The sequence below is a fragment of the Pseudomonas glycinis genome, from assembly GCF_054871425.1.
In genome coordinates this window covers 279,336-331,136 of the sequence record NZ_JBTYHF010000008.1, presented here as the reverse complement: position 1 = coordinate 331,136, position 51,801 = coordinate 279,336, and the positions used below count along the sequence as shown (strand labels likewise).

General features: G+C 60.0%; 39 protein-coding genes (1 of these 39 cut by a window edge). 24 read left to right on the top strand and 15 right to left on the bottom strand.

The window, feature by feature from the left end; genetic code table 11:
* Positions 1–124: 124 nt before the first annotated feature.
* Complete coding sequence (gene mrdA / locus ACYSTU_RS20660) at positions 125–2,017, top strand: penicillin-binding protein 2 (protein WP_133340538.1); 1,893 nt, start codon at positions 125–127, stop codon at positions 2,015–2,017.
* A 45-nt stretch (positions 2,018–2,062) separates the two neighbouring features.
* On the opposite strand, the gene ACYSTU_RS20655 is transcribed toward mrdA, so the two are convergent.
* On the bottom strand, positions 2,063–2,467 hold the full coding sequence (locus tag ACYSTU_RS20655; protein WP_016775508.1) for a lysozyme inhibitor LprI family protein: 405 nt from the start codon (positions 2,465–2,467) through the stop codon (positions 2,063–2,065).
* Positions 2,468–2,507: 40 nt separating this feature from the next.
* Entirely contained in the window at positions 2,508–3,422 is a 915-nt protein-coding gene (locus ACYSTU_RS20650) for an ADP-ribosylglycohydrolase family protein (protein WP_136493891.1), read from the bottom strand.
* 176 nt (positions 3,423–3,598) lie between these two features.
* On the opposite strand from ACYSTU_RS20650, the gene ACYSTU_RS20645 reads away from it, so the two are divergent.
* The gene (locus ACYSTU_RS20645) at positions 3,599–4,087 is read left to right on the top strand and encodes an SRPBCC family protein (RefSeq protein ID WP_016775506.1); all 489 of its coding nucleotides are present in this window, start codon (positions 3,599–3,601) and stop codon (positions 4,085–4,087) included.
* Between the two features lie 314 nt (positions 4,088–4,401).
* Here the strand turns inward: ACYSTU_RS20645 and acnA are convergent, their stop codons facing one another.
* On the bottom strand, positions 4,402–7,143 hold the full coding sequence (gene acnA / locus ACYSTU_RS20640) for an aconitate hydratase AcnA (RefSeq protein WP_122612727.1): 2,742 nt from the start codon (positions 7,141–7,143) through the stop codon (positions 4,402–4,404).
* A gap of 222 nt (positions 7,144–7,365) precedes the next feature.
* Between acnA and rlmM the strand changes: the two genes are divergently transcribed.
* A complete protein-coding gene (gene rlmM / locus ACYSTU_RS20635; RefSeq protein WP_122752138.1) occupies positions 7,366–8,439 on the top strand; it encodes a 23S rRNA (cytidine(2498)-2'-O)-methyltransferase RlmM in 1,074 nt (357 codons plus the stop codon).
* A gap of 144 nt (positions 8,440–8,583) precedes the next feature.
* Entirely contained in the window at positions 8,584–8,832 is a 249-nt protein-coding gene (tusA, locus tag ACYSTU_RS20630; RefSeq protein ID WP_016775503.1) for a sulfurtransferase TusA, read from the top strand.
* Between the two features lie 47 nt (positions 8,833–8,879).
* On the opposite strand, the gene ACYSTU_RS20625 is transcribed toward tusA, so the two are convergent.
* A complete protein-coding gene (locus tag ACYSTU_RS20625; protein WP_499001308.1) occupies positions 8,880–10,289 on the bottom strand; it encodes an MATE family efflux transporter in 1,410 nt (469 codons plus the stop codon).
* A 160-nt stretch (positions 10,290–10,449) separates the two neighbouring features.
* Here ACYSTU_RS20625 and pdxB point away from each other — a divergent pair, with 160 nt between their 5' ends.
* Positions 10,450–11,592 (top strand): 4-phosphoerythronate dehydrogenase PdxB, encoded by a 1,143-nt coding sequence (gene pdxB / locus ACYSTU_RS20620; protein ID WP_476308564.1) that lies wholly within the window; start codon positions 10,450–10,452, stop codon positions 11,590–11,592.
* A gap of 167 nt (positions 11,593–11,759) precedes the next feature.
* Here pdxB and ACYSTU_RS20615 read toward each other — a convergent pair whose 3' ends face one another.
* The gene (locus ACYSTU_RS20615; protein WP_016775501.1) at positions 11,760–11,939 is read right to left on the bottom strand and encodes a PA1571 family protein; all 180 of its coding nucleotides are present in this window, start codon (positions 11,937–11,939) and stop codon (positions 11,760–11,762) included.
* A 258-nt stretch (positions 11,940–12,197) separates the two neighbouring features.
* On the opposite strand from ACYSTU_RS20615, the gene ACYSTU_RS20610 reads away from it, so the two are divergent.
* The gene (locus tag ACYSTU_RS20610) at positions 12,198–13,982 is read left to right on the top strand and encodes an ABC transporter transmembrane domain-containing protein (RefSeq protein WP_181424967.1); all 1,785 of its coding nucleotides are present in this window, start codon (positions 12,198–12,200) and stop codon (positions 13,980–13,982) included.
* A gap of 91 nt (positions 13,983–14,073) precedes the next feature.
* On the opposite strand, the gene ACYSTU_RS20605 is transcribed toward ACYSTU_RS20610, so the two are convergent.
* On the bottom strand, positions 14,074–16,002 hold the full coding sequence (locus ACYSTU_RS20605) for a transglycosylase SLT domain-containing protein (RefSeq protein WP_476308572.1): 1,929 nt from the start codon (positions 16,000–16,002) through the stop codon (positions 14,074–14,076).
* A gap of 214 nt (positions 16,003–16,216) precedes the next feature.
* On the opposite strand from ACYSTU_RS20605, the gene ACYSTU_RS20600 reads away from it, so the two are divergent.
* Entirely contained in the window at positions 16,217–18,139 is a 1,923-nt protein-coding gene (locus ACYSTU_RS20600) for an ATP-binding cassette domain-containing protein (RefSeq protein ID WP_039760799.1), read from the top strand.
* A gap of 192 nt (positions 18,140–18,331) precedes the next feature.
* Here ACYSTU_RS20600 and ACYSTU_RS20595 read toward each other — a convergent pair whose 3' ends face one another.
* Positions 18,332–18,769 carry a universal stress protein gene (locus ACYSTU_RS20595; RefSeq protein ID WP_016775498.1) on the bottom strand — a complete coding sequence of 146 codons (438 nt, stop codon included), beginning with the start codon at positions 18,767–18,769 and terminating at the stop codon, positions 18,332–18,334.
* A gap of 103 nt (positions 18,770–18,872) precedes the next feature.
* On the opposite strand from ACYSTU_RS20595, the gene ACYSTU_RS20590 reads away from it, so the two are divergent.
* The 7 genes from ACYSTU_RS20590 to ACYSTU_RS20560 all read left to right on the top strand — a co-directional run bounded on the left by ACYSTU_RS20590 (position 18,873) and on the right by ACYSTU_RS20560 (position 27,276).
* Entirely contained in the window at positions 18,873–19,310 is a 438-nt protein-coding gene (locus ACYSTU_RS20590) for a hypothetical protein (RefSeq protein WP_071173062.1), read from the top strand.
* A gap of 527 nt (positions 19,311–19,837) precedes the next feature.
* The gene (gene fadB / locus ACYSTU_RS20585; RefSeq protein WP_024013640.1) at positions 19,838–21,985 is read left to right on the top strand and encodes a fatty acid oxidation complex subunit alpha FadB; all 2,148 of its coding nucleotides are present in this window, start codon (positions 19,838–19,840) and stop codon (positions 21,983–21,985) included.
* A gap of 29 nt (positions 21,986–22,014) precedes the next feature.
* The gene (gene fadA / locus ACYSTU_RS20580) at positions 22,015–23,190 is read left to right on the top strand and encodes an acetyl-CoA C-acyltransferase FadA (protein ID WP_016775495.1); all 1,176 of its coding nucleotides are present in this window, start codon (positions 22,015–22,017) and stop codon (positions 23,188–23,190) included.
* Between the two features lie 92 nt (positions 23,191–23,282).
* Complete coding sequence (locus ACYSTU_RS20575; RefSeq protein ID WP_125918335.1) at positions 23,283–23,519, top strand: DUF1653 domain-containing protein; 237 nt, start codon at positions 23,283–23,285, stop codon at positions 23,517–23,519.
* 114 nt (positions 23,520–23,633) lie between these two features.
* Positions 23,634–26,267 (top strand): type I DNA topoisomerase, encoded by a 2,634-nt coding sequence (topA, locus tag ACYSTU_RS20570; RefSeq protein WP_041477349.1) that lies wholly within the window; start codon positions 23,634–23,636, stop codon positions 26,265–26,267.
* Between the two features lie 144 nt (positions 26,268–26,411).
* On the top strand, positions 26,412–26,936 hold the full coding sequence (locus ACYSTU_RS20565; protein WP_095182364.1) for a DUF6586 family protein: 525 nt from the start codon (positions 26,412–26,414) through the stop codon (positions 26,934–26,936).
* Between the two features lie 106 nt (positions 26,937–27,042).
* Positions 27,043–27,276 carry a hypothetical protein gene (locus ACYSTU_RS20560; protein ID WP_003226592.1) on the top strand — a complete coding sequence of 78 codons (234 nt, stop codon included), beginning with the start codon at positions 27,043–27,045 and terminating at the stop codon, positions 27,274–27,276.
* Between the two features lie 97 nt (positions 27,277–27,373).
* Here ACYSTU_RS20560 and sulA read toward each other — a convergent pair whose 3' ends face one another.
* Both sulA and lexA read right to left on the bottom strand, forming a co-directional pair.
* Entirely contained in the window at positions 27,374–27,847 is a 474-nt protein-coding gene (sulA, locus tag ACYSTU_RS20555; protein ID WP_041477346.1) for an SOS-induced cell division inhibitor SulA, read from the bottom strand.
* A 10-nt stretch (positions 27,848–27,857) separates the two neighbouring features.
* Positions 27,858–28,466, bottom strand: coding sequence for a transcriptional repressor LexA (lexA, locus tag ACYSTU_RS20550; protein WP_016775490.1), 609 nt, complete (start codon positions 28,464–28,466; stop codon positions 27,858–27,860).
* 229 nt (positions 28,467–28,695) lie between these two features.
* Here lexA and ACYSTU_RS20545 point away from each other — a divergent pair, with 229 nt between their 5' ends.
* The 4 genes from ACYSTU_RS20545 (at position 28,696) to ACYSTU_RS20530 (ending at position 34,625) form a co-directional block, all read left to right on the top strand.
* The gene (locus ACYSTU_RS20545) at positions 28,696–29,403 is read left to right on the top strand and encodes a TetR/AcrR family transcriptional regulator (protein WP_016775489.1); all 708 of its coding nucleotides are present in this window, start codon (positions 28,696–28,698) and stop codon (positions 29,401–29,403) included.
* Between the two features lie 158 nt (positions 29,404–29,561).
* On the top strand, positions 29,562–30,572 hold the full coding sequence (gene nagZ, locus ACYSTU_RS20540; RefSeq protein ID WP_499001293.1) for a beta-N-acetylhexosaminidase: 1,011 nt from the start codon (positions 29,562–29,564) through the stop codon (positions 30,570–30,572).
* Positions 30,573–30,584: 12 nt separating this feature from the next.
* Entirely contained in the window at positions 30,585–31,322 is a 738-nt protein-coding gene (locus ACYSTU_RS20535) for an S-methyl-5'-thioinosine phosphorylase (protein ID WP_499001290.1), read from the top strand.
* 9 nt (positions 31,323–31,331) lie between these two features.
* Positions 31,332–34,625, top strand: a complete 3,294-nt coding sequence (locus tag ACYSTU_RS20530) for a DEAD/DEAH box helicase (protein WP_499001288.1) — start codon at positions 31,332–31,334, stop codon at positions 34,623–34,625.
* 123 nt (positions 34,626–34,748) lie between these two features.
* Here ACYSTU_RS20530 and ACYSTU_RS20525 read toward each other — a convergent pair whose 3' ends face one another.
* From ACYSTU_RS20525 to mfd, 3 genes are read right to left on the bottom strand one after another with little or no spacing between them, the layout of a single operon-like run.
* Positions 34,749–37,439: an SNF2-related protein gene (locus tag ACYSTU_RS20525; RefSeq protein WP_499001285.1), complete on the bottom strand. Its 2,691-nt coding sequence runs from the start codon at positions 37,437–37,439 to the stop codon at positions 34,749–34,751.
* An 11-nt stretch (positions 37,440–37,450) separates the two neighbouring features.
* The gene (locus ACYSTU_RS20520) at positions 37,451–38,017 is read right to left on the bottom strand and encodes a CsiV family protein (protein WP_071173055.1); all 567 of its coding nucleotides are present in this window, start codon (positions 38,015–38,017) and stop codon (positions 37,451–37,453) included.
* A gap of 10 nt (positions 38,018–38,027) precedes the next feature.
* Positions 38,028–41,477, bottom strand: a complete 3,450-nt coding sequence (gene mfd / locus ACYSTU_RS20515) for a transcription-repair coupling factor (RefSeq protein WP_024013632.1) — start codon at positions 41,475–41,477, stop codon at positions 38,028–38,030.
* Positions 41,478–41,831: 354 nt separating this feature from the next.
* Here mfd and ACYSTU_RS20510 point away from each other — a divergent pair, with 354 nt between their 5' ends.
* Positions 41,832–43,295: a glyceraldehyde-3-phosphate dehydrogenase gene (locus tag ACYSTU_RS20510; protein WP_016775482.1), complete on the top strand. Its 1,464-nt coding sequence runs from the start codon at positions 41,832–41,834 to the stop codon at positions 43,293–43,295.
* A 105-nt stretch (positions 43,296–43,400) separates the two neighbouring features.
* Here the strand turns inward: ACYSTU_RS20510 and ACYSTU_RS20505 are convergent, their stop codons facing one another.
* On the bottom strand, positions 43,401–44,702 hold the full coding sequence (locus ACYSTU_RS20505; protein WP_136493877.1) for an MFS transporter: 1,302 nt from the start codon (positions 44,700–44,702) through the stop codon (positions 43,401–43,403).
* 75 nt (positions 44,703–44,777) lie between these two features.
* Between ACYSTU_RS20505 and ACYSTU_RS20500 the strand changes: the two genes are divergently transcribed.
* Positions 44,778–45,824 carry an FAD:protein FMN transferase gene (locus ACYSTU_RS20500; protein WP_499001281.1) on the top strand — a complete coding sequence of 349 codons (1,047 nt, stop codon included), beginning with the start codon at positions 44,778–44,780 and terminating at the stop codon, positions 45,822–45,824.
* Positions 45,825–46,025: 201 nt separating this feature from the next.
* Positions 46,026–47,420: a Si-specific NAD(P)(+) transhydrogenase gene (gene sthA, locus ACYSTU_RS20495; protein WP_016775479.1), complete on the top strand. Its 1,395-nt coding sequence runs from the start codon at positions 46,026–46,028 to the stop codon at positions 47,418–47,420.
* Between the two features lie 42 nt (positions 47,421–47,462).
* Here the strand turns inward: sthA and ACYSTU_RS20490 are convergent, their stop codons facing one another.
* Entirely contained in the window at positions 47,463–48,185 is a 723-nt protein-coding gene (locus ACYSTU_RS20490) for a glycerophosphodiester phosphodiesterase (protein WP_008087738.1), read from the bottom strand.
* Between the two features lie 14 nt (positions 48,186–48,199).
* On the bottom strand, positions 48,200–48,781 hold the full coding sequence (locus ACYSTU_RS20485; protein WP_016775478.1) for a PilZ domain-containing protein: 582 nt from the start codon (positions 48,779–48,781) through the stop codon (positions 48,200–48,202).
* Positions 48,782–48,875: 94 nt separating this feature from the next.
* Here ACYSTU_RS20485 and ACYSTU_RS20480 point away from each other — a divergent pair, with 94 nt between their 5' ends.
* The 3 genes from ACYSTU_RS20480 to ACYSTU_RS20470 all read left to right on the top strand — a co-directional run.
* Entirely contained in the window at positions 48,876–50,126 is a 1,251-nt protein-coding gene (locus ACYSTU_RS20480) for a lipoprotein-releasing ABC transporter permease subunit (protein ID WP_024013629.1), read from the top strand.
* Entirely contained in the window at positions 50,119–50,817 is a 699-nt protein-coding gene (lolD, locus tag ACYSTU_RS20475) for a lipoprotein-releasing ABC transporter ATP-binding protein LolD (protein ID WP_024013628.1), read from the top strand. Before ACYSTU_RS20480 ends, lolD begins: the two co-directional genes overlap by 8 nt.
* Positions 50,818–50,880: 63 nt before the next feature.
* Positions 50,881–51,801, top strand: partial view of a lipoprotein-releasing ABC transporter permease subunit gene (locus ACYSTU_RS20470; RefSeq protein WP_071173051.1) — the 5' portion only. 324 nt of this gene lie beyond the right edge of the window; the window shows 921 of its 1,245 coding nt (coding positions 1–921); it begins with the start codon at positions 50,881–50,883; its stop codon lies beyond the right edge, outside the window.

The following is a 51,801-nucleotide window of genomic DNA, read 5'->3' as shown; positions in this document are numbered from 1 at the left end:
CTGCCGCCGGGGAAATTCATCCTGAAGTGGATGGCGAGTTTTGGTATGGTGCAGCTCGTTTTTTAACGGACTGATGTCCTGCCCACGGATCGGCACTCATTTATGTCAAAGAGTTGCTGTAGAAATGCCTGAACCAATCCCGATCAAGGATCATGAAAAAGAGACGCGGCTGGTCAACAAACGATTGATCGCCTGCGCTCTGTTTGTCTTCGCCATCAGCTGCGCTCTGGTGGTGCGCCTGTACATCCTCCAGGTCGTGGAATTCGACTATCACTCGACCATCTCCGAAAACAATCGCGTCCATGTCCTCCCGATACCGCCAACGCGTGGATTGATCTACGACCGCAACGGTGTGTTGCTCGCCGACAATCGCCCCAGCTACAACCTGACCATCACCCGTGAGCGTGCCACCGACGTCAATCAAGAATTGGACGAAGTCATCAACTTGCTGCACTTGCCTGCTGAAGACCGCACGGTATTCGACAAGGCGATGAAGCAATCCCGGCATCCGTTCACACCGGTCACCCTGTTTTATGAGCTGACGGAAGAGCAGATTGCCGTCCTGGCGGTTAACGAGTTTCGCTTACCGGGACTTGATGTCGAACCGCAGTTTGTCCGGCACTATCCCCTCGGCGCACATTTCGCCCATTCGATCGGTTATGTCGGTCGGATCAATGAAAAAGAATCGAAAACCCTCGATTCCGTTGAATACCGAGGCACTCAATCCATTGGTAAAACCGGTATCGAGCGCTTCTATGAAGCGCAGTTGCATGGCCATGTCGGTTACGAAGAAGTCGAAACCAATGCTCAAGGCCGTGTGCTACGGGTACTCAAGCACACCGATCCGGTGCCAGGCAAAAACATCGTCCTGAGCCTCGATGTAAAGCTGCAGGAAGCAGCTGAAGCCGCTTTGGGCGACCGTCGTGGCTCGGTGGTAGCGCTCGATCCGTCCACTGGAGAAGTGCTGGCGATGGTCAGCAATCCGAGTTTCGATCCGAATCTGTTCGTCACCGGGATCAGTTCGAAGGAATATTCAGCGTTGCGCGATTCCATCGACCGTCCGCTGTTTAACCGCGTACTGCGCGGCCTGTACGCTCCAGGCTCGACGATCAAGCCGGAAGTCGCTATCGCTGGTCTGGACGCCGGCGTCGTGACCCCGCAGACCCGCGTATACGATCCCGGCTACTACCAATTACCGGACTTCGATCACAAGTATCGCAACTGGAACCACAGCGGTGATGGTTGGGTGGACATGGACGCGGCGATCATGCGCTCGAACGACACCTACTTCTATGATCTGGCGCACAAGCTTGGCATCGATCGTCTGCACGACTACATGGCGATGTTCGGCCTTGGTGAAAAAGTCTCGCTGGACATGTTTGAAGAGTCGCCCGGTCTGATGCCGTCGCAAGCGTGGAAACGCGCTACTCGGCGACAGGCCTGGTATCCCGGCGAGACGGTTATTCTGGGCATCGGCCAGGGCTACATGCAGGTCACACCACTGCAATTGGCCCAGGCCACTGCCCTGATCGCAAATAAGGGGATATGGAATCGGCCTCACTTGGCCAAGTCGGTCGATGGTGTAGCGCCGGTCGACGAGCATCCAATGCCCAATATCCTGCTCAAGGACCCGCGCGATTGGGAGCAGGTCAATCACGGTATGCAGATGGTCATGCACGATGCTCGAGGTATTGCCCGAGCGGCCGCTGCGGGCGCGCAATACCGCATCGCCGGCAAGAGTGGTACGGCGCAAGTGGTGGCGATCAAGCAGGGTGAGCGCTACAACCGCGAGAAAACTCTGGAACGCCACCGTGACAACGCCCTGTTTGTAGGATTCGCACCGGCCGAACATCCAAAGATCGCCATCTCGGTAATGATCGAAAACGGCGAGGCGGGTGGTCGTGTTGCCGGTCCAGTAGTGCGGCAGATCATGGACGCCTGGTTACTCGATCAGGATGGCCACCTCAAGCCGCAATACGCAGCGCCGAGCAAGGCGCCGGGCGATCCTCACGTCTGATGCGTAACGGTTTCACAGCACAGGCTCCGTAAGCGGAGCCTGTGATTACGCACCGGGTGCCGGGCAACTCATATCACCTTCCTCACATTTCAAATACTGCTTGAGGGTTTCTACTCTGGCCTTGGTTACGGCTGTGAGACAACTACTGTAAACCAATGGATAAACACTCCCGCCCGCCACCCCAGAAGCCGAAAACTTGCACTCGACATCCCGGAAGCTGACCCACGCCCGCTGCGCGTTGACCAACAGCTTCTTTCCGTCCGGGTTGTCCTTGAGACGCCCGGTGATCTGCTGATAGAGCGTATTCAATTCCTTGTCCGCCGCTTTGAAGGCTTGCCCCGCGCATTGATTCATCGTCGCCTGATCGCTGGCGTTGGCGCAATCAACGGCGGCATGGGCGAAAGGGGCAAACAAAAAAGGCACAGAGGCCAGAAGCAGACGCACTGACATAAGGTTCTCGCTATCTCGAGTGGAAAGGGTGTATCGATTGTTATGTACGTAGCCGGGACGCCTCAAGCAAGCGATCCGCAGTGGCGGTGATTTCCTCGCCTTCATGCAACTGCTCCAGCCAGTGTTCGGGGATCGCCCGAGCGCTGTAGTAAGCACCTGCCAACTGACCCACGATAGCAGCCGTTGTATCCGCATCATCACCGAGATTGGCTGCTTTCAACACCGCTTCGGCGAATGTCTGCGTATGGTGAAAGCACCACAAAGCGGCTTCCAGCGATTGGATGCTATAGCCACTGCCTTTTATTTCAGTTTCCGCTTTGTGAAGGTACTCACCCTGAGCAATCGCAACCACCTTGGGCTGGGAAAGCTTGAGCAGTGGCGCCCGGCGAAGCTGTGTTTTCTCCGCACCCTCAAGCGCTCGTGCAATCAGATCAGCCAGCAATTGGCAGCACTCGATTGCCTCCGGCGCCGCATGGGTTGTGCGCGAACTGTCGGCAGCGTGGATCTGGATCTGTCGAGCGTCCGGAAAATAAAACAGCACGACTGGTGCCAACCGCATCAGCGACCCGTTACCAGCTGTCAACGGATCAGTCGACCCTGCGAAAGGCTCCCCGGTTCGCTGATACTGTTCCAGCGCCTGGCTGACGGTCATGCCGATGTCGAAACATTCACCGGTGGAGCTCAGGTATCCCCATTTCCACCAATTGAGATAGCGGCCCATCTGATCAGCCGCGTCGAAGCCGTTTTTGCGCAGCAGGCTCTCGGCCAGGCACAGTGCCATTGAAGTGTCATCGGTCCATTGCCCTGGCTTAAGCTGGAACGGCCCGCCGCCAACCATATCGCTCAGCGGCTGGAATGATCCTCGCGGTTGGAACTCAACTGTTGTGCCGACCGCATCGCCGCAAGCCAGGCCGAGGAGGGCGCCGCGATACCGATCGGCAAGAGAGGGCTGCATGATTCGTCCTTGTTTCTGCGGATTCGCTGGAAAGATAACAGGTCATGCGGCGCCGATCACAGAGCGCAAACTACCGCAGAATGTGTCCGCTCGAATCGGTGTCTGCAGCGCTTCGATACAACTTCGCATTGGACATGTGGTCATACAAGCCTAGTGTTCAGAACAGGAGGTGACGTATGAAACCAGTACCTAACAGTTTCGAACGCAAGATCACGCTCAAGGCGTCGCGTTCCCATGTCTGGCGTGCATTGGTCGATGCAGAGGCGTTTGGCCAGTGGTTTGGCGTGGCGCTCGAGGGCCGGCGTTTCATTGCCGGCGAGTGGACGCAGGGTCAGGTCACTTACCCCGGTTATGAACACGTATTGTGGAATGTGCTGATCGAGCGGGTCGAGCCGCAGCAGCTGTTTTCTTTCCGCTGGCACCCGTATGCGGTCAACCCGAAGATCGACTACTCACAAGAGCCAACCACATTGGTCAAGTTCGAATTGCAGGACTTTGAAGACGGCACTCTACTCAAGGTCTCGGAATCCGGCTTCGCGCACATTCCTGATATCCGTCAGAAAGAGGCGTATTACATGGACAGTCGCGGCTGGGAGGAGCAGTTGAGCAGGCTTGAACAGTTTCTCGCCGAAAGCGCCAGGGCTCGTGAAAGCGGCGGTGCCTGACAGGTCTAAGGGTTTTCGGAAGTGTTTGTATGGCGAATGTCTTACACGCGTTGGTAGCTTTTACGACTATTGCTGATTGGATCCACTGGGTAATCTACACACATCAACTGAGACACAGGGAGTGTTTCAGGATCATGGACGATCGACCATCGCAAGGATCGCTGCCGACAGGGAGTCGATAATGGTCTTGGGAAAAACCCGCTTCGGCGGGTTTTTTTTCGCCTGAATGCAGGAGCCGCCGGAGGCTGCGATCTTTTGATCCTGCTTTTGAAAGCCAAGTCAAAAAGATCACAGCCTGGGCGAATGTCACCCCGTCACGAAGCAATCAACTGCCGCAACACATAATGCAGAATCCCGCCGGATTTGAAGTACTCGACCTCATTCAGCGTATCAATCCGGCACAAGACTTCGATTCTCTCCTGACGCCCATCCTCGCGAGTGATAACCAGCGGCAGGTTCATCCGCGGCCTCAGCTCGACGCCGGTCAATCCCAGAATCTCGAACGTCTCTTTGCCGGTCAGATTGAGGCTCTTGCGGTTCTGATCAAGCTTGAACTGCAACGGCAGCACACCCATGCCGACCAGATTTGAGCGGTGAATACGTTCGAAACTCTCCGCAATCACGGCTTTGACGCCCAGCAGATTGGTGCCTTTCGCCGCCCAGTCACGGCTCGACCCGGTGCCGTACTCCTGACCGGCAATCACCACCAGCGGCGTACCCGAAGCCTGATATTTCATCGCCGCGTCATAGATGGCCATTTTTTCCCCGGTGGGAATGTAAATGGTGTTCCCGCCTTCCTCGCCACCCAGCATCTCGTTGCGAATACGGATGTTGGCAAACGTGCCGCGCATCATCACTTCATGATTGCCGCGACGGGAACCGTAGGAGTTGAAGTCGCGCGGCTCGACGCCTTTTTCCTGCAGGTATCGCCCGGCCGGGCTGTCGATCTTGATGTTGCCGGCGGGGGAGATGTGGTCGGTGGTCACTGAATCGCCGAGCAAGGCCAAAACCCGCGCACCTTTGACGTCTTTGACTTCCGGCAGCGGGCCGGAAATGTCGTCGAAGAAAGGTGGATGCTGAATGTAGGTCGAATCGTCCTGCCAGACGTATGTGGCCGCTTGCGGCACCTCGATGGCCTGCCATTGTTCGTCGCCGGCAAACACTTCGGCGTATTCCTTGTGGAACATCGCCGTATTGACCTGATTCACCGCTTCGGCGATTTCCCGGCTGCTCGGCCAGATATCGCGCAGGTACACCGGATTGCCCTGCTGATCCTCACCCAGCGGTTCGCTGCTGATATCGGTGCGCACGCTGCCAGCCAGTGCGTAGGCGACGACCAGCGGAGGCGAGGCCAGCCAGTTGGTTTTCACCAGTGGATGCACGCGACCTTCGAAGTTGCGGTTGCCGGACAAGACCGACGCGACGGTCAGATCGGCTTTCTGAATGGCTTTCTCGATCGGCTCCGGCAGTGGCCCGGAGTTGCCGATGCAGGTGGTGCAACCGTAGCCGACCAACGAAAACCCGAGCTGATCAAGGTACTGAGTCAGCCCGGCAGCTTTGTAGTAGTCGGTGACCACTTTCGAGCCGGGGGCGAGAGAGCTTTTCACCCACGGCTTGCGTGTCAGACCTTTTTCGACGGCTTTTTTCGCCAGCAGTCCAGCAGCCATCATCACGCTCGGGTTGGAAGTGTTGGTGCAGGAAGTGATCGCGGCGATGACCACGGCACCGTTTTTCAGGCGATAGGTCTTGCCCTCGTATTCGTAGTCCGCTTCACCGACCAGATCGGCGTTGCCCACCGCCACGCCGCCACCGCCCTCGCTTTCCAGGCGTCCTTCTTCTTTGCTGGTGGGTTTGAATTGCAGGTCGATGAAATCACTGAAGGCCTGCGCGACGTTCGGCAGGGAGACGCGATCCTGCGGACGTTTCGGTCCGGCCAGGCTTGCCTCGACGCTGCCCATGTCCAGGGCCAGGCTGTCGGTGAACACCGGCTCCTGACCCGGTAGCCGCCACAGGCCTTGAGCCTTGGTGTAGGCCTCGACCAGCTTCACCACTTCCGGCGGCCGGCCGGACAAGCGCAGGTATTCCAGCGTGACATCGTCGACCGGGAAGAAGCCGCATGTCGCACCGTATTCCGGGGCCATGTTAGCGATGGTCGCGCGGTCGGCCAATGGCAGGTCGGCGAGACCGTCGCCATAGAATTCGACGAATTTGCCGACCACGCCTTTCTTGCGCAGCATCTGCGTCACGGTCAACACCAGGTCGGTCGCGGTGATACCTTCCTTGAGCTTGCCGGTGAGCTTGAAGCCGATCACTTCCGGAATCAGCATCGACACCGGTTGCCCAAGCATCGCCGCTTCCGCCTCGATCCCGCCCACGCCCCAGCCGAGCACGCCGAGACCGTTGATCATGGTGGTGTGGGAGTCGGTGCCTACCAGGGTGTCAGGGAACGCGTAGGTGCGGCCATCCTCGTCTTTGGTCCAGACGGTGCGGCCGAGGTACTCAAGGTTGACCTGGTGGCAGATGCCGGTACCCGGCGGGACCACGCTGAAGTTATCGAACGCACTCTGGCCCCAGCGCAGGAAGGCATAGCGCTCGCCGTTGCGTTGCATTTCGATGTCGACGTTCTGTTCGAACGCACTGGCGCTGGCAAACTTGTCGACCATCACCGAGTGGTCGATCACCAGATCCACCGGCGACAACGGATTGATCCGCTGCGGATCGCCGCCGGCCTTGGCCATTGCCGCACGCATGGCGGCGAGATCGACCACGGCGGGGACGCCGGTAAAATCCTGCATCAATACACGGGCAGGGCGGTACTGGATTTCGCGATCGGAGCGGCGCTCCTTGAGCCAGGCGGCGATGGCTTTGAGGTCAGCGCCGGTGACGGTTTTTTCGTCTTCCCAGCGCAGAAGATTTTCCAGCAGGACCTTCAATGACATCGGCAGCTTGTCGAGATCGCCCAAGCTTTTGGCGGCTTCCGGCAGGCTGAAATAGTGGTAGGTCGTGGCGTCGATTTGTAGGGTTTTCAGTGACTTCAGACTATCGAGGGACGGCATTACGATCACTCCTTTGAGTCCGCACGGCTACGGACTGAGGGGACGGGCAGAGCATTAAACCTAGCCCTGTTTTGAGTAGCTGGCTAATAACTGGACTCTATCGGCGCAACCATGGTTCCGACTTCAGCTATCATGCGCCGGTTTTCGTGACAGGCATTGCGGCAACGCAAGGCTTGAGCATCGCGCAGCGGCCGAATGATCGACCGCTGCCCAGGAGTAAGAATGAACACCCTATTCATGCATTGCCGGCCCGGCTTCGAAGGCGAAGTCTGTTCGGAGATTTCCGATCTCGCCGCCCGTCTCAATGTCGCCGGTTACGCCAAAGCCAAAACCGCCACGGCTTGCGCCGAGTTTGTCTGCACTGAAGCGGACGGCGCCGAGCGCCTGATGCGCGGTCAGCGTTTCGCCGAATTGATCTTCCCGCGGCAGTGGGCGCGCGGCTTTTTCATCGATCTGCCGGAAAACGATCGGATCAGCGTAATCCTCGCGCACATGGCCGATTTTCCGGTGTTTGGCAGTCTGTGGTTGGAAGTGGTCGATACCAATGACGGCAAGGAACTGTCGAATTTCTGCAAAAAGTTCGAAGGCCCGCTGCGCAAGGCGCTGACCGCCGCTGGCAAACTGGTGGACGACGCCAGCAAGCCGCGTTTGTTGCTGACCTTCAAAAGCGGACGCGAGGTGTTCCTCGGCATGGCCGATGCCGGCAATTCGGCGATGTGGCCGATGGGCATCCCGCGCCTGAAGTTTCCTCGCGAGGCACCCAGCCGTTCGACCTTGAAGCTGGAGGAGGCGTGGCACCACTTCATTCCACGTGATCAGTGGGAAGACCGCCTGCACAGCGACATGACCGGCGTTGACCTCGGCGCCGCGCCGGGCGGCTGGACCTGGCAACTGGTCAACCGTGGCATGCTGGTGACGGCTATCGACAACGGCCCGATGGCTGAAAGCCTGATGGAAACCGGGCTGGTCCAGCATCTGATGGCAGACGGTTTCACCTTCAAGCCCAAGCAGCCGGTGGACTGGATGGTTTGCGACATCGTCGAGAAACCTGCGCGCAACGCGGCGATGCTGGAAGAGTGGATCGGCGAAGGACATTGCCGCGAAGCAGTGGTCAACCTGAAGCTGCCGATGAAGCAGCGTTATGCCGAAGTGAAACGTCTGCTCGAGCGCATTGCCGATGGATTCAAGGCGCGTGGGATCAAGGTTGATATCGGCTGCAAGCAGCTGTATCACGACCGCGAGGAAGTGACTTGCCATTTGCGCCGGCACGACACCAGGAAAACCAAATCGCGCTGACACAACACTGAACCTGTGGGAGCGAGCCTGCTCGCGAAAGCGGTGGGGCTGACGGATTGCCTTCGCGAGCAGGCTCGCTCCCACATGGGTTGGACGATATCCCAAGCAATGCGCGACAATGCCGGCCAGTTTCTGGAGTGAACCATGAGTGAAATGATCGATACCCCGGTCGACGGCACCCTCGACGCCACCGGCCTCAATTGCCCGGAGCCGGTGATGATGTTGCACCAGCACATTCGCGATCTGGTGCCCGGCGGCTTGCTCAAGGTGATCGCCACCGATCCCTCGACCAAGCGCGATATCCCCAAGTTCTGCGTGTTTCTTGACCATGAGCTAGTCAGCCAGCACGAAGAGGCCGGCACCTATCTGTACTGGATTCGCAAGAAGTCCTGACTCAGGGCAAAAAAAGACCTGCAAATGCAGGTCTTTTTTTTGGGCGATCAACCCGCCGAACGACTGATTCGAATTCGCTTGCGCGCACTGCGTGTCAGACGAATCGACAGCATCAATGCTGCGCAGCTCAAACCGACGATCAAACCCTGCCACAAACCGCTCGGACCGCGTGGCTCGCCGAGCCAATCGGTCAGGCCCAGCGCATAACCGACCGGCAAACCAATCCCCCAGTAGGCGAACAGGGTCAGGATCATCGTCACCCGAGTATCCTGATAGCCACGCAGTGCGCCTGCTGCGGTCACTTGGATTGCATCGGAAAACTGGAATAGCGCTGAATAGACAATCAGCATCGCCGCAATGTGAATCACCGTTGGATCAGCGGTATAGATCGCCGCAATCGGCTCGCGCAGCGCCAGCATCAGACTCGCCGACAGGCAGGCGTAGGCCAGCGCCGTGCCCATGCCGACTCCAGCGGCAAAACGCGCCTCACGCGGTTCCTCGCGGCCCAGCGCCTGGCCGACACGCACGGTAACCGCCATGCCCAGCGAGTACGGGATCATGAACACCAGCGAGCTGACGTTCAGCGCGATCTGATGCCCGGCCACCACCGTAGCGCCGAGGCTGCCGATCAGCAGGGCGATCACAGCGAAGATGCTCGACTCGGCAAACACCGCGATGCCGATCGGCAAACCAATCGACAGCAGACGTTTGATCACCGCCCACTGCGGCCAGTCGAAGCGGCTGAACAGTTCGCTTGAGCGATAGACCGGTGCCCAGCGTTCATACCCGGCCAGGCCCAGCGCCATCACCCACATCACGATTGCCGTAGCCCAGCCGCAGCCGACGCCGCCCATGGCCGGCACGCCGAAGTGGCCATAAATGAAGATGTAGTTCAGCGGGATGTTCAATGCCAGACCGCACAGGCCCAGCACCATGGCCGGGCGGGTGCGGCCGATGCCGTCGCTGGTGCAGCGCAGCACGTGATAGAAGGCCACCGCCGGCAAGCCGCTGGCGATGCCGTGCAGATATTGCATGCACGGGCTGATCAGCTCCGGATCGACTTTCATCAGATGTAGCACCGGCTCGGCAGCGATCAGCATCGAGGTGGCGATCAATCCGACTACCAATGCCAGCCACAACGCCTGACGCACGATCGGGCCGATCTCGCTGTGCTTGCCGGCGCCGAAACGCTGGGCGACTTTTGGTGTGGTGGCCAGCAGGGTGCCGGTCATCAACAGAAACACCGGGACCCAGATCGAGTTGCCCAGTGCCACTGCCGCCAGGTCCTTGGGCCCGACGCGCCCGGCCATCACCGCATCGACGAAGCCCATGGCGGTGGTCGCCAGTTGCGCGATGATGATCGGCAGGGCGAGGGCGAGCAGGTTTTTCAACTCCAGGCGAATCCGCGCAGGGCGGGTCAGGGAGACGGCGACAGGTTGGTCAGTTACAGGGTTCACAGGCAAAGCGTCCAGAAAGTATTGATGCGCAGAGCGGCGCATTCTACGCCGCTGACACCTCGGTCAGGAAAAATCCTCTGTTGCGCATTTGTAAGCGTAAACCCTGCTGGCTGATAGACGCGTCAGCACCTAAACTGCCGATCCGCCCAAGGAGCCCGCCATGCTGATTGTTGCCGACGAAAATATTCCGCTGCTCGATGCTTTTTTTGCCGGTTTCGGCGACATCCGCCGAGTGCCGGGCCGCTCCATTGACCGCGCGACGGTCGAGCACGCCGATGTGTTGCTGGTGCGTTCGGTGACCAACGTCAATCGCGCGCTGCTTGAAGGCAGCAAGGTGCGCTTTGTCGGCACCTGCACCATCGGCACCGATCATCTGGATCTCGATTACTTCAACGAGGCCGGGATCTGCTGGTCGAGCGCGCCGGGGTGTAATGCCCGTGGGGTGGTCGATTACGTACTGGGCAGTCTGATGACGCTGGCCGAAATCGAAGGCGCGGATCTGACGCAGCGTACTTACGGCGTTGTCGGCGCCGGTGAAGTGGGGGGGCGCTTGATCAAGGTCCTGAAAGGCCTGGGCTGGAACGTCAAGGTTTGCGATCCGCCGCGTCAGGCTGCCGAGGGCGGCGATTATGTCAGCCTTGAGCAGATCATCGAGCAGTGCGACGTGATCAGTCTGCATACGCCATTGACCCGCAGCGGCGACTCTGCAACCTGGCACCTGTTCGATCAACAGCGCTTGCAGCAACTCAAGCAGGGTGCATGGTTGATCAACGCGGCGCGCGGCCCTGTGGTGGATAACGTTGCGCTGCGTGAGGTGCTGCTGGAGCGCGAGGACCTGCAAGCGGTGCTCGACGTCTGGGAGAAGGAGCCGGAAGTCGACCCTGCGCTGGCCGAGCTCTGCGTGTTGGCCACGCCCCATATTGCCGGTTACAGCCTCGACGGCAAGCAACGCGGGACCGCTCAGATCTATCAGGCCTACTGCGCTTTCATTGGCCAACCTGCGGCTATCGCGCTCAGTGATCTGCTGCCAGCAACCTGGTTGTCGGAAGTTTCCCTGCACGGTGACAGCGATCCGGCATGGGCGCTGGCGATGTTGTGCCGGGGCGTATATGACCCACGCCGCGATGATGCGGATTTCCGCCGCAGTCTGGTGGGGAATGTCGCCGAGCAGCGAGCGGCGTTTGACGTGTTGCGCAAGCAATATCCGGTGCGACGCGAGATCGAAGGGCTGAAGGTGCGAATCCAAGGTGATGCGCCGGGGTTGCGGCAGATTGTTGAGGCGCTGGGGGCGGTGGCTGTCTGAATCAGCGCTGGCCTTTTCGCGAGCAGGCTCGCTCCCACAGGGGATCTACAGTGCAGCAAAGTTAAAGGTGGGAGCGAGCCTGCTCGCGAAAGCCACACCACCAATCCCGAATTGCAGATATAAAAAACCCGGCCAATCAGGGCCGGGTCAGGAAGACGGTGGCTACATCACTCTTGTTCGGCAGGCTTGACCAATCGCTTCTCCAGTTCGCGGCAAGCGTCCTGGATCATGTCTTCAGTGATCGGTACTTCGCGGCCCTGCTCATCGATAATCGAGCAACCCAGAGACTGACCGGGTTTGGTGCGCATCACTTCAATCTTGTCTTCGCTGCTGTGTTGCAAGGACATGGCCTGTCTCCTCATCAGGTTGTGTGCCTAAGTTAAAACCGCCACGTGACCAGGCTGTGACAACTCCCTGCGGTCTGTCGGCGGGCGGCATCTCTACTCAAACAGAAATGACCGCTCGTCTCAACCGCAACCTTAGACCAATCGTTTCTAGCATCCGGACATCCCGGGCATATTTAACCTGACTCATTGTGATTTACAGAGTTCCACCCCATCTGAGTCTGTAGGCTGGCCCGATCCATCTGTGCAGACGTGAACTCCATGATCTCCATGCTTTCTTCCCGACACCGGCGCGCCCTGCGCCTGACCAGTCATTTTCTCCTGCCGTACCGCTGGCATGCCTTCGGCGCTTTGCTCGCGCTGATCGTCACCGCCGGCATTACCCTGTCGATGGGGCAGGGCATCAAGTTGTTGGTAGACCAGGGTTTCATGACCCGTTCGCCGCATCTGCTCAATCAGTCCATCGGCATTTTCATGTTGCTGGTGCTCGGGCTGGCGCTGGGCACCTTTGCCCGTTTCTATCTGGTGTCGTGGATAGGCGAGCGCGTGGTCGCCGACATTCGCCGTCAGGTGTTCAATCACCTGGTGTATCTGCATCCGGGCTTTTATGAGGACAACCGCAGCTCGGAAATCCAGTCGCGCCTGACCGCTGACACCACGCTGCTGCAATCGGTGATCGGCTCGTCGCTCTCGCTGTTCCTGCGCAATCTGCTGATGGTGATCGGCGGTGTAGTGCTGCTGTTCATCACCAATCCGAAGTTGACCAGCATTGTCGTGATTGCACTGCCGCTGGTGATCGCGCCGATCCTGATTTTCGGCCGCCGCGTGCGCAATCTCTCGCGCCAGAGCCAGGACCGTATCGCCGACATTGGCAGCTATGTGTCGGAAACCCTCGGCCAGATCAAAACCGTGCAAGCCTACAACCACCAGGTTCAGGACGAGCAGCGTTTCGCTTCGACCGTCGAGCAGGCGTTCGAAACCGCGCGCAAACGGATTTTCCAGCGAGCGTGGTTAATTACTTTGGTGATCGTGCTGGTGCTTGGCGCAGTGGCGGTGATGTTGTGGGTCGGCGGCATGGATGTGATGGCCGGACGTATTTCGGCCGGCGAGCTGGCGGCATTCGTTTTCTACAGCCTGATTGTCGGCAGCGCGTTCGGCACGCTGAGCGAAGTGATCGGCGAACTGCAACGCGCTGCGGGTGCCGCTGAACGCATCGCAGAATTGCTGCGCTCGGAAAGCATCATCCAGCCACCGTCGACCGGACTGGTCACTCTGCCAGCGCGAGTCAAAGGAGAACTTGAACTGCGCGACGTGCGTTTTTCCTATCCGTCGCGTCCGCAAAGCTACGCAGTTGATGGCTTGAATCTGACGGTGAGGGCGGGCGAAACCCTGGCGTTGGTGGGGCCGTCGGGCGCGGGCAAGTCCACGGTTTACGACTTGTTGCTGCGCTTCTACGATCCACGCGAGGGGCAGATTCTCCTAGATGGCGTGCCGCTGACCAGCCTTGACCCGCTGGATCTGCGCCGCTGTTTCGCCCTGGTCTCGCAAACCCCTGCATTGTTCTTCGGCAGTGTGGAGGACAACATCCGCTACGGCTGCCCGACGGCCACGCTTGAACAAGTCAAGGAAGCTGCGCGAATTGCCCACGCCCACGACTTCATCGAACAAATGCCGGACGGCTATCAAACTCATCTGGGAGATGGCGGCCTCGGGTTGTCCGGCGGTCAGCGCCAACGTCTGGCCATTGCCCGCGCCTTGCTGGTAGACGCGCCGATCCTGCTCCTGGACGAAGCCACTAGTGCCCTCGACGCCCAGAGCGAGCATCTGATCCAGCAGGCCCTGCCAACGCTGATGGAAAACCGCACCACGTTGGTCATCGCGCACCGGCTGGCCACGGTGAAGAACGCTGACCGCATTGCAGTGATGGATCAAGGCAAGCTGGTAGCGGTGGGGACACATCAGGAGTTGATCGCCAGCAACCCGCTGTACGCGCGGCTGGCGGCGTTGCAGTTTAATGATGGCCAGCCTGATGAACCGACCCAGTAACCGACCCAGTAACCGACCTAGTAATCCGCCATAAAAAATGCCCGTATCTCACGATACGGGCATTTTTCATTATCCAGCGGTCGCTGCCTGCTCATTGATCATCAAAATACCGCTCATGCCAATCCACCAGCGGTTGCGGCGAGTTGAGCTTTTGCCCGTAGATCACCGAGTAGGACAACACGTTCTGCACGTATTGACGGGTTTCGTCGAAAGGGATGCTTTCCACCCAGACGTCGAAACTCAGGTGATCAGCGCCGCGCAGCCACTGACGCACGCGGCCTGGCCCGGCGTTGTAAGCGGCGGAGGCGAGCACGCGGTTGCCGTTGAACTGGCTGTGCACCTGGCTGAGGTAAGCGGCGCCGAGCTGAATGTTCTTATCCGGATCGAGCACTTGCTGCGGTGAGGCCAATGGAATGCTGAACTTGCGCGCGGTTTCCTTGGCCGTGCCGGGCATCAATTGCATCAGGCCGCTGGCGCCGACGCCGGAGCGCGCGTCGTCCATGAAGGCGCTTTCCTGCCGGGTGATGGCGAACACCCAGCTCGAATGCAGGCCGCGCACCTTGGCTTCACGCACGAGGGTATCGCGGTGCGCCATCGGGAAGCGGATGTCCAGATCGTCCCAGTACTGCGCCTGACTGATGGTGCGGATCGCCGGGAAGTACCATTTCAGGTCGTAGGCCAGTTTGGCCTGGGCGACCATTTCATCGCGGTTGAAATGACGGCTGACGTGATACCACTCGCGACGCCCATCGACGATCTGCCCGCGTGCATGAAACTCCAGCGCGCGACGTACGCCGGGGGTGTTGCGGACCTTGTTGATCAGCGCCTGGCTGAGCACCAGCGGTTTGTTGTTCAGCGAGTAAGGCGATTGTGAACGGTCTGCGGCGAGGAAGCCGTAGAAGTCTCGTTCCCGCGCCAGATTCTTGTACAGGGTCAGCGCTTGCGGGTTTTTTGGCTCGGCCAGTTCCAGGCTGCGCGCCTGCCAGTAGCGCCAACGGTTGGTGGTGGCCAGGTCTTGCGGCAGACGTTTGGTCAATTCGTAGGCATCGTTCCAGCGTGCCAGACGCAGCAGCAGGCGCAGGCGCCATTCCGAGACGGTGTTGTCGCGCAGCTCCGGATCGTATTTGGTCATGACGTCCAGCGCGCGGCTGTCGAAGCGGCGCGCAAGGGTCAGGCCGATCTCGCGAGCAATCGCGACTTTTTCATCACGAGAGAAATGCATGCTGCTGGCGTAACCGTCGAGCAAAGCCATGGCCTTGTCCGGATCCTGCCGAGCGAGGCGGCGCAAGCCGAGGCTGACGACGTCTGACATCGGCTCGTCGGCCGGGGTGAAGCGCGACGGCTGGTTGAGCAGTTCGGGTTTCTGCGCCACGTCGACCAGCAAGCGACCGCGCGGGGCGAGGGTGGTCAGGCCGTTGATCAGACTGTTGGCCAGCGGATAGTTGCGGGCCTGCGCGGCAAGTTTGGTGCGTTCCCAGCGTTTCTGCTCGGTGAGCTGGCCATCGGCGGCCCAGATGCCGAACAACGCGTCACACGCAGCCGGTTGCGATTTGCCGGTCAGCCAGAGTTTTTCCGCACTGGCATATCCTTCGGCTTTCTTGTCGTGGCTGATCTGGTACTGCGCGTTGAGGCAGTCCAGTTCGGTGAAATTCAGCTTCGGATCGTAATACTTGACGAAGGTCGCCCAGTCGCCACGGTCGGCGAGCCAGCGCAACCAGCGCAGTTTCATCCAATTGGCCTGCGGCAAATCACCGTGTTCGGCGAGGAATTTCTCGATTTCCGCGTTGCTCGCCGTCTTCAGGCGGGCGGTCAGTTCGTCGTAGGCCAGATACGGCTCCAGCGGATAATCGGCCAGCGCCTGGCTGTAACGGAAATACGGGCCGGTATCACCCTTGGCCAAGGCGCGCTTGGCTTCATCGTAATACTGGCGTTGGGTGGACAGGTCCACCGCCTGGACGGATTGAGCGGCAGTGGCGGTAAGAAACAAGCAGGACAAAACACTGAAAAGGCGACTGCGCATGAGACATCCGGGCAGAGAAATCATGACAAGTGCCGATCGAAATCCGCACTGAATTGCCTGTAGCTTAGCCTTTTGCCAGCAAGCGGCGAAAGCTTTGCGAGCCTCGCTGCACAAGTTCGCAACAAATGTTGTGCAGAGTGCTTCGACAGACAAATTGCCGGCCTGCTCAAGCCTCAAGTCAGGTAGAATGCGCGCCCGGTTTTTGGAGAAGCTCATGACCCTGCTCAAATTCAGCGATGTGTCCCTTGCGTTCGGCGCTATGCCGTTGTTGGACAAGGTGTCCTGGCAGATCGCCCGTGGTGAGCGGGTGTGCATCATCGGTCGCAACGGCACTGGCAAGTCCAGCATGATGAAACTGGTCAAGGGCGACCAGAAGCCCGATGACGGCTCGGTGTGGCGTGCCCCCGGTCTGAAAATCGGCGAATTGCCGCAAGAATTGCCAGTGGCCGACGACCGGACGGTATTCGATGTGGTGGCTGAAGGCCTCGACGGTGTAGGCGCCTTGCTCGCCGAATACCATCACCTGAGCCAGAACATCGTCACCGACGCCGATCTGGACAAGCTGATGCACGTTCAGCACGACCTCGAAGCCCGTGACGGCTGGCGCTTGCAGACGCTGGTCGACAGCACCCTGAGCCGCCTGCAACTGCCGGCCGACAAGACCCTCGCCGAGTTGTCCGGCGGCTGGCGTCGTCGCGTGCTGCTGGCGCAGGCGCTCGTGTCCGAACCGGACCTGTTGCTGCTCGACGAACCGACCAACCACCTGGACATCGGTGCGATTGCCTGGCTCGAAGAAGCGCTGAAAGATTTCCAGGGCGCCGTGCTGTTCATCACGCACGACCGTTCCTTCCTGCAAAACCTCGCCACGCGCATCCTCGAACTGGATCGCGGCGGCCTGATCGACTGGAACGGCGACTACGCCAGTTTCCTCGTGCACAAAGAAGCCGCGCTGGCCGCTGAAGAAACTGCCAACGCGCTGTTCGACAAGCGTCTGGCTCAGGAGGAGGTGTGGATCCGTCAGGGCATCAAGGCCCGCCGCACTCGTAACGAAGGTCGTGTGCGCGCTCTGAAAGCCCTGCGCGTTGAGCGCAGTGAGCGTCGCGAGCGTACCGGCAAGGCCAACATCCAGCTGGAAACCGCCGACAAATCCGGCAAGCAGGTGATGGTCCTCGAGAACGTGAGCTTCGCGCATCCGGGCGGGCCGTTCCTGATCAAGGATTTCTCCATGGTCCTGCAGCGCGGCGACCGTATCGGTTTGCTCGGCGCTAACGGTACCGGCAAGACCACTCTGTTGAAACTGATGCTCAGCGGTCTGCAACCGACCAGCGGCAAAGTGGAAGAGGGCACGCGTATCGACGTCGCCTACTTCGACCAGTTGCGCCATCAGCTGGATCTGGAAAAAACCGTGATCGACAACGTCGCCGAAGGTCGCGACTTCATCGACATCGACGGGCAGAGCCGCCATGTGCTGAGCTATCTCGGCGACTTCCTGTTCAGCCCGCAGCGTGCACGCACGCCGGTCAAGGCGTTGTCCGGTGGCGAGCGTGCGCGTCTTTTGCTGGCGAAGCTGTTCAGCAAACCGGCGAACCTGCTGGTACTCGACGAACCGACCAACGACCTCGATGTGGAAACCCTCGAGCTGCTCGAAGAAGTGCTGCTGACCTTCAACGGCACCGTGCTGATGGTCAGCCACGACCGGGCATTCCTCGATAACGTGGTGACCAGCACCCTGGTCTTCGAAGGTGAAGGCAAGGTTCGTGAATATGTCGGCGGCTATCAGGACTGGATCCGTCAGGGCGGCTCGCCGCGTCTGTTGGGTGTGACTGAAAGCAAGTCGGGCAAGGCTGACCTGAATTCGGCGGTGGTTACCGCTGAGCCGGCTCCGGTGGCTGCGCCTGCCGCTGCTGCTCCGGTTGCCAAGAAGAAACTCAGCTACAAGCTGCAGCGTGAGCTGGAAGCCTTGCCGGGCGACATCGACGCCAAGGAGCAGCAGATCGCCGCGGTTGAGGCGGAAATGGCTGAAGCCGGTTTCTACCAGCGTCCGCCGGCGGAAACGGCCAAAGTGATTGCTTCGCTGGAGCAATTGCAGGCCGAGCTGGATGCGTTGGTGGAGCGTTGGGCCGAGCTGGATGCCTGATTGCTGCTGATGTGAAAAAGCCCGGCGCTCAGTGATGAGCGCCGGGCTTTTCATATGTAGCGCGATCTACAGGCGGGAGCAGGTCACCTGTGGGAGCGAGCCTGCTCGCGAAAGCGGTGTGTCAGGCAGCACTCATATTGAATGTGCCGACGTATTCGCGAGCAGGCTCGCTCCCACAAAGAGCAAGACCGATCAACGTTTGACCAGGTGCACCGCCAGTACATCGCAAGGTGCGCCGTGCAGCACGTCATTCGCGGTCGAGCCGAGCAGCAGTGCCAGGCCATGACGGCCGTGACTGCCGACCACGATCAGATCGCACGCTTGTTCCTTGGCAAAATGATGGATTTCCTGGCGGGGCTGGCCGTAGGTCAGATGGCAATTGGCGCCTTCAAGCTCTGGATATTTCGATTTGAGTTTTTCAAGACGCTCCTTGGCCTGATCGAACTGCTGTTGTTGCAGTTGTGACAGGTCCATCGGCACGTCGCCACCGAAGGCCATGGCCATTGGTTCAACGATATGCACCAGCGACAACTTGGCAGCGTTGCTCACCGACAGCTCGCGGGCGCGGTGGATCACAGGGTCGCACTCTTCGGTCAGATCTACGGCGACCAGTATGTGGTGGTAGGGCATGAGGTGCTCCTCCTGAGGGTTCGATATTGGTAAGTATGGCTGGTTTCAAGCGCATTGGTTCGCAAGTGACACAATGGGCTCATCAAAAATCGGGAGTACAGATATGACGGTCTGGCTGGTGGTGTCAATCCTGCTGGTAGTTTTAAGTCCACTGGCATGGTTGCGCCCATCGCGCACGCAGAGCGGGCGCATGGCCTTGCGCATGGAGGCGCGACGCATCGGCCTGGCGATGCAGCTGGCGCCGCAGGAGTGGCCGCACTGGCTGCTGCCGGAGCCGCCGAATCCCTGCGCCCAGTACCACCGACCCCGACGTGGCAGTCAACCGGCGTGCTGGACCTATTGGCAGAAAACCCCGGGCGTGTGGGTCAATCAATGGCAAGAAGTCTGCGATGACCGGACCCTGCTCGATTATTTCGAAAAATTGCCGGGGAATGTTTTCAAAATCGAAGCGGACAAGCAGATGATCGCCTTGTACTGGGGCGAGAAGGGCGAGGCGACGGTTCTGCAGGATATCGACGCGACGCTGAAAGCGCTGGCGTGAAACGGCGACTTTTCTCACTGCAACGGTGTGGAAGGTCTGGCAGACGAGCAATAAAAAGCCCGACATGATTCGTCGGGCGGGTTGGCCAGGCAGGCCGGTAATCTTTTTTTGCGGCAGGCGCTTCGATCGCCCCGGCAAATTTCCTCGCAGTCCCCCCAGCGTAGCCTTCTGAACAGGGCTCGGCGGAAATTAGGGCGACTTTTCTAACTATTGATTCTATGAATGGCTCAACATCGAGACGGGTGTTGCTGCTCATCATGGTGCAGAAATGACTGCAAAGTCGCATTTCAGCCCGAATTTAGGGCGATTGACAATTGTCAGAAATTCCGTGAAGGTGACGTACCCGAATCAAACGGGCGTATGAATTGAGCGTTTGTCTTACAGACTGCTCCTACAGAATCCCGACTATCGCGTTGGCGGGTGTGCCAGGCGGACGGTGTCAGTAATCGACGAGCAAAGCGTCCTTCTGAGCCATAAGCCTGCGTCCGACGTGTACTGTTCAGCTTCCATATCGTGGAGATCAGTTGATGATTTACGAAGGTAAAGCCATCACGGTTAAAGCTCTTGAAAGTGGCATCGTCGAATTGAAATTCGACCTCAAGGGTGAGTCCGTCAACAAGTTCAACCGTCTAACCCTGAACGAACTGCGTCAGGCCGTAGACACCATCAAGGCAGATGCTTCGATCAAGGGCGTGATCGTCAGCAGCGGCAAGGACGTATTCATCGTCGGCGCCGACATCACCGAATTTGTCGACAACTTCAAGCTGCCGGATGCCGAGCTGGTTGCTGGCAATCTCGAAGCCAACAAGATCTTCAGCGATTTCGAAGACCTCAACGTGCCAACCGTCGCGGCCATCAACGGCATCGCCCTCGGTGGCGGTCTGGAAATGTGCCTGGCGGCTGACTATCGCGTCATGTCCACCAAGGCCAAGATTGGTCTGCCGGAAGTCAAACTGGGCATCTACCCGGGCTTCGGCGGTACCGTGCGTCTCCCGCGCCTGATCGGTGTCGACAACGCCATCGAGTGGATTGCCGCCGGCAAGGAAAACCGCCCGGAAGACGCGCTGAAAGTCAGCGCCGTCGACGCCGTAGTCGCCCCTGAAAAATTGCAGGAAGCTGCCCTTGAGCTGATCAAGCGCGCCATCTCCGGCGAGTTCGATTACAAGGCCAAGCGTCAGCCGAAACTTGAAAAACTCAAGTTGAACGCCATTGAACAAATGATGGCTTTCGAAACCGCCAAAGGTTTCGTGGCTGGCCAGGCCGGCCCGAATTACCCGGCGCCGGTTGAAGCGATCAAGACCATCCAGAAAGCCGCGAACTTCGGTCGCGACAAGGCACTGGAAGTGGAAGCTGCAGGCTTCGTCAAACTGGCCAAGACCTCTGCTGCGCAGAGCCTGATCGGCCTGTTCCTGAACGATCAGGAACTGAAGAAGAAGGCCAAGGCCTACGACGAAATCGCAAAAGACGTGAAGCAGGCTGCCGTTCTGGGCGCCGGCATCATGGGTGGCGGTATCGCCTATCAGTCGGCCTCCAAAGGCACGCCAATCCTGATGAAGGACATCAACGAGCACGGTATCGAGCAGGGTCTGGCCGAAGCCGCCAAGCTGCTGGTCGGCCGCGTTGACAAGGGTCGCATGACCGCTGCGAAGATGGCTGAAGTGCTCAACGGCATTCGTCCGACGCTGTCGTACGGCGACTTCGGTCACGTCGATCTGGTCGTCGAAGCTGTGGTCGAGAATCCGAAGGTCAAGCAAGCGGTGCTGGCTGAAGTCGAAGACAAGGTCAAAGAGGACACCATCCTCGCGTCCAACACCTCGACCATTTCCATCAGCCTGCTGGCCAAGGCCCTCAAGCGTCCGGAAAACTTCGTCGGCATGCACTTCTTCAACCCGGTGCACATGATGCCGCTGGTGGAAGTGATCCGTGGCGAGAAGTCCAGCGAACTGGCGATCGCTACCACCGTTGCCTATGCGAAGAAAATGGGCAAGAACCCGATTGTCGTCAATGACTGCCCCGGCTTCCTGGTCAACCGCGTGCTGTTCCCGTACTTCGGCGGTTTCGCCAAGCTGGTCAGCGCCGGTGTCGACTTCGTCCGCATCGACAAAGTCATGGAAAAATTCGGCTGGCCGATGGGCCCTGCGTACCTGATGGACGTGGTCGGCATTGACACCGGTCACCACGGTCGCGACGTCATGGCTGAAGGTTTCCCGGATCGCATGAAGGATGACCGTCGTTCGGCCATTGACGTGCTGTACGAAGCCAAACGCCTGGGCCAGAAGAACGGCAAGGGCTTCTACGCCTACGAGGCCGACAAGAAAGGCAAGCAGAAGAAAGTCGCCGATCCGTCGGTACTCGAAGTGCTCAAGCCGATCGTTTACGAGCAGCGCGAAGTCACTGACGAAGACATCATCAACTGGATGATGATCCCGCTGTGCCTGGAAACCGTGCGTTGCCTGGAAGACGGCATCGTTGAAACCGCCGCCGAAGCCGACATGGGTCTGGTCTACGGTATCGGTTTCCCTCCATTCCGTGGCGGTGCGCTGCGCTACATCGATTCGATCGGTGTTGCCGAGTTCGTTGCCCTGGCTGACCAGTACGCTGATTTGGGCGCGCTGTACCACCCGACCGCGAAGCTGCGCGAAATGGCCAAGAACGGCCAGAGCTTCTTCGGTTAAGCGCCCCCAACTAGAGTGAGAGTGAACTTATGAGCTTGAATCCTAGAGACGTCGTGATTGTCGACTTCGGTCGTACTCCGATGGGCCGCTCCAAGGGCGGCATGCACCGCAACACCCGCGCCGAAGATATGTCGGCGCACCTGATCAGCAAACTGCTGGAACGCAACAGCAAAGTCGACCCGGCGGAAGTCGAGGACGTGATCTGGGGCTGCGTCAACCAGACCCTGGAGCAGGGCTGGAACATCGCGCGCATGGCGTCGCTGATGACCCAGATCCCGCACACCTCGGCCGGCCAGACCGTCAGCCGTCTGTGTGGCTCCTCGATGAGCGCGCTGCACACTGCTGCGCAAGCGATCATGACCGGCAACGGTGACGTGTTCGTGGTCGGCGGCGTCGAGCACATGGGCCACGTAAGCATGATGCATGGTGTCGATCCGAACCCGCACATGTCGCTGTACGCGGCGAAAGCCTCGGGCATGATGGGCCTGACCGCTGAAATGCTTGGCAAGATGCACGGCATCACTCGTGAGCAACAGGATGCCTTTGGCGTGCGTTCCCACCAGTTGGCCCACAAGGCAACCGTGGAAGGCAAGTTCAAGGACGAAATCATCCCGATGCAGGGTTACGACGAGAACGGTTTCCTGAAACTGTACGACTACGATGAAACCATTCGTCCGGAAACCACCCTGGAAAGTCTGGCGGCGCTCAAGCCGGCATTCAATCCGAAAGGCGGCACCGTGACTGCCGGTACTTCGTCGCAGATCACCGATGGTGCTTCGTGCATGATCGTGATGTCGGCGCAGCGTGCACAGGACCTGGGTATCCAGCCGATGGCGGTGATCCGTTCGATGGCAGTAGCGGGTGTGGACCCGGCGATCATGGGCTATGGTCCAGTGCCGGCGACACAAAAAGCCCTGAAGCGTGCGGGCCTTGGCATTAACGATATCGACTTCTTCGAGCTCAACGAAGCTTTCGCCGCACAGGCCTTGCCAGTGCTGAAAGATCTGAAAGTGCTCGACAAGATGAACGAGAAGGTTAACCTGCACGGCGGCGCGATCGCCCTGGGTCACCCGTTCGGTTGCTCCGGTGCACGTATTTCCGGCACCCTGCTGAACGTGATGAAGCAGAATAGCGGCACCTTCGGGGTGGCCACTATGTGCATTGGTCTCGGCCAAGGCATCTCCACCGTCTTCGAACGCGTTTAAGCGTCTCGTCGATGGAAGCCGGGGCCCAGTGCCCCGGTTTTTGTTTTGGGTTTTTTATTTATTTTTGAAAAGATTTCAGTGAGGGCCGAAGCATGCCGATACAACCTGGGCTCTACCAACATTACAAAGGTCCGCAATACCGTGTATTCAGTATTGCGCGGCATTCCGAAACCGAAGAAGAAGTGGTCTTTTACCAAGCCCTGTATGGCGATTACGGTTTTTGGGTGCGCCCGCTGAGCATGTTCGTCGAGTCGGTCGAGGTTGACGGCGAGCAGGTGCCGCGCTTTGCTTTGGTGCAAGCCGAACCGAGCCTTTTTGACAAGGCATGAGGCGACTGCGCAGACAACCCTGCGCTTGACCTCACCTTGTATCAACTATATATAGCGGTGCCGCGTCAGGCGCCAACCGCCTTTCACTTCTAGAATTCAGGAATTTTCTGATCCATGGGCAAATCGCTGGTCATTGTGGAATCCCCGGCTAAGGCCAAGACCATCAACAAGTATCTGGGTAACCAATACGTGGTGAAGTCGAGTATCGGCCATATCCGAGACCTGCCCACCAGCGGTTCGGCTAGCGCCAGCAAAGAGCCAGCCGCCAAGCGCGGCAAGGCTGCTGCGGGCGAAGGTCCGGTGCTCTCGCCGAAAGAGAAAGCGCGCAAGCAGCTGGTCTCGCGCATGGGCGTCGATCCCGAACACGGCTGGAAAGCCCAGTACGAGATCCTCCCGGGCAAAGAAAAGGTCATCGAAGAGCTGCGCCGGCTCGCCAAGGATGCTGACACCATCTATCTCGCAACCGACTTGGATCGCGAGGGGGAAGCCATTGCCTGGCACCTGCGCGAAGCCATCGGTGGTGATGACAGCCGTTACAAGCGTGTGGTGTTCAACGAAATCACCAAGAAGGCGATTCAGGAAGCCTTCTCCGAGCCGGGCGAGCTGGACATTGATCGTGTCAACGCCCAGCAGGCGCGTCGTTTCCTCGACCGCGTCGTCGGCTACATGGTATCGCCGCTGCTGTGGGCCAAGATCGCCCGTGGTCTGTCTGCCGGGCGCGTGCAATCGGTTGCTGTGAAACTGGTGGTCGAGCGTGAGCGCGAAATCCGTGCGTTCAATCCCGAAGAATACTGGGAAGTGCATGCCGATCTCGGCACCACCAAAGGCTCGACCGTGCGTTTCGAAGTGGCTCGCGAAAAAGGCGAAGCCTTCAAGCCGCTGAACGAAGCCCAGGCCATGGCTGCGCTGGAGAAGCTCAAGTCCTCCAGCTACAGCATCGTCAAGCGCGAAGACAAACCGACCAGCAGCAAGCCGTCGGCGCCGTTCATCACGTCGACCTTGCAGCAGGCTGCGAGCAACCGCCTTGGTTTCGGCGTGAAGAAAACCATGATGATGGCCCAGCGTCTGTACGAAGCCGGCTACATCACTTACATGCGTACCGACTCGACCAATCTCTCGGCCGACGCCGTGGCGATGGCGCGCACTTACATCGAAGACGAGTTCGGCAAGAAGTACCTGCCGGAAACGCCGAACGTCTACAGCAGCAAGGAAGGCGCGCAAGAGGCTCACGAAGCGATTCGTCCGTCCGACGCCAACACTACGCCAAGCAAGCTGGCGGGCATGGAGCGTGATGCCGAGCGTCTGTACGAGCTGATCTGGCGCCAATTCCTCGCCTGCCAGATGCTGCCGGCGCAGTACCTGTCGACCACCGTCAGCGTCGGCGCTGGCGACTTCGAGCTGCGCGCCAAGGGCCGTATCCTCAAGTTCGACGGTTACACCCGGGTGATGCCGCAGATTGCCAAGCCTGGCGATGATGACGTGCTGCCTGACATGGCCCAGGGCGATGTGATGAAGCTGATCAAGCTCGATCCGTCGCAGCATTTCACCAAGCCACCGGCGCGTTACTCCGAGGCCAGTCTGGTCAAGGAGATGGAAAAGCGCGGCATCGGTCGTCCTTCGACCTACGCTGCGATCATTTCGACCATTCAGGATCGCGGTTATGTGACCCTGCACAACCGTCGTTTCTACTCGGAAAAGATGGGCGACATCGTCACCGAGCGTCTGTCCGAGAGCTTCTCCAATCTCATGGACTACGGCTTCACCGCCGGCATGGAAGAGAACCTCGATGACGTGGCGCAGGGCGAGCGCGACTGGAAAAACGTGCTGGACGAGTTCTACGGCGACTTCAAGAAGAAACTCGAAGTAGCGGAAAACCCGGACAGCGGCATGCGCGCCAACCAGCCGGTCATGACTGACATTCCGTGCACCACGTGCGGTCGTCCGATGCAGATTCGTACCGCATCGACTGGCGTGTTCCTCGGCTGCTCGGGCTACAGCCTGCCGCCGAAAGAGCGCTGCAAGGCTACCGTCAACCTGGTGCCGGGCGATGAAATCGCCGCGGACGACGAGGGCGAATCGGAATCGCTGGTACTGCGCGGCAAGCATCGCTGCCCGATCTGCAGCACGGCGATGGACGCCTACCTGCTGGACGAAAAGCGCAAGTTGCACATCTGCGGCAACAACCCGGATTGCGCCGGTTACGAAATCGAAGAAGGCAGCTATCGCATCAAGGGCTATGAAGGTCCGAGTCTGGAATGCGACAAGTGCGGCAGCGAGATGCAGCTCAAGACCGGCCGTTTCGGCAAGTTCTTCGGTTGCACTAACCCGGAGTGCAAGAACACCCGCAAGCTGCTGAAGAGCGGTGATGCGGCGCCGCCGAAGATGGATCCGGTGAAGATGCCTGAGCTGAAATGCGAAAAGGTCAACGACACCTACATCCTGCGCGATGGTGCGTCCGGTCTGTTTCTGGCCGCCAGTCAGTTCCCGAAAAACCGCGAGACTCGCGCTCCGCTGGTGATCGAGATTCTGCCGCACAAGGACGAGATCGATCCGAAGTACCACTTCCTGTGCGAGGCTCCGCAAAAGGATCCTGACGGTCTGCCAGCGGTCATCCGCTACAGCCGCAAGACCAAGGAGCAATACGTACAGACCGAAGTCGATGGCAAACCGACAGGCTGGAAGGCGTATTACGACGGTGGCAAGTGGACTGTTGAAGACAAGCGCAGCGCAAAGGCCAAGGCTGAGTAAGCGTTAGTCTGAACAGCGAAAAGGCCGCATGAAACCTTCGGGGTTTCATGCGGCCTTTTTGTTTTTTGCTTGCGCTGGCATTGGTTGATCCATGACACTGCCGGGCCTGTGTGAAGCAATTATTTCGTTGTGGAGGCTGCCGTCATGGCCCACGAACTCTATACCCGCACCAACCAGAAGATCTATTTCGCTGGGCTGTCACTCGAAGCTCTGGCTCGTGCTGAAGAAGGGCGGGCGATGAATTCTCTGGCGCTGATCCAGGCCGGGCGTGAGTCGGCGTTGTTCCACCTATACGGCGCGCTGCTGGGCTTGTGTCATGAGATCGCTGGCTTTTATCGTCTGCCGCAGGCCAATTCGCCGAGGGCGGAGGAGTTGCTGAGGCGCGAAGTGCTGGAATCGATAGCGATCCCGGAGCTGGCGGAAATGGTCGAGCTGGCCGGTAATCCGGAAACCTGGCTGGCGAAACTGCTGGCGGCGCACGCAGCACTGTTTCAGCCACCGAGGGCGCCACGCAAGCCGAAAGGCGATGTGACGCAGCCGCTGATTCAAGCGATTAATCTTGATGAAGAAGAGGCGCCAGAAGAGCTCAGTCGAGATGAGCTGGAGAGCTGGCGGCAGAACCTCAAGGGCCTTGCCCTGCGTTTCCGGGAAGGCTTGAACGAGTGCTGAGGTAGTTTGGCGCAGTGGCAATCTGAAACATGCTGCTGGTCAAGATCCTGAGCGAAGCTCGAATGATGTCTATATAATCGCTGCCTTTCGTGGAGAACAGACCTATATGCCAACGTCCTTTCTAGAAATTGTCGAGTTACCAGACGGCCGAATCGAACTGCGCAGGGCTGAGGACGAAGGTTCTCTGGTGACGCTGGATTTCTCCGAGGATGCCAAAGCGTTCCTGCAGGGCCAGCACGTTGAAATTGCCAAAGCGATGTTGAGCGTTGGCGTGCAGATGGCGGGTCGTATGGTTGAAGGCGAGTTTGATAAGGAAGAGGGGCCGCGGGTTCTTCATTGATTCACGCTTTGGCCTTTGCTCGGTCGCTTGCGCTTCAGATCGGCTTCTCTGTCCTTGGAGAAGCCCTGCGCTTCACACAGCGCGCATTACCAATCAATCAACCCAAACGAATGTTCAGGCTCTGAGCTTCGCCCGTACGCGCGGCGCTGATCAGTTGCTGCCGCGAATTGGCATTCAACGGGTTTAGCCATGTCACCACGGTGTGGCTGCGACCCAGTCGCAACGCTTCGCACGCCAGTTGCTGAGCACTTTGAGTGCCGCGCGGTTGCAGCAGAAGAATGCGTTCGCGATTCAGGCCGGCATCGCGCAGCCAGGTTTGCGTCAGACTGGCGGGTGGGGCGATCAGCGTCAGCCAGCGAGCATCCTGATCCTCGCTGAGCTCACGCAGGATCGGGGCGAGCAGGTTCAGGCAGTTCCCGGCCGCACCGCGCAGTGATAGCTCACTGAAGGCGTCAGGTTTGGCGTTCCAGTCACGCTCGACCACGTCTTTGAGGATCGGCGCTATCGGCTGCGCCAGAAACGCTTCAAACAAAGGCAGTTGTGTTTGCTGAGGTGTGTGTGGGAACTGCATGGAGCCTCCTTTAGCGGCGAATGACGCCGACACTCAAGCCTTCGATCACCAGTTCCTGATCTTTCAGGTCGACTTCGATAGGGGCGAACTCGGGGTTTTCAGCGATCAGCCAGACTTTGCTGCCTTCACGCTTGAAGCGTTTGACCGTCACTTCGTCGCCGATGCGGGCAACCACAACCTGACCGTTACGCGCTTCGCGGGTGGTATGCACTGCCAGCAGGTCGCCGTCGAAGATACCGATGTCCTTCATGCTCATGCCGTGCACACGCAACAGGTAGTCGGCGCGAGGATGGAAGAAGGTCGGGTTGATGTTGCAGGATTCTTCGATGTGCTGCTGGGCGAGGATCGGCGCGCCGGCAGCCACTCGGCCAATGATCGGCAGGGTGGAATCGTCGGCCTTGGCTTCGAAGCCGGGAATACGGATGCCGCGGGAAGCGCCCGGGGTCATCTCGATCGCGCCCTTGCGGGCGAGGGCCTTGAGATGTTCTTCCGCCGCATTTGGCGATTTGAAACCCAGTTCCTGAGCGATTTCCGCACGGGTGGGCGGATAGCCGTTGTCTTCGAGGCAACGTTTGATGAAGGCCAGAATCTCGGCTTGGCGTGGCGTCAGCTTTAGCATATTGATCGCTCTGTCTTTTTATACAGTGACTGGGATTATATACAGTGAAGCGGTCTTGGCAATGGGCGTTTTTTTGCCGCCCGCCGAGCGGTCGCGCAGGGCACTTATTAATGCTGGCGCCTTGTGTGGTTAAATAGCTGACCGACCATTCCCAAAACGAACCGGCAGGCTTGACAAGGCACAGGCTGAAACGTATGTTTCAAACAAGTGTTTGTCAGGCGGAGTAGCCATGGCCCAGTCGGAAACCGTTGAACGCATTCTTGATGCTGCCGAGCAGTTGTTCGCGGAGAAAGGATTCGCTGAAACCTCATTGCGTTTGATCACCAGCAAGGCTGGCGTCAATCTGGCTGCGGTGAATTATCACTTCGGCTCGAAAAAGGCGCTGATCCAGGCGGTATTCTCGCGCTTTCTCGGTCCGTTCTGCGTGAGCCTCGATAAAGAGCTGGAGCGCCGTCAGGCCAAGCCTGAGAACAAGCCGACCCTTGAGGAGTTGCTGGAAATTCTCGTCGAGCAGGCGCTCGTCGTGCAGCCCCGCAGCGGTAACGATCTGTCGATCTTCATGCGTTTGCTCGGCCTCGCGTTCAGCCAGAGCCAGGGCCACTTGCGGCGTTATCTGGAAGACATGTACGGCAAGGTGTTTCGCCGCTACATGCTGCTGGTCAATGAAGCGGCGCCACGCATTCCGCCGATCGAACTGTTCTGGCGCGTGCACTTCATGCTTGGCGCCGCTGCGTTCAGCATGTCCGGGATCAAGGCCTTGCGCGCGATTGCCGAGACCGATTTCGGCGTCAATACCTCCATCGAACAAGTGATGCGCCTGATGGTGCCGTTCCTCGCTGCCGGCATGCGCGCCGAAACCGGCGTCACCGATACAGCCATGGCCAGTGCGCAATTGCGTCCGCGCAGCAAATCCATGCCGGTCGCCGCCAAGGTTTGACCGCGCACGGGTGGGCGCGGCAGCTGGTATCCGCTAAGCTAGCCGGCCATGCCGACTCTCGTACTGAACCCGATCTGCATGAATTCTGCTGACCGTCCGGGCATTGCCCACGGTAGCGAATGCAAGCAGATCGGGTTTTTCGTTTTCAAGGAATCTCTATGACTGCTGGCCTGCAAGGCTCGTTGATGGTGGACGTCGCCGGTACCTGGCTGACGGCCGAAGATCGCCAATTGTTGCGTCAGCCCGAAGTGGGCGGCCTGATCATTTTCGCCCGCAATATCGAGCATCCACGCCAGGTGCGCGAACTCAGCGCCGCGATCCGCGCGATTCGCCCGGATCTTTTGCTGGCGGTAGATCAGGAGGGCGGGCGCGTGCAGCGCTTGCGTCGGGGTTTCGTCCGTCTGCCGGCCATGCGCGCCATCGCCGATAACCCGAATGCAGAGTATCTCGCCGAGCAATGCGGCTGGATCATGGCCACCGAAGTGCTGGCAGTCGGGCTCGACCTGAGTTTCGCCCCGGTGCTGGACTTGGACTATCAGCGCAGCGCTGTGGTCGGTACCCGTTCATTCGAAGGCGATCCCGAACGCGCAGCCTTGCTCGCCGGTGCATTCATTCGCGGCATGAACAGCGCCGGCATGGCCGCCACCGGCAAACATTTCCCAGGCCACGGCTGGGCGGAAGCCGACTCCCACGTGGCGATCCCGAACGACGAGCGCAGTCTCGACGAGATCCGCGCCAACGACCTGGTGCCCTTCGCCAAACTCAGCAAACAACTGGCCGCCGTCATGCCGGCCCACGTCATCTATCCGCAAGTCGACTCGCAGCCCGCCGGTTTCTCCCGACGCTGGCTGCAAGACATCCTGCGCGGCGAATTGCAGTTTGAGGGCGTGATCTTCAGCGATGATCTGTCGATGGCCGGCGCCCACGTGGTCGGCGACGCTGCCAGCCGCATTGAGGCCGCACTCACTGCTGGCTGCGACATGGGGCTGGTGTGCAACGACCGCGCGGCAGCCGAGCTGGCGTTGAGTGCCGCCCAGCGTATGAAGGTCAAGCCTTCCGCGCGCATCGCGAAGATGCGCGGGCAGGCCTTCGCCAGCACCGATTATCGTCAGGACCCGCGTTGGCTCACCGCCCTCGGCGCGCTCAAAGACGCTCAACTGATCGAGTAAGGATTTTTCGTTATGACCGTTTACGCAATCATCGGTGGCACTGGCCTGACTCAGCTCGAAGGCCTGAGCATTCGCCAGTCGCTGGCAGTCGACACCCCGTACGGCGCGCCTTCGGCCGAGGTGCAGATTGGTGAGTACGCCGGCAAGGAAGTGTTGTTCCTCGCCCGTCACGGTCACCCGCATCGTTTCCCGCCGCACAAGGTCAACTACCGCGCCAATCTGTGGGCGCTGAAGCAGGCGGGTGCCGAAGCGATCATCGCCGTGAATGCAGTGGGCGGGATTCATCCGGACATGGGCACCGGGCATTTCTGCGTGCCGCACCAGATCGTCGACTACACCAGCGGGCGCGAGCACACCTATTTCGCCGATGATCTGCAACACGTCACCCACATCGATTTCAGCTTTCCCTACAGCGAGCCGTTGCGTCAGCAATTGATTGCCGCGGTCGCCGCCGAAGGCTGCGAATTCAGCGATCAAGGCGTGTACGCCTGCACACAGGGACCGCGTCTGGAAACGGTCGCCGAGATCGTGCGACTGGAGCGTGACGGCTGCGACATCGTCGGCATGACCGGCATGCCGGAAGCGGCGCTTGCCCGTGAGCTGGATCTGGATTACGCCTGTCTGGCGCTGGTGGTGAATCCGGCAGCCGGCAAGACCACCGAAGTCATCACCATGGCTGAAATCGAGCAGGCCCTGCACGATGGCATGGGCAAGGTGAAATCAACGTTGGCCCGGGTGCTGGCCAGCTAAGGACTGTCCATGAGCATTTTCATCGAGCGGCTTAAAGGGCTGACATGGACCCACGCATTCAGTAGCAAGGCGTTGGCCAAGGCCCGCGCTTATGCCGCCGATGACCGGGTCGAGATCCTCGAGATCGATGACAGGAAGATAGAGGCGTTCTGCGTCGGATCGCAACTTCAGGCGTATGAGCAAACCATTTACCTGTCAGAAGATCGGTTGGGATCGGTTAGCTTGCGATGTCTGTGCAGCTGTCCGGTTGCACTGGACTGCAAGCACAGCGCAGCGGTGCTCTATCACCTGCTGGGCACTGGCGAGGATGCGTCTGGAAGTGACGCGCAGACCCCGTTGGGACGAGCGCTGGAGCATTGGCTTTCGACAATTCCCGTGCCGGCCAAGCCCGCTGAAGAAAGTGCGCAAACCGCAGGTACGCGTCTGTTTTACAAGCTCAAACCGACGTCTGCGAACGGCAAGTGGCTGCTGGATATTTTCAAGGTCTACCAGCTCAAGAGCGGCGAGTTACGCGAAGTCAAACCGATGTACTCGCTCGCGGAAATGCTCATGCGCCAGCCCGGCTACCTGTCCGAGCTGGATCTGCGCATCGCCCGGCTGTTGGTCGCCATGCATTCCCATCACGCCTATTACAGCGGCTATCCGCTGGAAGGCAGCAGTGGTGCCGAACTGCTGGAAATGCTCCTGCGCACCTCGCGGCTGTTCCTCGACTTCGAAGACCTGCGAGCGCTGACACCGGGGGCGAAACGCGTCGGTCAGTTCTCTTGGGCCGAGCAGGCTGACGGCGGATTCCGCGCGCAATGGAGCAGTGCCGAAGCCGCGCAGGAAACCGTGCTGGCGCTGGAGCCGCTTTATTATCTTGATCGCGAGCAGCGCCAGGTTGGCCCGCTGTTCACTGAGCTGGAAGAAAAACTCGCCTGTCATTTGACCCAGGCGCCAGATATTCCGGCGCGTCAGGCCATGCAGTTCAGCCATCGCATGAGCGCGGCGACCCAAATTGCGCCACCGCACAAACTCACCGAACGGATCATCGATGACGTGCTGCCGCAGCCGCAACTGACCCTGGTCAGCGGCCGAGAACGCTCGCGCTGGGAATATGTGCTGGAGCACCGCGCCGCTCTGCTGTTTACCTACAACGGTCATCCGGCGGTGGATCGCAACCCGGAAGTGATGATCCTCAACGGCAGCGAAACCCAGCGCATTCAGCGTCAACCGGCGCTGGAAAAGAAGCTGCGCCAGAACCTGCAAAAACATGGCTTCAAGAAAGCCACGCGCAAGAGTGCAATGGATCGTCCTGGCGAGATGTTTACCTTGCCGGATGATTCCGCCTGGCTCGGGTTCATGCACGAAGGGCTGGCCACACTGCGCGCCGCAGACTGGAAAATCGAGATCAGTCCCGGTTTCCATTTCGATGTACAACCGGTTGAACAGTGGTACGCCGAGGTCGAAGAAGAGGCCACGCATCAGTGGTTTGATCTGCAGTTGGGTATCGTCGTCAACGGCGAGCGCTACAGCTTGCTGCCGATCCTTCTGCACCTGTTGCGAACCCAGCCGCGCTTGCTCGACCCGGTCAATCTGGCGCAGCGCAGCGATGATGAAAAACTCCTGATCGAGCTCAAGCCCAGCGGTTTTGGCGAGCCGGCGGGCGCCAAAGTCGCGTTGCCGCTGAGTCGGGTCAAACCGCTGATGGCGACGCTGGGCGAGCTGTACCTGGGCGGCCATCAGGGTGATGCGCTGCGCTTGACCGCTCCAGACGCCGCGCGTCTGAGTATGCTCGATGGCGTGCCGCTGGATTGGCAGGGCGGCGAACGTCTGCGCACTTTTGCCAAGCGTCTGCAGAATTCCAGCCACGCCCAGGTTGCTGCGCCGGCCGGCCTCAATGCGCAACTGCGCCCGTATCAGCTCGAAGGCCTGAACTGGATGCAGACCCTGCGCGAGCTGGAGGTCGGCGGCATTTTGGGCGATGACATGGGCCTGGGTAAAACCCTGCAGACCCTGGCGCATCTGCTCACGGAGAAACACGCCGGGCGTCTGGACTGTCCGGCATTGGCGGTGATGCCCACCAGCCTGATTCCCAACTGGCTCGACGAAGCCGAGCGCTTCACGCCGCAGTTGAAAGTCCTGGCGCTGCACGGCACCGGGCGGCAAAAGGACTTTGCCAATCTGGGCGAATACGACTTGGTGCTGACCACTTACGCATTGCTGCCCAGGGATCTGGAAATCTTGCAGCCGCAGTCGTGGAGCGTGCTGATTCTCGACGAGGCGCAGAACATCAAGAACCCGCTGAGCAAAGCCGCCCAGGCCGCCCGTGACTTGCAGGCCCGTCAGCGCTTGTGTCTGAGCGGTACGCCGCTGGAAAACCACCTCGGTGAGCTGTGGTCACAGTTCCATTTCCTCATGCCCGGCTGGCTCGGCGACAGCAAATCCTTCAACCGCGATTACCGCACGCCGATCGAGAAGCACGGCAATGTCCAGCGCATGCAGCACCTGACCGCGCGCATCAAGCCGTTTTTGCTGCGGCGCAAGAAGGATCAGGTCGCCACCGAGTTGCCACCGAAAACCGAGATCATTCATTGGGTCGAACTCAGCGATGGTCAGCGCGACGTCTATGAGACGGTGCGTGTGGCGATGGACAAAAAGGTCCGCGACGAAATCGCCCGCAGCGGCGTGGCGCGCAGTCAGATCATCATCCTCGATGCGCTGCTCAAACTGCGCCAGGTCTGCTGCGATCTGCGCCTGGTCAATATGCCGCTGACGGCGAAGGCGTTGCGCTCGGGCAGCGGCAAGCTGATCAGCCTGATGGAGATGCTTGAAGAATTGCTCGGCGAAGGTCGGCGCATTCTGCTGTTCTCGCAGTTCACCTCGATGCTGGCGCTGATCGAGCAGGAATTGCAGCAACGCGGGCTTGGCTACTCGTTGCTGACCGGCGACACCACCGATCGGCGCACGCCGGTGAGGGATTTCCAGGGCGGCAAGGTGCCGTTGTTCCTGATCAGCCTCAAGGCCGGGGGCACTGGTCTGAACCTGACGGCGGCGGACACGGTGATTCACTTCGATCCGTGGTGGAACCCGGCGGTGGAGAATCAGGCGACTGATCGGGCGTACCGGATCGGGCAGAACAATCCGGTGTTCGTCTACAAGTTGATTGCCAAAGGCACCGTCGAAGAGAAGATCCAGGCGTTGCAGCAGGAGAAAGCGGCGCTGGCCGGGGCGGTACTGGAGGGTGGCACGACGGGTGGATTCAAACTGGAACAGGGTGATATCGAAGCGTTGTTTGCGCCGTTGCCGGTTTCCAGAGGTTGAAGGGTTTGAATCGCGGTGTGGCCATTCGCGAGCAGGCTCGCTCCCACATTTGATCTTCAGTGAATCTGGATCGTGTGGGAGCGAGCCTGCTCGCGAAAAGCTATCTAACCAGCAACGCCGCTTTCAGCGCTTGTCGATCTTGTCCGGCAACGGCGCAAACAGCGCTTCAATATCATCGCTCTGCAACTTCCAGTCCCCGGCCTTGCGCCCATCGAGCACGCCCGCTGCCAGGTCAGACTTTTCCTTCTGCAGGTGCTGAATCTTCTCTTCCACTGTGCCCTGGGCAATCATCTTGTAGACGAACACCGGTTTCTCCTGGCCGATTCGATAGGCCCGGTCAGTCGCCTGATTCTCGGTTGCCGGGTTCCACCACGGGTCGTAGTGAATCACCGTATCGGCTTCGGTCAGGTTCAAGCCGACGCCACCGGCCTTCAGGCTGATCAGAAAAATCTGACGCGTGCCGCTCTGGAATTCCTTCACCGGTGTGCGCCGGTCGCGGGTCTGGCCAGTGAGGAGGGCGTAAGCGATCTTGCGTTTTTTCAATTCCTCTTCGATCAATGTCAGCATCGAAGTGAATTGCGAAAACAGCAGAATCCGCCGGCCTTCCTCGAACAACTCCTCAAGCATTTCCATCAGGCTGTCGAGCTTGCCCGAGGTGCTGCCGCGTGTGGGCAGGGTGGCGTCGTTGACCAGGCGTAGATCGCAGCAGACCTGGCGCAGCTTGAGCAATGCTTCGAGAATGATGATCTGGCTGCGTGCCACGCCTTTGCGAGTGATCTCGTCACGGACTTTCTTGTCCATCGCCAGGCGCATGGTCTCGTACACGTCGCGCTGCGCTTCGTTGAGTTCGACCCAATGGATGATTTCGGTTTTCGGCGGCAGCTCCGTGGCGACCTGCTCTTTGGTGCGGCGCAGCAGAAACGGTTTTATCCGACCGTTGAGGTGTTGCAGTCTGACTTCACTGCCGCGCTTTTCGATCGGCACACGGTAATCGGCATTGAAGCTTTTCACGTCGCCGAGCCAGCCCGGCAGCAGGAAGTGGAACAGCGACCACAGCTCGCCCAAGTGGTTTTCCAGCGGCGTGCCGCTGAGGCACAGGCGCTGGCGCGCGTTCAGCTCGCGGGCGGCCTGCGCGGCTTTGCTGTTGGGGTTCTTGATGTATTGCGCTTCGTCCAGCACCAGCACGTGCAGCGGCTGTTTGGCCAGGCGCTCAAAGTCCTTGGGCAACAGGGCGTAAGTGGTGAGGATCAGGTCGAAGTCGGCCAGATTGTCGAAGTATTTCTTGCGCGTGGCGCCATACAGGGCGAGCACTTTCAGTTGCGGGGTGAAGTGCGCCGCTTCATCTAGCCAGTTCGGAATCAGGCTGGTCGGCATCACCACCATGCACGGACGATCGAGGCGTCCGGCGTTCTTCTCGCTGAGAATATGCGCCAGGGTCTGTAGGGTTTTGCCCAGGCCCATGTCATCCGCAAGAATCCCGCCGACCTCCAGTTGCCGCAGCGATTGCATCCAGCTCAAACCTTCGAGCTGATACGGGCGCAGCGTTGCATTCAGACCTTGCGGCGCTTCGGCCGTGAAATCGCGGATGTCGCGCAGGCGCTGGGCGAAGGTGCGGATCTGTTCGCCGCCTTCCCACAACAGCGGCAGGCCTTCCAGCGAATTGAGCCGGGTGGCGTCAGCCTTGCTCAGGCGCAGGGTGGTTTCGCCCGGCTCCTGCAAATAGAACTCGCCCAGCGTCATCAATACTGGCTTCAAGCGACCGAGGGGCAGCGCCACTTGCAACGGCCCATGCTCGCTGGTGCGTTGCGGAATGTTGACCAGAATCAGCTCGTCATCGCGACGCCGGGCGAGGCGTTCCGGGTTGAGGATCTCGGTGTGCGAGCGCATCAGATTCAGCAGGATCGGCAGCAGGCTCAGGCGTTCGCCGTTGACAATGATGCCCAGCTCCAGATCAAACCAGTCGCGCTCCGGCGCCTGTTCGACGGTGGCGTACCAGTCGTCGACGGCGGTCAGGTCGAAACCGAATTCCTCATCGATCTGCAACTCCCAGCCCTGGCTGCGCAACTTCGGCAAGTCATTGAGCGTGAAGGTCAGCCAGGCGCTGTCGTTGACCATCTCGTAGAGTTCGCCGGCGCTTTCCGGCAGCGCTTTGCTCTGCCGGGTGGCGATGCGGAAACCGAGGATGCGCAACTGTTCGCGGTAGGACTGTTCGACGTCCGGGTGGCGTTTTATCCGCAGGGTCTGGGCTTCCTGACGGATCAGGATATCGCTGTGTTTTTGCCCGCTGACGTATTCGTCCAGATAGCTGAACGACAGCGCCGCGCGGTGCTGAATGTAGCGCTGCATCTTGCCGTTGCGCGGCTCGAAGGCGCTGAACTCGACGCTCGCCAGCCATAGGCGTGGCACCGGTTGCACGTTGTCCACCAGCACTTGCGGCGGCGCTTTCGGGCTGCGGTTTTCCAGCACGGCCTGGAGCTTCTCCAGCAGCTCGGCATCTTTCGCGGCGGCGGGGTAGTCGAGGGTTTCCTGGATTTTCAGCAGCACCGCCGCGCAGTGTTTGCAATTGCTGCGCACCGGGCAGGTGCAGGTGGCGTCGACCAGCAACAGCGTCGCTTTGGCTGACTCACGCAGATGGATGGTTTGCCGGTAAACACTGCCGCCGGAGCCTTCGCAACTGGCGGTGATGGTCGCATCGCCGACCTGGGCGATGCGCACCCGATTCTCCAAAGCGTAGCGGCGGCCGCGCTCCAGACTCTGTTCTTTGAATCGGCTGACCCACGACGGGGCCAGCGGTTTGCTCAGGGGCGGCGGCATAAGGACTTCGGTCAGTCCGGCACGACTTCAGGCGCTTCGCGAGGCGCTGGCGCGGTCAGGGAAGTGATCTTGATCAGCAGGGCCAGATGACCGTTGTCGAGGTAATTGAGCTGGCCGTTCTTGGTGTGGCTGTCCTGGCGCAGGCGCTCACTGGCGGTGACCAGGCCATTGGCGTCGATCTGATTGACCCAGAAATCGGCGGTCACGTCGGTGAAGCGGCCGAGTTTCATTTCCAGCGTGCCCTCGATCGGGAACTGGCCGAACTGCTCCTGACCTTCGCTCACCGCGACTTTCGCCGGCGCTTCGCCGAGGCTCTGCTGCCAGGCCTTGTGCATCAGCACGGTGTACTCGCCGCTGGCGGTGAGTTTGCTCACCACATCATTCAGCGCTGGGGTGCGCTGGCTGTCGCTGCCCAGACGCTGGGCGCCTGCGGCCCAGTCTTCCGGGGCGGCGCGGCTGACGATGGCCGGGACGGCATTCTGGCGCACCAGGATCATTTCGACCTGATACGTGTCATCGGCAAACGCCGTCGGTGCTGCAAGTGCAAGCAACAAAGTCAGAGAGCGGAACAGGCGCATCGGGCGTCCTTCAAGCGGATTTCGGGATGAGACGCTCAAACAGCGCCTCGACAGTATTGAAACGTTCTTCCGGGCGCTCCATCGGCACCTGGAATTTAAACATCGTCGCGCCTTCGAACTTGTAGCGCTTGGGCTGCGTCTGGATCAGCTTGATCAGGGTCATCGGGTCAACCGGCGTCTGCGCTTCGAACTCGATACGTCCGCCTTGCGGCCCGCCGTCGACTTTCTTGATGCCGAGCTTTTCCGCCTGCAATTTCAGCGCGGTGATCCGCACCAGGTTCTTGGTCGGCTCCGGCAACAGGCCGAAGCGGTCGATCATCTCCACCTGCAGATCCTTGAGGCCTTCCTCGTCGGTAGCCGAGGCGATGCGTTTATACAGAATCAACCGCGCATGCACATCCGGCAGATAATCTTCCGGAATCAGCGCCGGCACCCGCAGATTGACTTCCGGGCCGCCGCCCAGCGGTTGATCGAGGTTCGGCTGCTCGCCCTTGCGGATCGACTTCACTGCGCGCTCGAGCATTTCCATGTACAGGGTGAAACCGACGGCCTGAATCTGCCCGCTCTGACCATCGCCGAGCAGTTCGCCGGCGCCACGGATTTCCAGGTCGTTGGTCGCCAGGACGAAACCGGCGCCGAGGTCCTGGGTATTGGCGATCGCTTCCAGACGCTTTTCCGCGTCGGAAGTGATCTGCTGGCGCGGCGGTGTCAGCAGGTAGGCGTAAGCCTGGTGGTGACTGCGGCCGACACGACCACGCAACTGGTGCAGTTGGGCCAGACCGAACTTGTCGGCGCGTTCGATGATGATGGTGTTGGCGCTCGGCACGTCGATGCCGGTCTCGATGATGGTCGAGGCGATCAGCACGTTGAAGCGCTTGTGGTAGAAGTCGCTCATCACCTGTTCGAGTTCACGTTCGCGCATCTGCCCGTGGCCGATACCGATGCGCGCCTCCGGCACCAGTTCGGCGAGGTCGGCGGCGCATTTTTCGATGGTCTTCACATCGTTGTGCAGGTAGTAAACCTGACCGCCACGCAGCAGTTCACGCAGCAGGGCCTCTTTGACTGTGCTCTTGTTCTGTTCCATGACGAAGGTGCGCACCGACAGGCGACGCGCTGGCGGCGTGGCGATGATCGACAGATCGCGCATGCCCGACACCGCCATGTTCAGCGTGCGCGGAATCGGCGTCGCAGTCAGGGTGAGGATGTCGACTTCGCTGCGCAGGGCCTTGAGCTGTTCTTTCTGGCGTACGCCAAAACGGTGTTCTTCGTCGATGATCACCAGCCCGAGGTTTTTGATCTTCACGTCGTCGGACAGCAGCTTGTGCGTGCCGATGACAATGTCGATCTTGCCTTCCGCAAGATCGGCGATCGCCGCGTTGACTTCCTTGGCCGATTTGAAGCGACTCATCACTTCGACCGTCACCGGCCAGTCGGCGAAGCGGTCGCGGAAACTGTTGTAGTGCTGCTGGGCGAGCAGGGTAGTCGGTACCAGAATCGCCACCTGACGACCGCCGTGCACGGCGATGAACGCGGCGCGCATGGCCACTTCGGTCTTGCCGAAGCCAACGTCGCCGCAGACCAGCCGGTCCATCGGTTTCGGCGCGAGCATGTCTTCGCGTACCGCCTCGATGGTCGCTTGCTGATCGGGTGTTTCTTCGAACGGGAAACCGGCGCTGAAGGTGGCGTAATCGGCCTTCGGGTCGGCGAAGGCGTAACCTTCACGGGCGGCGCGACGGGCGTAAATGTCGAGCAATTCGGCGGCGACGTCACGCACCTGCTCGGCGGCTTTGCGCTTGGCTTTCTGCCAGGTTTCCGAGCCGAGGCGATGCAACGGCGCGAGCGAATCGTCGCTGCCGGTGTAGCGCGCGATCAGGTGCAGGTTGGCCACCGGCACGTAAAGCTTGGCGTTCTCGGCGTATTCGAGGGTGAGGAATTCGGCGGCCTGATTGTCGATTTCCAGAATCGTCAGGCCAAGGTAGCGGCCGACGCCGTGATCGATATGCACCACCGGCGCGCCTTCACGCAGTTCGGTGAGGTTCTTGATTACCGCATCGTTGCTGACGTCGCTGCGCTTCTCGCGGCGACGACGTTGCATGACCCGTTGGCCGAACAGCGGACTTTCCGCCACCAGCGCCAGCGCCGGGTCGTCGAGCAGCAGACCTTCGTCGAGCGGGGCGATAGTGATCGCCAGACGATCCTTGCTGGCAACGAAGTCTGGCCAGCTGTCGACGGTTTTCGGCCGCAACTTCAGGCGTTCCAACAGTTCCAGCAGGACTTCGCGACGACCCGCCGATTCGGCGGTGAACAGCACGCGACCGGGGAATTCTTCGAGGAAGCCGGCCAGCGCCGCCAGCGGTTGCGTGGCCTTGGCTTCGATGGCCAGGTCCGGCAGCGCATGGGCCGGGAAGCGCTCACGGCCGACGCCGCTTTCAACGTCCTGCTGACTGGCGACGACTCGCGGCCAATTCTTCAGGCGCGCGAAGCAATCTTCCACCGGCAGGAACAGTTCGGCCGGTGGCAATAAAGGACGCGAAGGATCGACGCGGCGTTCTTCGTAACGATTGCGCACGTCGTTCCAGAAGTTTTCCGCCGCCTGCTCGATGCCCGGCAGCGAGAACACCTGCGTGTCCTGGGGCAGGTAATCGAACAGCGTCGAAGTTTCGTCGAAGAACAGCGGCAGGTAGTACTCGATGCCGGCCGGGGTGATGCCGCTGCTCAAATCCTGAAAGATCGGGCAGCGACGGAAGTCGACGTCAAAGCGCTCACGGAAACGCGCCTTGAAGCGGGTGACTGCGTCTTTCTGCAACGGAAACTCGCGGGCCGGCAGCAGCTTGACCGACTCGACCTTGTCGATCGAACGCTGGGTTTCCGGATCGAAGGTGCGCAGGGTTTCGATTTCGTCGTCGAACAGGTCGATGCGATACGGTAGTTTGCTGCCCATGGGGAACAGGTCGATCAGCGCGCCGCGTACGGTGAACTCGCCGTGCTCGTACACCGTGTCGACATAGCGATAGCCGCTGGCTTCGAGCCGCGCGCGCATCTGTTCGACGTCGAGCTTCTGGCCGATGTCCAGCACCAGGCTGCTGCCGAGGAGGAATTTGGTCGGCGCCAAGCGATGCAAAGCGGTGGTGATCGGAACCACCAGCACGCCGTGGGCCAGTTCCGGCAGGCGATACAGGCTGGCGATGCGCTGGGAGATGATGTCCTGGTGCGGCGAGAACAGGTCGTAGGGCAGGGTTTCCCAGTCGGGGAAATGCAGTACGGGCAAATCCGGGGCGAAGAAACTCAGCTCCTGTTCCAGCCGTTCGGCGCTTTGGCTGTCGGCGGTCAGCAGCAGGGTAAAGCGCTTGGCAGCGCTGGCAGCCTCGGCAATCGCCAGGCTGAGGGCGGCACCGGGCAGATTGCCCCAGTGCTGTTTACCTGCTTCGGCAGGGAGTAGCGGTAGACGCAGAACAGGCACGGAAGGTTGAGCTCCAGGCGTTGCGACAAAGTCGGTAATTGTAGCGGCCTCCGGTGCCGCCTGTCAGTTGTAGACTGCGTCTATCTTCACGGTTTGGACGAAATGTAGTGGTAACCATAAAAACGAGCACTTTTTTCATGGTTATGTAGTGCCGAAACCGGGTGGTGTTACGGAGGGTTACAGACATCGTCTAACAGTCGTCGAAAAATTGACTGCGCTGAAAGCCCCGGTTTTACTGGGCTGGAGAAAGGCGTAAATTTTTTGAACGGGAATTTGTTACCGATTGCGCGACAAGCGCGCATTGCTGAAAGGGCTTGTCGGCGGCATAATGTAGCCCCTTTTTTCTGCCCCTACATGTGGAAGGTTACCGTGACTCAGAAGCCCGACCAGTGTCTTGGTGAATGGATCGACCGTGAAGCACTCGCAGAAGCGATGATCCCGCTTATCGGTCAGCTCTACCGCAATAACAACGTGGTTAGCTCGATCTATGGCCGCAGCCTGATCAACCAGTCTGTCATCGCGATTCTCAAAGCTCACCGCTTTGCTCGCCACCGTTCTTCGGACGACAGCGAACTCTCCGTCCACGAAACATTCCCACTGCTCAAGGCCATGAGCGAGCTCAAGCTCGGCGCGGCGTCGGTGGATCTGGGCAAGCTGGCGTTCAAATTCCGCAATGAAGGCAACGGCCGCAGCGCCGAGCAGTTCGTGCGTGAAGAGATGGCTGACGTGGTTGGCCAGCAGAACGCTTCGGCCCGCAAAGGCACCGACGTTGTTCTTTACGGCTTCGGTCGTATCGGCCGTCTGCTGGCGCGCATCCTGATCGAGAAAACCGGTGGTGGCGACGGCCTGCGTCTGCGCGCCATCGTCGTGCGCAAAGGCGCCGAGAACGACCTGACCAAACGCGCCAGCCTGCTGCGTCGCGATTCGGTACACGGTTCGTTCAACGGCACCATTACCATCGACGAAGAAAACAACACCATCACCGCCAACGGTAACCTGATCCAGGTGATCTACGCGAAGAACCCGACCGAGGTGGATTACACCCAGTACGGCATCAAAGACGCGCTGCTGGTGGACAACACCGGTGTATGGCGTGACGCCGATGGCCTGGGTCAGCACCTGGCCTGCCCGGGTATCGACCGCGTTGTTCTGACCGCGCCTGGCAAGGGCAAGCTGAAGAACATCGTTCACGGCATCAACCACGGTGAAATCACCGCTGACGACAAGATCGTCTCGGCTGCTTCCTGCACCACCAACGCCATCGTGCCGGTGCTCAAAGCGGTCAACGACAAGTTCGGCATCATCAACGGTCACGTCGAAACCGTTCACTCGTACACCAACGACCAGAACCTGATCGACAACTTCCACAAGGGCGATCGCCGTGGCCGCAGCGCCGCGCTGAACATGGTGATCACCGAGACCGGTGCCGCCACCGCTGCTGCCAAGGCTCTGCCTGAGCTGGCCGGCAAGCTGACCGGTAACGCGATCCGCGTTCCGACGCCGAACGTGTCGATGGCCATTCTCAACCTCAACCTTGAGAAAGCCGCCACCCGTGAAGAGATGAACGAGTACCTGCGCTACATGGCGCTGCACTCCGAGCTGCACAAGCAGATCGACTTCGTCAATTCGCAGGAAGTGGTGTCGACCGACTTCGTTGGCTCGCGTCACGCTGGTGTGGTCGACGCTGAAGCGACCATCGTGCAGGACAACCGTGTCGTTCTGTACGTCTGGTACGACAACGAGTTCGGCTACAGCTGCCAGGTGGTTCGCGTAATGGAAGACATGGCTGATGTGAATCCGCCAGCGTTCCCGCGCTAAGCCTCAGGCTTGAATGAAAACGCCCCGGCATTTTGTCGGGGCGTTTTTGTTTGTGGAGTGATCGTTCCCGCTCTGCTTGGGAACGATCGCGCTGGCGGGTGCGATCTAACTGGCGCCGCCAACCACAGCAGCCTGCGCCGTGCGCAACTCATGCCGATTGCCACGGAACAATACCAACGTCGCAATCAACCCCAACACCGCCGCGCCACTGAGCCAGATGCCCGGTGCTGCCTTGTTGTCCAGCACGTGGATCAGGTAGGTACACGCCGCCGGCGTAAAGCCGCCGAACGTCGCCGTCGCCAGGCTGTACGCCAGCGAGAAACCGGTCGTGCGCACTTCCACCGGCATGATCTCGGTCAGTGCCACCACCATCGCGCCGTTGTACGAGCCATAAAGAAACGACAGCCACAGTTCGACAATCAGCAAATGGCTGAAGCTCGGGTTCGCCACCAGCCACGACAATGCCGGATACGCAGTGAGGATCGCCAGAATCGTCGCCGCCAGCAGTAAGGGTTTTCGGCCGATCTTGTCGGACACCGCGCCCATCACCGGTAGCCAGAAGAAGTTCGACAAGCCGATGCACACCGTCACCAGCAAGGCGTCGAGGTCCGACAGATGCAGCTCGGCCTTGCCAAACGTCGGCGTGTACGCAGTGATCAGGTAAAACGAAACCGTGGTCATCACCACCAGCGCCATGCCGGCAATGACGATGCCGAAGTTCTGGCCGATCGAGCGGACGATTTCGCCGAGGGTAGGGCGGTGGGTTCGCGCCTGGAATTCCGGAGTTTCTTCCAGCGAGCGACGGATGAAGAAAATCACCGGCACGATCATGCAGCCAATCAGAAACGGCACGCGCCAGCCCCATTCGCCCATTTGCTCCGGACTCAGCCAGTGATTCAGAGCAACGCCGAGCAAGCCGGCGAACACCACGGCTGCCTGTTGGCTGGCGGACTGCCAACTGACGAAAAAGCCTTTACGCCCCGGCGTAGAAATTTCCGCCAGATACACCGACACACCGCCCAGTTCCACGCCCGCTGAGAAGCCTTGCAGCAGGCGGCCGAACAACACCAGCAGCGGTGCGGCGACGCCGAGCGTCGCGTAGCCGGGCACGCAGGCAATCAACACCGTACCGGCGGCCATCATCGCCAAAGTGATGATCAGCCCTTTGCGCCGTCCGTGACGGTCGATATAGGCCCCGAGGAAAATTGCCCCCAGCGGGCGCATCAGGAAGCCGGCGCCGAAGGTCGCCAGCGACAGCATCAGCGAAGCGAAGGCGCTGTCGGTGGGGAAGAAGGTTTTGGCGATGGCCGTGGCATAGAAGCCGTAGACCATGAAGTCGAACATTTCGAGGAAGTTGCCGCTGACAACGCGAAAGATCGCTTTGCCTTTGCCCGTGGTGGAGGACATGGGAGGTACTCACTGTTCAATTTTGTATAAAGGCGTTGCAGCCATGGGGAAGCGAGCGGGCGCTTGTAGTTCATAATGGCCGCCGTGGTTTTGCGGGGAGATGAAGAATTGTTAACTGGACGCTGGTTGGGGCTTGTGGTGTTGGCGGTGGCAATCGGCGGCTGCGGCAACGGCGATTCCTTGGAACAGGTCGGTGGCTCGACCATGGGCAGCACCTGGTCGGTCAAGTACGTGCGCCACGCCGGGGGCGCCGATCCTGCGCGGGTGCGCGGCGAAGTGCAGGCCATCCTCGGTGAAGTCGATCAACAGCTGTCGACTTACCGAAGTGACTCCGCCATCGAACGTTTCAACGCCTTGCCCGCCGATAGCTGCCAAGCCATGCCGGCAGCGGTGCTCGAATTGGTCCGCATCGGCGAACAGCTTTCAACGCAAAGCGAAGGCTCCTACGACCTGACCGTGGAACCGCTGCTGGACCTCTGGGGATTCGGCCCGCAAGGACGCGAAGAAAAGATCCCTGATGCGGCCGCTGTGGCCGAGGTCATGCAGCGAGTCGGTCATCAGCATCTGCGCATCGACGGCGAGCAGTTGTGCAAGGACGCCGCCGTCGAAGTCGACTTCAACAGTATTGCCGCCGGTTACGCCGTGGATGCCATCGCCGCCAGATTGCAGGGCATGGGCATCGACAATTATCTGGTCGAAGCCACGGGCGAACTCAAAGCCCGGGGCAAGAAGCCGGATGGTTCAGCGTGGCGCATCGCTCTCGAAGAGCCTCGCGATGACCAGCAAGTGGCCGAGCGGATTATCGATGTCGATGGCTACGGCGTGTCCACCTCCGGTGACTACCGCCATTATTTTCTGCAGGACGGTCGGCGTTATTCCCACACCTTCGATGCACGCAGCGGGCGACCGGTCCTACATGATCTGGCGTCAGTCACGGTGATTCATCCTTCAGCGTTGATGGCCGATGGACTATCGACGCTGTTGCTGATTCTCGGGCCGGAAAGGGCGCGGGACTATGCCCAAAAACATGCCATTGCTGCATTCTTTGTCTTGCGTGCCGATACAGGTTTCGTCACCCGCAGCAGTCAGGCATTTACGCAGCTTGTCGGCGAAAAAAACTGACCGAAGACAAGACGAAAGCTGGCGTTGTAGTGCAGGCAAAAGTAGCCTACGACGCGACCAAGGGTTAATGTGCGCGGCGTTGACGCTTCTATAGACTGTGTCCGGGTTCTCTACTGGCCCCCAATTGTTCCTTCGCGCCGCCGTTCGGCGTGATTTAGCCGCCGGTGCTGCTGGCACCGCGGCCTGTTCTGAGGAGTACGCATGGCTGTCTACAACTACGACGTGGTGGTACTGGGTTCCGGCCCGGCGGGAGAAGGCGCGGCAATGAACGCCGCCAAAGCGGGGCGCAAGGTCGCGATGGTCGACAGCCGTCGCCAGGTCGGCGGCAACTGCACCCACCTCGGCACCATCCCGTCCAAGGCACTGCGTCACTCGGTGCGGCAGATCATGCAGTTCAACACCAACCCGATGTTCCGCGCGATCGGCGAGCCACGCTGGTTCTCCTTCCCGGACGTGTTGAAAAGCGCCGAAAAAGTCATTTCCAAACAAGTCGCATCGCGCACCGGCTACTACGCCCGTAACCGCGTCGACGTGTTCTTCGGTACCGGCAGCTTCGCCGACGAGCAAACCATCGAAGTGGTTTGCGGCAACGGCGTGGTCGAAAAACTGGTGGCCAAGCACATCATCATCGCCACCGGTTCGCGTCCGTATCGCCCGGCGGACATCGATTTCCACCACCCGCGTATCTACGATAGCGACACCATCCTCAGCCTCGGCCACACCCCGCGCAAACTGATCGTTTACGGCGCTGGTGTGATCGGTTGCGAATACGCATCGATCTTCAGTGGTCTGGGTGTGCTGGTCGAGCTGGTCGACAACCGTGGCCAGTTGCTGAGCTTCCTCGACTCGGAAATTTCCCAGGCGTTGAGCTACCACTTCAGCAACAACAACATCACCGTGCGTCACAACGAAGAGTACGACCGCGTCGAAGGCGTGGACAACGGTGTGATCCTGCATCTCAAATCCGGCAAGAAGATCAAGGCCGACGCCTTGCTCTGGTGCAACGGCCGTACCGGCAACACCGACACGCTGGGTCTGGAAAACATCGGGGTCAAGGTCAACAGCCGTGGCCAGATCGAAGTTGACCAGAACTACCGCACCTGCGTGGAGAACATCTACGGCGCCGGTGACGTGATCGGCTGGCCAAGCCTGGCCAGCGCCGCCCACGACCAGGGCCGTTCGGCTGCTGGCAGCATCGTCGACAATGGCAGCTGGCGCTTCGTCAATGACGTGCCGACCGGCATCTACACCATTCCGGAGATCAGCTCGATCGGCAAGAACGAGCAGGAGCTGACCCAAGCGAAAGTGCCGTACGAAGTCGGCAAGGCGTTCTTCAAGAGCATGGCGCGCGCGCAGATTGCCGGTGAGCCGCAGGGCATGCTGAAGATCCTCTTCCACCGCGAAACGCTGGAAGTGCTCGGCGTGCACTGCTTCGGTTATCAGGCGTCGGAGATCGTGCACATCGGTCAGGCGATCATGAACCAGCCGGGCGAGCTGAACACCCTCAAGTATTTCGTCAACACCACGTTCAACTACCCGACCATGGCCGAAGCCTATCGGGTCGCGGCGTACGACGGCCTCAACCGGCTTTTTTGACGGGCTCCGGCCGGTGGCCTGAGCCGGCCGGGGAGACCGATTTCAGCAATTCTCAAGGGTGGCAGTGGCCAAACCGGGAAAGTCTGTAATCAGGCTGTCAACGCCGAAGTCGGCGAGTCTGCGCATCAGTGCAGGCTCGTTGACGGTCCACACCGACACATGCAGGCCCTGACGCTGCGCCTTCTGCAGGCGTTCCGGCGTACACAGCGTCCAGTTCAATGCGAGAATCTCGCAGCCGTAGCTCGCCGCGACTTTCAGCGGATCGAGCCAGGCGTATTCGGCCACCAGGCCACGGGATACGTCGGGTACCAGATCCAGCGCTGCCTTCAAGACTTCCCGCGAACTCGAAGTGATCGTCACCTTGTCGAGCAGGCCGTGGCGCTGAGCCATTTCCCGAATCGCCAGCACGGTAGTCGCCGCGCGGGTGCGTGATGCGCTTTTGACTTCCAGCTGCCAGTGCTCGAAATCACATTGCTCGAACAACTCTTCCAGCGTCGGAATCGGGCACGGCTTGATCCAGCCCGGGCCGCCCTTGCGCGCGTCGTAGGTGACCAGCTCGGCAGCGGTGTGCTCGACGACTTTGCCGCGACGGTCGGTGGTGCGTTTGAGCGTCGGGTCATGGATGACCATCAGCTCGCCGTCCTTGGACAGGTGCAGATCCAGTTCGCAGCGACGCACGCCGTGCTTGAGGCATTCCTGAAAGCTGCTCAGGGTGTTTTCCGGTGCTTCGCCCTTGGCGCCGCGGTGGCCGTAGATGAGGGTCACGGTGCTTCCTTAAGTTAAATGCCAGATTCGTTCTGTTCGCGGGCCAGACGGCGTTCCTGAGCCTGCTTTTGCAAGATGTAGCGCGCGAGCAATTGGCGCTGGGCATCGGTCGGACGCTCGAACTCGGTGCCGACGTCATAGCCATCGCCCTTGGGATCGCAATGGGTGACCCGGGCACGCAGCAGCAGGCCAAGCGCCTGCGGCATCAGTACCAGTTTCACCGACAGGTGTGCGCCGGTGGCAATCGGGGTCGGGTACTGAAAGTCGATCCCGCCCTCGGAGATGATCACCGGCTGCGGCTCGCCGATGTGGCCGAGCACGGTCAGGGCGATCACCTGGCTGAGCAGGTCGATGCGTTTGTTCTGCGATTTGAGAAACGCGGCGATGGCGCGGTCGCGCTCGCTGATCTGCCGCAACAGGTGCTGCGACTCGAATTCGCTCAGGTGCAGTTCGCTGAGCAGGTTGAAGAGTGGGGAAGCATCCTGCAACACTTCCTGACCTGCGGCTTCGGGAGCGGACAGGGGCCGAATTTCCAGTGCGATCGTGTCCTCGATACGGTAGTATTCGCGGCGATCTTCTTCATCTAATGTCGACATGGCGAACCCATGGTAGCGGCGGTGGTCTGAGTGTAAAGCTGGTTTTCGACCCCCGCCACAAGGACGTTCCTTTTCCCTCCGAACAAGCCCCGACATGTTCAGACCTCTCTTCGTATTTATCGGCACGCGTTATACCCGTGCAAAGCGTCGCAATCATTTTGTGTCATTCATTTCCCTGACTTCGATGATCGGGCTCGCCCTTGGCGTGGTCGTGATGATCGTCGTGCTGTCGGTGATGAACGGCTTCGACCATGAGATGCGCACCCGCGTGCTGGGCATGGTGCCCCACGCTACTCTCGAGACCGGCGAGCCGATCAATGACTGGCAAAGCCTGGCCGACAAGGTCAAGCAGAACCGGCAGGTGACGGCGGTGGCGCCATTCACCCAGATGCAGGGCCTGCTGACCAACAACGGTCAGGTTTCCAAGGTGTTGCTCAATGCCATTGATCCTGCGCTGGAGCGCAATGTGTCGATCATCGACAACTTCATGAAGCAGGGCAAACTCGACGACCTGACACCGGGCAGCTTCGGCATCGTCATCGGCGACAAGGCGGCGACCAAGCTCGGCGTCGGCATTGGCGACAAGGTTACGTTCGTTGCTCCCGAGGTCAGTGTGACCCCGGCCGGCATGTTCCCGCGCATGAAGCGCTTCACCGTGGTCGGCATTTTCCATGTCGGCGCCGGTGAGCTCGACGGCTACCTCGGCGTGACCAATCTGCAGGATCTGGCGAAAATGCATCGCTGGAAAGCCGATCAGGTGCAGGGCCTGCGTCTGAAGTTCGACGACCTGTTCCAAGCCCCGCGCGAGGCGTGGAACATCGCCCAGCAGCTCGGCGAAGATCGTTACTACGCCCGCGACTGGACGCGCACCCACGGCAACCTGTATCAAGCGATCCGCATGGAAAAAGCCATGATCGGGCTGCTGTTGCTGCTGATCGTCGCCGTCGCCGCGTTCAACATCATTTCCACGCTGGTGATGGTGGTGAACGACAAGAAGGGCGACATCGCCATTCTGCGTACCCTAGGCGCGACTCCGGGCACGATCATGCGCACGTTCATGGTTCAGGGCACGGTAATCGGCGTGGTCGGCACGGCGATCGGCGCGGTGGTCGGGATCCTTGCGGCACTGAATGTCAGTGCGGCCATTTCGGCGCTTGAAGGGCTGATCGGCCACAAGTTCCTTAATGCTGACGTGTATTTCATTGATTATCTTCCTTCGCAGGTACAGAGCCAGGACGTCGTCATGGTCTGCGCCGCTGCGTTGGTCCTGAGTTTCCTCGCCACCCTGTATCCCGCCTGGCGTGCCGCGCGCACCCAGCCGGCGGAGGCGTTACGTTATGAGTGAGTCGGGCATGAGTGAACAAGCAATTCTGAGCTGCCGTAACCTGGGCAAATCCTACGAGGAGGGTCCGGAGTCGGTACAAGTGCTGGCCGGCCTGCAACTGGAGTTGCACCCGGGCGAACGTGTAGCGATCGTGGGCAAATCCGGTTCCGGCAAAAGTACCTTGCTCAACCTGCTCGGCGGTCTCGATACGCCAAGCAAGGGCAGCGTCTGGCTCGACGGTGAAGAACTGTCTGCGTTGAGCGAGAAGAAGCGGGGCCTGCTGCGCAATCGCGCGCTTGGTTTCGTTTACCAGTTTCACCACCTGCTGCCGGAATTCACCGCGCTGGAAAACGTCTGCATGCCGCTGCTGATCGGCAAGACGGCGATCCCGGAGGCGCGTCAGCGTGCCACGGCATTGCTGGAGCGTGTCGGGCTGGGTCATCGTCTGGAACACAAACCGGCGGAACTGTCCGGCGGCGAGCGTCAGCGCGTGGCCATCGCCCGTGCCCTGGTCAACAACCCGGGGCTGGTGATGCTCGATGAGCCAACCGGCAACCTCGACCTGCATACCGCCGAAGGCATTCAGGATCTGATGCTGGAGCTGAGCACTTCGATGCGCACGGCGTTTCTGGTGGTGACGCACGACATGAACCTGGCTCGCCAGATGGATCGCGTTCTGCAGCTGCAGGAAGGCTGCCTGACTCCCATCTGACTGGCTGAAACCCGGCGCCCGTAACGGCGCCGGGTCTTTTATTTCTATACGGTGCCCCAGCGAATGTTCAGACCGTTATCGATCTTTATCGGCACGCGCTATACCCGCGCCAAGCGCCGCAATCGCTTTGTTTCGTTCATTTCGATGACCTCGATGATCGGCCTCGCCCTCGGCGTGCTGGCGATGATCGTGGTGCTGTCGGTGATGAATGGCTTCCAGCGCGAGATGAGCTCGCGCATCCTTGGGATGGTGCCCCATGCGACCATCGTTGGCGTCAAGCCGATCGACGACTGGCAGCCGGTCGCTGCGGCTGCGATGAAAAATCCCGAAGTGACGGCCGCCGTGCCGTTCACCGAGATGGAAGGCATGCTTTCCTACAAGGGTTCGATGCAGCCGATTCAGATCAGTGGCGTTGATCCGGCCCAGGAAGGCAAGGTGTCGATCGTTGCCCAGCACATCGTCCAGGGTCGTTTGGATGCCTTGAAGCCGGGTGAATTCGGTGTGGTGATCGGTGAGATCACCGCGCGTCGTTTCCGCCTTAATGTCGGCGACAAGATCACTCTGATCGTCCCGGAAGTCAGCACCGCGCCGGGCGGTATCACCCCGCGCATGCAGCGCCTGAATGTGGTGGGCGTGTTCAAGGTCGGTGCCGAGTTGGACGGCTCGATGGGCCTGATTCATGTCGCCGATGCCGCGACCATGCAGCACTGGCAGCCGAATCAGGTGCAGAGCGTGCGGCTGGCAGTCAAGGATCTGTACGCCGCGCCGAAGGTGTCTGCGGACATCGCCAGTGGCCTCGGCGCTGACTTCAAGGCTGACGACTGGACTCACACCCAGGGCAGCCTGTTCAGCGCGATGAAGATGGAAAAAACCATGATCGGCCTGCTGTTGCTGATGATCGTCGCGGTGGCGGCGTTCAACATCATTGCGACGCTGATCATGGTGGTGAACGACAAGGGCGCCGACATCGCGATCCTGCGCACG

What these genes read in the sequence shown, in the direction of transcription:
- pdxB (WP_476308564.1), top strand. Translation starts at nt 10,450, where the DNA reads ATGCTGATTGTTGCCGACGAAAATATTCCGCTGCTCGATGCTTTTTTT.
- ACYSTU_RS20525 (WP_499001285.1), bottom strand. Translation starts at nt 37,439, where the DNA reads ATGCCGCCGCCCCTGAGCAAACCGCTGGCCCCGTCGTGGGTCAGCCGA.
- ACYSTU_RS20560 (WP_003226592.1), top strand. Translation starts at nt 27,043, where the DNA reads ATGCCAACGTCCTTTCTAGAAATTGTCGAGTTACCAGACGGCCGAATC.
- sthA (WP_016775479.1), top strand. Translation starts at nt 46,026, where the DNA reads ATGGCTGTCTACAACTACGACGTGGTGGTACTGGGTTCCGGCCCGGCG.
- ACYSTU_RS20510 (WP_016775482.1), top strand. Translation starts at nt 41,832, where the DNA reads ATGTGGAAGGTTACCGTGACTCAGAAGCCCGACCAGTGTCTTGGTGAA.
- ACYSTU_RS20595 (WP_016775498.1), bottom strand. Translation starts at nt 18,769, where the DNA reads ATGCCCTACCACCACATACTGGTCGCCGTAGATCTGACCGAAGAGTGC.
- topA (WP_041477349.1), top strand. Translation starts at nt 23,634, where the DNA reads ATGGGCAAATCGCTGGTCATTGTGGAATCCCCGGCTAAGGCCAAGACC.
- ACYSTU_RS20590 (WP_071173062.1), top strand. Translation starts at nt 18,873, where the DNA reads ATGACGGTCTGGCTGGTGGTGTCAATCCTGCTGGTAGTTTTAAGTCCA.
- nagZ (WP_499001293.1), top strand. Translation starts at nt 29,562, where the DNA reads ATGACTGCTGGCCTGCAAGGCTCGTTGATGGTGGACGTCGCCGGTACC.
- ACYSTU_RS20645 (WP_016775506.1), top strand. Translation starts at nt 3,599, where the DNA reads ATGAAACCAGTACCTAACAGTTTCGAACGCAAGATCACGCTCAAGGCG.
- ACYSTU_RS20610 (WP_181424967.1), top strand. Translation starts at nt 12,198, where the DNA reads ATGATCTCCATGCTTTCTTCCCGACACCGGCGCGCCCTGCGCCTGACC.
- ACYSTU_RS20650 (WP_136493891.1), bottom strand. Translation starts at nt 3,422, where the DNA reads ATGCAGCCCTCTCTTGCCGATCGGTATCGCGGCGCCCTCCTCGGCCTG.
- ACYSTU_RS20565 (WP_095182364.1), top strand. Translation starts at nt 26,412, where the DNA reads ATGGCCCACGAACTCTATACCCGCACCAACCAGAAGATCTATTTCGCT.
- lolD (WP_024013628.1), top strand. Translation starts at nt 50,119, where the DNA reads ATGAGTGAGTCGGGCATGAGTGAACAAGCAATTCTGAGCTGCCGTAAC.
- acnA (WP_122612727.1), bottom strand. Translation starts at nt 7,143, where the DNA reads ATGCCGTCCCTCGATAGTCTGAAGTCACTGAAAACCCTACAAATCGAC.
- ACYSTU_RS20505 (WP_136493877.1), bottom strand. Translation starts at nt 44,702, where the DNA reads ATGTCCTCCACCACGGGCAAAGGCAAAGCGATCTTTCGCGTTGTCAGC.
- ACYSTU_RS20575 (WP_125918335.1), top strand. Translation starts at nt 23,283, where the DNA reads ATGCCGATACAACCTGGGCTCTACCAACATTACAAAGGTCCGCAATAC.
- ACYSTU_RS20545 (WP_016775489.1), top strand. Translation starts at nt 28,696, where the DNA reads ATGGCCCAGTCGGAAACCGTTGAACGCATTCTTGATGCTGCCGAGCAG.
- rlmM (WP_122752138.1), top strand. Translation starts at nt 7,366, where the DNA reads ATGAACACCCTATTCATGCATTGCCGGCCCGGCTTCGAAGGCGAAGTC.
- ACYSTU_RS20615 (WP_016775501.1), bottom strand. Translation starts at nt 11,939, where the DNA reads ATGTCCTTGCAACACAGCAGCGAAGACAAGATTGAAGTGATGCGCACC.
- ACYSTU_RS20530 (WP_499001288.1), top strand. Translation starts at nt 31,332, where the DNA reads ATGAGCATTTTCATCGAGCGGCTTAAAGGGCTGACATGGACCCACGCA.
- ACYSTU_RS20535 (WP_499001290.1), top strand. Translation starts at nt 30,585, where the DNA reads ATGACCGTTTACGCAATCATCGGTGGCACTGGCCTGACTCAGCTCGAA.
- ACYSTU_RS20480 (WP_024013629.1), top strand. Translation starts at nt 48,876, where the DNA reads ATGTTCAGACCTCTCTTCGTATTTATCGGCACGCGTTATACCCGTGCA.
- ACYSTU_RS20520 (WP_071173055.1), bottom strand. Translation starts at nt 38,017, where the DNA reads ATGCGCCTGTTCCGCTCTCTGACTTTGTTGCTTGCACTTGCAGCACCG.
- ACYSTU_RS20605 (WP_476308572.1), bottom strand. Translation starts at nt 16,002, where the DNA reads ATGCGCAGTCGCCTTTTCAGTGTTTTGTCCTGCTTGTTTCTTACCGCC.
- fadB (WP_024013640.1), top strand. Translation starts at nt 19,838, where the DNA reads ATGATTTACGAAGGTAAAGCCATCACGGTTAAAGCTCTTGAAAGTGGC.
- ACYSTU_RS20600 (WP_039760799.1), top strand. Translation starts at nt 16,217, where the DNA reads ATGACCCTGCTCAAATTCAGCGATGTGTCCCTTGCGTTCGGCGCTATG.
- lexA (WP_016775490.1), bottom strand. Translation starts at nt 28,466, where the DNA reads ATGCTAAAGCTGACGCCACGCCAAGCCGAGATTCTGGCCTTCATCAAA.
- sulA (WP_041477346.1), bottom strand. Translation starts at nt 27,847, where the DNA reads ATGCAGTTCCCACACACACCTCAGCAAACACAACTGCCTTTGTTTGAA.
- mrdA (WP_133340538.1), top strand. Translation starts at nt 125, where the DNA reads ATGCCTGAACCAATCCCGATCAAGGATCATGAAAAAGAGACGCGGCTG.
- ACYSTU_RS20655 (WP_016775508.1), bottom strand. Translation starts at nt 2,467, where the DNA reads ATGTCAGTGCGTCTGCTTCTGGCCTCTGTGCCTTTTTTGTTTGCCCCT.
- tusA (WP_016775503.1), top strand. Translation starts at nt 8,584, where the DNA reads ATGAGTGAAATGATCGATACCCCGGTCGACGGCACCCTCGACGCCACC.
- ACYSTU_RS20500 (WP_499001281.1), top strand. Translation starts at nt 44,778, where the DNA reads ATGGCCGCCGTGGTTTTGCGGGGAGATGAAGAATTGTTAACTGGACGC.
- ACYSTU_RS20485 (WP_016775478.1), bottom strand. Translation starts at nt 48,781, where the DNA reads ATGTCGACATTAGATGAAGAAGATCGCCGCGAATACTACCGTATCGAG.
- fadA (WP_016775495.1), top strand. Translation starts at nt 22,015, where the DNA reads ATGAGCTTGAATCCTAGAGACGTCGTGATTGTCGACTTCGGTCGTACT.